The following is a 56,779-nucleotide window of genomic DNA, read 5'->3' on the forward strand; positions in this document are numbered from 1 at the left end:
CAAGCTGCTCTCCGCGTTCGTCGACGACCTGTCCAACTGGTACGTCCGCCGCTCGCGCCGCCGCTTCTGGCAGGGCGACAAGGCCGCGCTGCGCACGCTCCACGAGGTCGTGGAGACCGTGACCCGGCTGATGGCCCCGCTGACCCCGTTCATCACGGAGCGGGTCTGGCAGGACCTGATCGTCCCCGTCGCCCCGGACGCCCCGGAGTCGGTGCACCTGTCCGACTGGCCGAAGGCGGACCCGGCGTCGATCGACCCGTCGCTCTCCTCGCAGATGGCTCTGGTGCGCCGCCTGGTGGAGCTCGGCCGGGCCACGCGCGCCGAGTCCGGGGTCAAGACCCGGCAGCCGCTGTCGCGCGCCCTGGTCGCGGCGTCGGGCTTCGAGTCGCTCACGCCCGAGCTGCGCGACCAGATCACCGAGGAGCTGAACGTCACCTCCCTGGCCTCCCTCTCCGAGGTCGGCGGCTCGCTGGTCGACACCACGGCGAAGGCGAACTTCCGCGCGCTGGGCAAGCGCTTCGGCAAGGGCGTGCAGGCGGTGGCCAAGGCCGTCGCGGACACCGACGCCGCCGCGCTCAGCCTGGCGCTGCGCGAGGGCACGGCCTCGGTGGAGGTCGACGGTGAGCAGGTCACCCTCGCCCCCGACGAGGTCATCATCACGGAGACCCCCCGTGAGGGCTGGTCGGTGGCCTCCGACTCCGGCGCGACGGTCGCCCTGGACCTGGAGATCACCCCGGAGCTGCGGGCCGCGGGGCTCGCCCGTGACGCGATCCGGCTGATCCAGGAGGCACGCAAGAACAGCGGCCTGGACGTGGCGGACAGGATCGCGGTCCGCTGGACGTCGACGTCACCCGCGACGGCCGAGGCCCTGACGGCGCACGCGACCCTGATCGCGGACGAGGTCCTGGCCCTGGAGTACGCGCAGGGTGAGGCGGACGACACGTACGGCACGCCGTTCGAGGACGAGGGCCTGTCCCTGACGTTCCGCCTCCGCAAGACGGCCGAGTAGCCGCCACCGCACACGGAGGGGCCCCGTCGGCGCGAGACCAGCCGGCGGGGCCTTTCCCTGTTTCCGCTCCCGGCGGGACCCCGGGGTCCCGCTCCTGCCGGGGTCCCGCCCCCCTGTGGGGAGGCTCACTTCCAGCCCTGCCGGCGATCGGGGAGCGGAGCTCCGTCTCCGTGCTCGGGGACGAGCCCCTCGCTGTGTGCCCGCACGCCCACGCCACGCCGCGAGGGCACGCAAAAGGGCCGGGCCCCGGGAAAACCCCGGGGCCCGGCCCTCTGCCTGCCGACGGCTACGCGCTCAGCGAGCGCGAACCGCTCAGTTGTCGTCCTCGTCGATCAGGAACCCGCGCATCGGCGACGGCGCCTGCTGCATCGGCTGCGGCGCCTGCGGCCGCACCGGCGCCATCGGCTGAGTCATCGCGGGCGACATCTGCTGCTGACCGCCGCCGTACGACGGTCCACCGCCCATCGACTGGTTGCCGGCGCCCATCTGCTGGTTGCCGTGGCCACCGTGGTTACCGCCCATGGTGTGTCCCATCGCACCCGCACCGGCCGGAGCCAGCGAAGGCGACGGCGGCAGCGAAGCGGCGGCCGGGGTCCGCGGCGGAGCAAGCGAGTCGTCGGCCTGGGTCTCCAGCTGACGCAGCTGGCTCTCCAGGTAGGACTTCAGGCGGGTCCGGTACTCGCGCTCGAAGCCACGCAGGTCCTCGACCTTGCGCTCCAGCGTCGCGCGGGCCGACTCCAGCGAGCCCATCGCCACGCGGTGCTTCTCCTGCGCGTCCCGCTCCAGGGCATCCGCCTTGGCGCGGGCGTCGCGCTCGAGGCCCTCGGCACGGCTGCGCGCCTCACCGACGATCTTGTTGGCCTCGGAACGGGCCTCCGCGATCGCCTGGTCAGCGGTCTGCTGGGCAAGGGAGAGGACTCGGGCGGCGCTGTCGCCGCCGGGGCCCTGACCGGGCTGCTGCATCTGCTGCTGCTGCATCTGCTGCTGCTGCTGCTGCATCTGCTGCTGCGGGGCGTGACCGCCCATGGGACCGCCCATCGGGCCACCCATGGGACCGCCCTGCATCGGGCCGGGGCCGTGCGGGCCCTGCGGACCGGGGCCATGGCCACCCTGCGGGCCGTGGCCGCTGGGACCGGCAGGCAGCTGCGGAGCGCCACCGGGCAGCTGGGGGGGACCCATCTGCGGGGGCTGCTGCTGCACCGGCGGACCCGATATGGCGGCGGGCACCGGAGCCCCTGGCCGTTCCTGCTGCTCCGGCGGTTTACGCATTCCCTGCTGCTGCTGGTTCTGCGCGGCCGCACGCGTGGCGGCGGCCAGCTTGGCGCGCAGGTCCTCGTTCTCACGGAGCAGACGGGTCAGTTCCGACTCGACCTCGTCGAGGAAGGCATCGACCTCGTCCTCGTCATAGCCTTCTCGGAGGCGGACGGTCGTGAACTGCTTGTTCCGCACGTCCTCGGGGGTCAGCGGCATCTCTTCTTCACCTCTACGTAGTCGTCGGCAGTCGGCAAGACCGTATCGTTCACACGCCGCTCGCAAGCTTGCCCACAAGGCTGAGCAGAATGTAGACGATGATCATCAGAACGAAGAAGGACAGGTCAAGTGCCACGCCCCCGAGACGCAACGGCGGTATGAACCGCCGCAGAAGCTTCAACGGTGGATCCGTGACAGTGTAAGTGCCCTCGAGAACGACCACCATCGCCTTGCCTGGCTGCCATGAACGTGCGAACTGGAAGACGTAGTCCATGACCAGCCGGAAGATCAGCACGATGAGGAAACACATCAGCGCGATATAGACCACATCCAGTGCGACGCCCATTTCCCGCGCTTCCCTCTCCCCTGGCTCTCGTAGCCCCGGCCTTCCGGCCGGGTTTGTTCCCGGTGTTCTCAGCTCTGGTTGAAGAACCCGCCCTCTGCGATGCGGGCCTTGTCCTCCGCCGTGACATCGACGTTAGCAGGCGACAACAGGAACACCTTCTGTGTCACACGCTCAATGCTGCCATGGAGACCGAAGACGAGTCCCGCGGCAAAGTCGACAAGTCGCTTCGCGTCCGTGTCGTCCATCTCCGTGAGATTCATGATCACCGGCGTGCCCTCGCGGAAGTGTTCCCCGATGGTACGGGCCTCGTTATAGGTCCTGGGGTGCAGCGTGGTGATCCGGTAGGGCTCCCGCTCGGACACGACCTTGGGCATGATCACCGGTGCGTTCTTCTCCATGTTCGGGCGGTCAGGTGTGATGGATGCCACGGGGGCGATTCGGGCGGGTCGTCCGCTTTCCGCCGGGAGCTGAACCGGTTCCCGGGGTGCGGGTGGCTGCACCGCTCGTACCGGTTCGTCCCGTTCCCGCTCCACCGGATGCGCGGGCTGGTGTCGCCGCCGGTCCCGCTCGGGCTCCGGCTCGGGTTCGAATTCGTCGTCGGGGTCGAACCCCGGACCGTCGTACCCATCGTCCTCCACGAGGCCGAGGTAGACCGCCATCTTGCGCATCGCGCCGGCCATGCTCCGAGTCCTCCGCTCTGTGGTGGATCGGCATTCGTGTCACCAAGTGCCCGAGATCCACTCCGGCCTGCCCGCTTCGAGCGGGAATGACCATATTTTCTGCTGTGGTCCGACTTGCTTCGCGACGTTACCCGAGCCGGGGTCGGACTCCGAGCACCGCCGTACCGACGCGTACATGTGTCGCCCCGGCCGCGATCGCGTCCTCGAGATCCGCGCTCATCCCAGCAGAGACCATGTTCGCAGCCGGATGGTCCCCGCGCAGGCGGGATGAGAATTCCATCAGGCGGCCGAACGCGGCCCGTTGCCGGCCGGCGTAGGGGCCTGCGAGCGGGGCGACGGTCATCAGACCGTCGAGCCTGAGCCCTTCCGCCGCTTCCACCGAGGCGGCCAACTCCTCGATCGCGTCCGGTGCGACCCCACCCCGGTCCCCGCGCTCACCGCTCTCCGCGTCGAGCGCGACCTGGATGAGACAGCCGAGTTCACGCTCACCCCTGACCGCCGCCGCCGAGAGTGCGGTGACGAGCTTCACGCGGTCGACCGACTGCACCACATCGGCATAACCGGCCACGGAGCGGACCTTGTTGGTCTGCAACTGTCCGACAAAGTGCCATGTGAGCGACAGATCCGCACAAGCGGCGGCTTTTGGCGCCGCGTCCTGGTCACGGTTCTCCGCGACGTGCCGGACACCGAGTTCGTGCAGGATGCGCACATCGCTCGCGGGATACGTCTTCGTGACCACGATGAGGGTCACTTCCTCCCGCTCGCGGCCTGCCGCCGCGCAGGCGGAAGCAATACGTTCCTCCACCTGTGCCAGGTTCGCCGCGAGTTGGGTCCTGCGATCCGTCATGCCCTATCAGTCCAACCAGACATATCCCGCGAGCCGCCCCGTGGTGCGGTCCCGGCGGTACGAGAAATGGTCACCGGATTCCCGTGTGCAGACCGGCGAGCTGTGCCGGTCGCCGACACCGAGCTCTTCGAGCTGGGCGTGGACTCCGGCCGTGACGTCCACCGCGGGCGTTCCCCAGCCGGTCTCCGACCAGGACGCCGGGACGGCCCCGGCGACGTCCGCGCGCATCTGCTCCGGAACCTCGTAACACCGTCCGCAGACGGCCGGCCCGGTGTGCGCGACGATCCGGGACGGCTCGGCGCCGAGCGCGATCATCGCCTCGACCGCCGCCGGGACGACTCCCGCGACCAGACCCGGCCGCCCCGCGTGGGCGGCCGCCACGACACCGGCCACCGGATCGGCGAGCAGTACCGGTGTGCAGTCGGCGGTGAGCACCGCGAGCGGGAGTCCGCGCCGCGCCGTCACCACCGCGTCCACGGCGGGGACGTCCGGGGAACCGCCCCAGGGACCGTCGACCACGGCCACGTCGCGCCCGTGCACCTGGTTCATCCAGACCACCAGGTCCGGATCCAGGCCGAGGGAACGGGCGGCGCGCGCACGGTTCGCACGGACGGCGGCGGGGTCGTCGCCGACCGCGCCGCCGAGGTTGAGCTCCTCGTACGGAACGGCGCTCACTCCGCCCCACCTGTCGGTGAAGGCGAAATGGGCGCCGCCCGCCGAAGACTCCGCGGCTCTCACCGCGCGCTGCGGACCTATCACTTCAAGAAGTCCGGTACGTCCAGCTCTTCGGCCTGGGTGTCCTGGTAGGGACGGGCCGTCGGGACGTGCGGCGGGGAGACCGGCGGCAGCGAGGACTCGTTCGCCACCGGCGCCGGCTCGGCCGGCGCCTGGGGCTCCTCACGCGGGGGCACGGAGCCCAGTCCGCCGCTCTGGCGCGCCGGCTCGGCCGCCCGGGCCGGCGGAGCCGGCTCCTCACGCTTGCCGGCACTCGCTCCGAGGACGTTCTCCCGACGGGCCGGCGGCTGTCCGCCGTCGAAGCCCGCGGCGATCACGGTGACCCGGACCTCGTCGCCCAGCGCGTCGTCGATGACCGCGCCGAAGATGATGTTCGCCTCCGGGTGTGCGGCCTCGCTCACCAGCTGGGCGGCCTCGTTGATCTCGAAGAGACCGAGGTCGCTGCCGCCGGAGATGGAGAGCAGGACACCGCGGGCGCCGTCGATGGAAGCCTCCAGGAGCGGCGAGGAGATCGCCATCTCCGCGGCGGCCACCGCGCGGTCGTCCCCGCGGGCGGAGCCGATGCCCATGAGCGCCGATCCGGCCTCGGACATGACCGACTTGACGTCGGCGAAGTCGAGGTTGATCAGCCCCGGGGTCGTGATGAGGTCGGTGATGCCCTGGACGCCCGAGAGCAGCACCTGGTCGGCCGACTTGAACGCGTCGAGCACGCTGACCTGGCGGTCCGAGATGGACAGCAGCCGGTCGTTGGGGATGACGATGAGGGTGTCGACCTCTTCGCGGAGCTCGGCGATGCCGTCCTCCGCCTGGTTCGCGCGTCGCCGGCCCTCGAACGTGAACGGGCGGGTGACCACACCGATCGTCAGGGCGCCCAGCGAGCGCGCGATGTTGGCGACGACGGGTGCGCCGCCGGTGCCGGTGCCGCCGCCCTCACCGGCAGTGACGAAGACCATGTCGGCCCCCTTGAGGACCTCCTCGATCTCCTCACGGTGGTCCTCTGCCGCCTTACGACCGACGGCCGGGTTCGCCCCGGCGCCGAGGCCACGGGTGAGTTCACGGCCGACGTCGAGCTTGACGTCGGCGTCGCTCATCAACAGTGCTTGCGCATCGGTGTTGATCGCGATGAACTCGACGCCCTTGAGACCGACCTCGATCATTCGGTTGATGGCATTGACACCACCGCCGCCGACACCGATGACCTTGATGACTGCGAGGTAGTTCTGCGGTGCTGCCACGTCGAAGGCCTCTCGCCTCGAGTTACGTGTCGTCGCTTGGCGGTAGTCCCGCCGCGACGACGGATGCCGATTGGGTCGGTCCGGACGCCGACCCAAACCCTAACGTTGAAGTTTAGGGTTACCAGTGTGTCTGCTTCTTGGACTCTTCCGAACAGGACACTAAGTCGACAAGTGGCGCACGTTCAACGAACACGCCGAACCTCCCGTTTTTCTTTTCACCCTATGTGATCACCCGTAGCGCTGACCAACCAGGGGGCTGGCCAGGCCAAACGTGCGTCAACTCTCCGACGACGCAGGGGCCGTGGGGGCACTCACGTCGAAGTGTCCCGCTTTGGGAGACGCTTTCATGAGAGCGGTGAGCACCCGCGCCTTCACGGGCCCCTGCTCACTGCTGCCCCACATCACGGTGCGCCCCCGGGTCAGTTCCAGGACGGCGGAGTCGTACGAGGTGACCCGTACGGCCTCGGTCTCCCCGGCCACCTTCCCCGGGAGATCTCCCGCGACACGGACCGCTTCCCGCAGCAGCCGGTCACTGCCGAACCGGCGCATGCTCGCCGACTGATCAGGCGTCAATTCCAGAAGCGGGACATGCGGGGGCGCTTTGTCCACGGTTGCGAAGCGAACGCCCTTTGCGTCCACTTCAATAAATTTTTTGCCCTTTTCGACCAACAGGACCGGCTTTCGTTCGGTCACTTTAAAACTGACCTCGTGCGGCCATGACCGTACGACATCCACGGAGTCGATACGAGGCAACTTCTGGCGCAACCGGTCCGCGATCGCTCCGGTGTCGACGGAGATCAGCGGGGATCCCACGGGGGCCGCCGCGGCGGCCTCCACCTCACTCCGGGTCAGGACGTCCGTGCCGGTGGTCGTCACGCGCTCCAGCCTCAGCCAGGACGAGCCGTAGAGCACCCAGGCCGTGGCCGCGGCGGTCAGCACGAGACCAACCGCGGCCAGGACCAGCCTGGTACGGCCCGTCAGGCGTCGCCCCTCGGGGCCGATGTGCGGCGGGCGGGCCGGGGTGTCGGCCCGCCCGGCCTCGCCGCGCTGGGCGGTCGTCGGTCCGGCCACGCTCGCTCCTTCGCCGGACCCGGGGCGCCCGCCCCGGGTCCGCACCGCCTCACGCCTGGCGGCGTGCGGCAATCGCCTCGTACACCATGCCGACGAGCAGGTCGTCGGCGTCCCGTCGCCCGAACTCCGCGGCGGCACGGGACATCTCGTACAGCCGGTGCGGATCCGAGAGCACCGGAAGGACGTTGCCCTGCACCCATTCCGGGGTGAGCGCCGCGTCGTCCACCAGCAGACCACCGCCGGCGTTGACCACCGGCTGGGCGTTGAGCCGCTGTTCGCCGTTGCCGATCGGCAACGGGACGTAGGCGGCGGGCAGCCCGACGGCGGAGAGTTCGGCGACGGTCATCGCGCCCGCGCGGCAGAGCATCATGTCGGCCGCGGCGTACGCGAGATCCATCCGGTCCACGTACGGTACCGGGATGTAGGGCGGCATCCCGGGCATGTTGTCGATGCGCGGCAATTCGTTCTTCGGGCCGACCACGTGCAGGATCTGGATTCCGGACCGCTGGAGCAGCGGTGCGATCCGCGTGACCACCTCGTTGAGGTGACGGGCGCCCTGGGATCCGCCGGAGACGAGCAGGGTCGGCAGATTGGGATCGAGCCCGAACGCGGCACGCGCCTCCGGGCGGACCCGGGCGCGGTCGAGGGTGGCGATGGTCCGGCGCAGCGGGATGCCGATGTAGCGGGCGCCGCGCAGCTTGCTGTCGGGGGTGGAGACGGCGACCCCGTGGGCGTACCGCGAACCGATCTTGTTGGCCAGGCCCGGCCGTGCGTTGGCCTCGTGGACGACGATCGGGACCCCGACGCGCTTGGCCGCGAGGTAGCCGGGCAGGGCCACGTAGCCCCCGAAGCCGACCACGCAGTCAGCCTTGGTGCGCTCCAGCACCTGCTCGGCGGCCTTGATGGTGCCGCGCAGCCTTCCCGGGACGGTGATCAGCTCGGGTGTGGGCTTGCGCGGCAGCGGTACCGCAGGGATCAGTGCCAGCTCGTACCCCCGCTCGGGTACGAGCCTGGTCTCGAGTCCGCGCTCCGTGCCGAGGGCAGTGATTCCCACGGTCGGGTCCTGCCTCCGCAGGGCGTCTGCGAGGGCAAGCGCGGGCTCGATGTGCCCGGCGGTCCCCCCGCCGGCGAGTACGACATGCACCGAAATTCACCGCTCTCCGGACGGACGCTTCATGACGCGCCGTCTCATCGTCTTCCATCTGACCCCGGGCCTCCGCATGGCCAGGGCCGCTTTCGCCGCAGGGTCCTCCCGCGCGAACGCGATCATGAGCCCGACTGCGAACATGGTCGGCAGCAGAGCCGAGCCCCCGTAGGAGAACAGCGGAAGGGGGACACCGGCGATCGGCAACAGGCCGAGCACCGCACCGATGTTGATCACGGCCTGCGCCGTGATCCAGGTGGTCACGCCTCCCGCTGCGTACCTCACGAAGGGGTCCTCCGTGCGTCCGGCCACGCGGATACCCGCATAGCCTAGAGCCGCGAAGAGGGCCAGCACCGACAGCGTCCCCGCCAGGCCCAGTTCCTCCCCGGTGATCGCGAAGATGAAGTCGGTGTGTGGTTCGGGCAGTTGACCCCATTTTTCCACACTCGCGCCGAGCCCGGAACCGAACCATCCGCCGGACGCCAGAGCGTAGATTCCGTGCACCGCCTGCCAGCACGAGTCGCCGGGGCCCGGCTCGGACGCGCCGATGCAGCTGAGCCGCGACATCCGGTTGGGGCTGGTCTTGATGAGGGCGAATCCGATCAGGCCGGCGACGGCGAGCACCCCCGCGAAGAGCCTGGTGGGGGCGCCTGCCAGCCAGAGCAGGCCGAAAAGGATCGCAGTGAGGATGATCGCGGTGCCCATGTCGCCGCCGAGCATGATCAGTCCGAGCAGCATGAAGGCGACCGGTACGAGCGGCACCAGCATGTGCTTCCACTGGGTGAGCAGCCGCTTGTCCTGCTTCCGGGCCAGCAGATCCGCGCCCCACAGGATGAGGGCCAGCTTGCCGAACTCACTGGGCTGCAGCTGGAAGGGGCCGCCGAGATAGATCCAGTTCTGGTTGCCGTTGACCGACATCCCTATCCCCGGCACCTGCACCAGGACCATGAGGAAGACCGTACCCGCGAGCAGCGGGTAGGCCAGGGCCCGGTGGAGTCTGATGGGCACCCTGGAGGCCAGCAGCATCAGGCCGGCCCCGATCACGGCGGCCAGGAACTGCTTGCGGAAGAAGTACGTGCCGGGCCGTGCCAGCTCCAGCGCCTTGATCATCGAGGCGGAGTAGACCATCACGAGGCCGAGCACGGTGATCAGCAGGCTCGACCCGAGGATCAGGTAGTACGCCGTCAGAGGGCGGTCCCAGGCCCGTCGTGCCCGCTCGTACGTCCGCCGGATCCCGGCTCCCCGGGGCGGCCGGGGCGGCGTACCCGGGCTACGGGCCCCACTCCGCGGTGCGGCGGGCCGTCGGGGGCCGGTGGCGGGCCGGCTCCGCAGGGCGAGACCCGCGAGGGCCCCGGCGCCCGCGGACAGCGGTCCGGGGAGCGGGGACGGGGTGAGCGCCCGCCTGATCGCCTCCGTCACCCGTGAGCGGTCGGCTCCGCGCGCGGCTGAACTCTCGTCGGCCGGCATTGTCGCTGTCCCCTCCACTGCTCGTGCCCGGGGCTGTCGCCGGGGGCCGGGCCCCCGGCGGTCGTGCTCGTGACCGGGCCCCCGGACCCTCCCGGCCCTCCGGGACGGTACGACGCGGGAGCGGGCCCGTCAGGCGCTCTCGTCGGCGAGTTCGCGGACCGCGTCCGCGAACGCCTCGCCCCGCTTGTTGTAGTTGACGAACATGTCCATCGAGGCGCAGGCCGGGGCCAGCAGGACGGTGTCACCCGGCCGGGCCAGCAGCGCCGCTTCGCGTACCGCTGCGGACATCGCCCCAGTGTCGGTCCGGTCGAGGTCGACCACCGGCACTTCGGGGGCGTGTCGCGCCAGGGCTTCGCGGATCAGCGCCCGGTCGGCACCCATCAGCACGGCGCCTCGCAGGCGCTTCGCGGCACCGGTGACCAGTTCGTCGAAGGTGGCGCCCTTGGCGAGGCCTCCGGCGATCCAGACGATCGGTTCGTAGGCCGCGAGGGAGGCTTCGGCGGCGTGGGTGTTGGTGGCCTTGGAGTCGTCGATGTAGGTGACGCCGGCGACGTCGGCGACGTGTTCGATGCGGTGGGCGTCGGGGTGGAAGGCCCGCAGCCCGTCGCGTACGGCGGCCGGCTGCACGCCGAAGGCACGGGCCAGCGCCGCCGCGGCCAGGGCGTTGGCGATGTTGTGCGGGGCCGGCGGGTTGATGTCACCGACCTCGGCGAGCTCCTGGGCCTGCTTCTGACGGTTGGCCACGAAGGCCCGGTCGACGAGGATGCCGTCGACCACCCCGAGCTGCGAGGGGCCCGGCGTACCGAGGGTGAAGCCGATGGCCCGGCAGCCCTCCTCGACGTCGGCCTCGCGCACGAGGTCCTCCGTGGCTCCGTCCTGCGCGTTGTAGACGCAGGCGACGCTGTTGCCCTCGTAGATCCGGCCCTTGTCGGCGGCGTAGCCGGCCATGGAACCGTGCCAGTCGAGGTGGTCCGGGGCCAGGTTGAGCACGGCCCCGGAGTGCGCCCGCAGCGAGGGCGCCCAGTGGAGCTGGTAGCTGGAGAGCTCGACGGCGAGCACGTCGTACGCCTCGTCGTCGAGCACCGCGTCCAGCAGGGACACCCCGATGTTCCCGACGGCTGCCGTGCGCAGGCCGGCCGCTTCGAGGATCGAGGCGAGCATGCGCACGGTCGTGGTCTTGCCGTTGGTACCGGTGACCGCGAGCCAGGGTGCGGCGCCGGGTCCCCGCAGCCGCCATGCGAGTTCGACGTCGCCCCAGACGGGGACGTCCGCCTCGGCGGCTGCGAGGAAGAGGGGCTTGTCCGGCTTCCAGCCGGGAGCCGTGACGATCAGCTCCGTGGACTCGGGCAGGGTCGCGCCGTCGCCCAGGCGCACGGTGATCCCGAGCGCCTCCAGCTCGGCCGCCTGGGCGCGGGAGCGCTCGTCGTCGCCGTCGTTGACGACGGTGACGAGGGCCCCCCGCTCGTGCAGGGCGCGGGCGGCGGGGACACCGCTGACCCCGAGCCCGGCGACCGTGACGTGCTTGCCCTGCCAGTCCACGTTGCTCACTTCTTGGCTGCCCATCCCGCGTAGAAGAGGCCGAGTCCGACGATCACGCACATGCCCTGGATGATCCAGAAGCGGACCACGACAAGGACTTCGGACCACCCCTTGAGTTCGAAGTGGTGCTGGAGCGGCGCCATCCGGAAGACCCGCTTGCCGGTCATCTTGAAGGAGCCGACCTGGATGACCACGGACATGGTGATCATCACGAAGAGGCCGCCGAGGATGGCCATCAGGAACTCCGTGCGGGAGCAGATGGCCAGGCCCGCGAGCGCGCCGCCGAGGGCGAGCGAACCGGTGTCACCCATGAAGATCTTCGCGGGCGAGGTGTTCCACCACAGGAAGCCGAAGCAGGCGCCCATCAGCGCGGAGGCCACGACCGCGAGATCGAGCGGGTCGCGTACCTCGAAACACGCCTGGGGGTTGGTGAGGGTGGTCGCGTTGGCGCAGGACTCCTGGAACTGCCACAGCCCGATGAAGGTGTACGCGCCGAAGACCATCACCGACGCGCCGGTGGCCAGGCCGTCCAGACCGTCCGTCAGGTTCACGCCGTTCGACATCGCCAGAATCATGAACAGCGCCCAGACACAGAACAGCACCGGGCCGATCGACCAGCCGAAGTCCTCGACGAACGAGAGCCGGGTGGAGGCCGGGGTGTTGCCGCGGGCGTCCGCGAACTGGAGGGAGAGCACCGCGAAGGCGATGCCGACGATCAGCTGGCCGGCCATCTTGGCCTTGGCCCGCAGACCCAGCGAGCGCTGCTTCACGATCTTGATGTAGTCGTCGAGGAATCCGACGAGGCCCATGCCGGCCATCAGGAACAGGACGAGGACGCCGGAGAACCGCATCGGCTCGCCGGTGATCACCTTGGCCAGGACGTACGCGATGATCGTCGCCAGGATGAAGGCGATACCACCCATGGTGGGCGTGCCCTTTTTACTGCCGTGGGTACGCGGGCCGTCGTCCCGGATGAACTGCCCGTAGCCCTTGCGGGCCAGAAGTTTGATCAGCAGCGGAGTGCCGACCAGGGTCAGGAAGAGCCCTATGGCCCCTGCGAAGAGGATCTGCCTCATCGGACGGCGACCTCGCCCTCGGTCGTCTCCAGCAGTGCCAGGGCGACCTTCTCCAGGCCGACCGACCGGGACGCCTTCACCAGCACGACGTCTCCCGGGCGCAGTTCACTGCGCAACAGGTCGACGGCCGCCTGTGCGTCGGACACGTGCACCGACTCCTCACCCCACGAACCCTCGTTATATGCGCCCAGTTGCAGCCAGGAGGCTTCTCTTCCTCCGACAGCGACGAGCTTGCTGACGTTGAGCCGGACGGCGAGCCGTCCGACCGCGTCGTGCTCGGCGAGCGACGCGTCACCGAGCTCGGCCATCTGACCGAGCACCGCCCACGTGCGCCCCCCGTCTGCCCGTCGGGCCTTGCCCATGGCGGCCAGCGCACGGAGTGCGGCCTTCATGGATTCGGGGTTCGCGTTGTAGGCGTCATTGACGACCGTCACACCGTCCGGACGCTCGGTGACCTCCATGCGCCAGCGGGAGAGGGTGCCCGCCCCGGAGAGCGCATCGGCGATCTCGGTCACGGACATGCCCAACTCATGGGCGACGGCGGCCGCGGCGAGCGCGTTCGACACGTGGTGCTCACCGTACAGGCGCAAGGTCACGTCGCTGCACCCGGTAGGTGTGTGGAGCGCGAAAGCGGGGCGGCCGTCGTCCGTGAGCCGCACGTTCTCTCCCCGTACGTCCGCATCCGGGGCCTCTCCGAAGAGGACCACCCGGGCTTTTGTGCGGGATGCCATCGCCCTCACGAGAGGGTCGTCGGCGTTGAGGATCGCGGCGCCGTCCTCCGGAAGGACCTCGACGAGCTCGCCCTTGGCCTGGGCGATCGCCTCGCGGCTGCCGAACTCCCCGATGTGGGCGCTGCCCACGTTGAGTACCAGGCCGATCCGCGGAGGCGTCAGGTCCGCGAGGTAGTGGATGTGACCGATGCCCCGAGCGCCCATCTCCAGCACGAGATGGCGGGTTTCCGCCGTCGCGCGCAGCGCGGTCAGCGGCAGACCGATCTCGTTGTTGAGGGACCCGGGCGTCCAGACCGTCGGCGCCTTGCGCTCCAGGAGCTGGGCGATCAGGTCCTTCGTGGACGTCTTGCCCGCCGATCCGGTCAGCGCGACGACCGTGGTGCCGAGGCGTTCGACGACGGCGCGGGCGAGCGCGCCGAGCGCGGCCACGACGTCGTCGACGACGATCGCCGGGACACCGACGGGGCGGGCGGCCAGCACGGCCACCGCACCCGCCTCGGCGGCGCGCTGCGCGTAGTCGTGGCCGTCGACCCGCTCGCCCGCGAACGCGGCGAACAGCGAGCCCTGCCGCACCTCCCGGGAGTCGATGACGACGGGGCCGGTGACGACGGCGGAACCGTCCGGTACGTCGTACGGCTGCCCGCCGACGATTCCGGCGATCTCGGCGAGGGAAAGGGCGATCACTTGGTCATCCCTGACTGTTGTTCTCATGGGTGTGTGCGCGCCCCTCGGGGGCGCGCGCGGCGCCGGTGCGCCCGAGGGAGCCCTCGATGGCCTCGCGCAGGACCTTCCGGTCGTCGAAGGGGCGTACGACTCCGTGGATGTCCTGGCCCTGCTCGTGTCCCTTTCCGGCCACCAGTACGGTGTCGCCGGGCTCGGCACGGGCGACCGCGGCGGCGATGGCCGCCGCCCGGTCGGCGTCGACGAGCACGTCGCCACGCTCGTGGACGGGCACCTCGGCCGCGCCGGAGAGCATCGCGGCGAGGATCGCGAGGGGGTCCTCGGAGCGGGGGTTGTCCGAGGTCAGTACGGCGGTGTCGGCGAGCCGGGCCGCGGCGGCGCCCATCGGGCCGCGCTTCGTCGTGTCGCGGTCTCCGCCGCAGCCGAGCACGATGTGCACCCGGCCCTCGGTGACCTTCTGCAGGGAGCGCAGGACGGATTCGACGGCGTCGGTCTTGTGCGCGTAGTCGACGACCGCGAGGTACGGCTGTCCGGCGTCGACCCGTTCCAGCCGGCCGGGGACGCCGGGGACGGCCGCGATGCCGTCGGCGGCGGTCTGCGGGTCGACCCCCGCGACAGCCAGGGTCACGACGGCGGCGAGGGTGTTGGCGACGTTGAACGGGCCGGGAAGGGGCGCCCTGGCGGTGATGCGCTCGCCCTTGGGGCCGATCACCGTGAAGCTGCTGTCCTGGGGGCCGACCTCGACGTCCTCGGCCCGCCAGTCGGCGTCCGGGTGGCCCTCCGCGGAGAAGGTGACGACCGGAATGGTCGCCTCCTCCACCAGCCTGCGGCCGTACTCGTCGTCGAAGTTGACGACCCCGAGCTTGCTGCGCCGCGGGGTGAACAGCTGCGCCTTGGCCTGGAAGTAGTCCTCCATCCCGGAGTGGAACTCCATGTGCTCCGGGCTGAGGTTGTTGAACACGGCGACGTCGAAGACACAGCCGTCGACCCGGCCGAGCACCAGGGCGTGGCTGGAGACCTCCATGGCGACCGCCTCGACACCGCGTTCACGCATGACGGCGAAGAGGGCCTGGAGGTCCGTGGCTTCAGGGGTGGTCCGCTCCGACTTGATGCGCTCGTCACCGATCCGCATCTCGACGGTGCCGATCAGCCCGGTGCTGCGTCCGGCGCCGCGCAGTCCGCCTTCGACGAGGTACGCCGTGGTGGTCTTGCCCGACGTGCCGGTGATGCCGATCTGGAGGAGGCCTACGCCCGGCCGGCCGTAGATCTCGGCCGCGATCTCACCCATCCGGCCACGGGGGTCGTCGGTGACGAGGACCGGGAGGCCGGTGGCGGTGGCGCGCTCGGCGCCCGCCGGGTCGGTGAGGATCGCGGCCGCGCCGAGACCCGCGGCCTGGGCGGAGAAGTCGGCACCGTGGAAGCGGGCACCGGGCAGGGCCGCGTACACGTCTCCGGGGCGCACGGCCCGGGAGTCGTGGGTGATGCCGGTGACCTCACCGGAATCCTGCGGTCCGGCTCCGAGCCTGGCGGCCAGGTCTCCGAGGGACGTCGGCAGCAGCCGGTCCGGCCGGGGCGCTCCCGGGTAGGTCACAGGCGCGTCCTTCTGAGTGGTTTGACACTGATCAGCGTGGGGCACGGCGGTGAGCGTACCGGGCGGACCGGGCCTCTCGCGAAGTGAGGGGCCGGGGTTGCGGTACTTCTCGTTCCGGTTCCCGGGATCAGGCGTGATGGTCGTCACTGAGGGTTCTCCCGTGTTACTCGCCGGGCTTGAAGGACACGGGCAGTCGGGCGGGAGCGCTGCCGGAGGGAGGCGTCTGGAGGGTCTTCAGGGCGAACTCCATGACCTTCTTGTAGATCGGGCCGCAGATCTGACCGCCGAAGTAGCTGCCCTTGGTGGGGTTCTGGATGGCGCAGTAGACGGTGATCTGCGGATCGTCGGCCGGGGCGAAGCCCGCGAAGGAGGCGGTGTAACCCTTGTAGACGCCACGCACGGGGTCGACGCGGTTGGCCGTGCCCGTCTTGCCGGCGACCCGGTAGCCCTGGATGTGGGCCTTGGTCCCGGTGCCCTCCTCGTCGTCCACCACCGACTCCAGCATCTTCGCCAGGGTCTTGGCCGTCTTCTCACTGACGACCCGGGTGCGTTCGGGGGCCTCGGACGCCGTGTAGCGGTCGCCCGCGTCCTTGGTCCCGCGGACCAGGGTCGGCTCGATCCGGACCCCGCCGTTGGCGATGGTCTGGTAGACCGACGCGGCCTGCATCGCGTTGAGCGAGAGGCCCTGGCCGAACGGGATCGTGTACTGCTGCGAGGTCGACCAATCCTGGGGCTTCGCGATGATGCCGGGCGACTCGCCCGGGTAGTCGAGCCCTGTGGTGCTGCCGATCCCGAATTTACGCAGGTACGAGTAGAGGACCTTGTTGGCCTCGGCCTGGGTCTTCCCGAGCTGGCCGGTCGCCAGGATGGTGCCGATGTTGCTCGATTTGGCGAGGACGCCGTTGAGCGTGAGGTACCAGGTGGGGTGGTCGATGTCGTCCCTGAACAGCCGGTCGCCCCGGTGCAGCCGGTTGGGGACGGTGACGTGCGTGCCGGGCGTGGCCACGCCTTCCTCCAGCACCGCGGCCATGGACATGACCTTGCTGGTGGAGCCGGGTTCGTACACGTCCTGGAGGGCGGCGTTACCGAGGGCGGCCGAGTTGCTCTGCGTGAGGTCGTTCGGGTCGTAACCGGGAGCGTTGGCCATGGCCAGCACCTCACCGGTCCTCGTGTTCTGGACGACCACGTAGCCGCGGTCCGCCTCGGACTTCTCCACCTGGTCGGCGATGGCTCGCTGGGCGGCCCACTGGATGTCGCGGTCGATGGTCAGCTCGACGTCGGTACCGGCGACGGCCGGGATCTCCGTGGAGCCGGCGGTCGGTACGGGACGGCCGCCCGCCTGGGCGTAGCGGATCTTGCCGTCCTCGCCCTGAAGACGCTTGTTCAGCTGCGCTTCCAGCCCGCCGCCGCCCTTGCCCTCGGAGTTGACGAATCCCAGTATTCCGGCGGCGAGGTCGCCGTTGGGGTACACACGCCTGGTGGTGGGCTCCTGGAGCACCCCGGCCAGCACGTCGGCTCCGGGACCGCCGTTCACCCTGTCCTCGGCCGCCTTGTCCGCGAAGACGGATTTGAGGTCCTTGATCTGTTTCCAGACCTGCGGGGTCTGCCGCCGCGCCAGCACCGTGTAGCGGCTCTCCGGGGTGGAGAGCTTCTTCGCCAGCTCCGCCTCGTCCTTGCCGAGGATCGGGGCGAGCAGCGCCGCCGCCTGCTGCGGTGCGTCAGGGACCTTGCTGTCCTCGGGTGTGAAGAGCTTCGGGTCGGCGGTGATGTCGTGCGCGTCGACGCTGGTCGCCAGGGCGATGCCGCTGCGGTCGGTGATCTCGCCGCGTTCGGCGGCGATCGTGTACTCGAGGTAGCGGTTCTTCTGGGCCTTGGCGGCGTACGTGTCGGCGTCGACCGCCTGCACCTGGAGGAGCCGGACGACGAACGCCAGCATGACGAGGGTCAGGCAGAGGCTGATCAGACGCAGCCGGGGGCGGGGGCTGCCCAGGCGGATGGGCTGCGGGGAGCCGCCGCGCCTCTTGCCGGCCGCCGGTCGCCGGGCCTCGGGGCGCGCTGTGGAACGTGGGCGCCTCGACCCGCCGGCCGCGTTACGGGAGCGTGCGGGGCCGGGCACGCGGCGGCGCGGCGGTTCCTTGGTCGGCACTGCGTCACCTGCCGGAGCTCGTCGGGGGCGGTGTGGTCGGCGTCGTGGACGGCGTCGCCGGGGAAGCGGAGGGCGTCGGCGACGCGGGCCCGGGAGCGGAGGCCGATCCGGCGGGCCCGGCCGCGCTCGTCCCCGGCTCGGGGCCCTCACTCGGGTAGGGCTGCGCGGTGGCCGGCTCGGGCACTCCTCGAACCGTGCCGTCCGGGTCGAGGAAGGCGGGGCTGCCGCCGGGCACCATGCCGAGCTGCCTGGCCCGGCGTTCCAGCGCGTCGGGTTCGGAGTAACCGTCGACATCCTGCTGGAGGGCCTGCTGCTCGTCGGTGAGCTCGGTGGTCTGCCTCTTCAGCTTGCTCAGCTTGAACGATCCTTCGTTGAGCGCCGAGTTCAGGAGCAGGAGCGAGATCAGGCCACCCGCGAGCAGCAGGACGACCAGCAGGACGAAGGGCGTGCGGGCGGCGGTGCTCGGCCCCGACGGCATCAGCCGGGTGAGCCGGCCGGCCCGCCCCTTCATCTGCTCAGCCGTCCTGGTCACCGCGGTGCCACCGGCCTGTTCCGCGTCCGGCCTGACCGGCGGGATCCGCTCACCGCTCCTCCTCGCGGATCCGCTGGGCGCCGCGCAGCCTGGCGGGGGCGGCCCGCCGGTTCTCGGCGACCTCTTCCTCGGTCGGCAGTTCGGCACCGCGGGTCAGCAGCTTCAGCCGGGGCTGGTAACGCTCGGGGACGACGGGCAGTCCGGGTGGCGCCGTGTTGGCCGCACCGGCCGCGAAGACCTGCTTGACCAGGCGGTCCTCCAGCGAGTGGTACGAGAGGACGGCGATCCGGCCACCGACGGCGAGGCTCTGCACCGCGGCCGGGACGGCCCGCTCCAGGACGGTGAGTTCACCGTTGACCTCGATGCGCAGGGCCTGGAAGGTGCGCTTGGCCGGATTGCCGCCGGTCCGCTTGGCGGCCTGCGGCAGGGAGTCGCGGATCAGCTCGACGAGGCGGGCACTGTTGGTGAAGGGTTCCCTCTCGCGTTCGCGCACCACGGCCGAGACGATGCGCTTGGCCTGCTTCTCCTCGCCGTAGGCCCTCAGGATCCGCACGAGTTCGCCCGGCGGGTAGGTGTTGAGCACCTCGGCCGCGCCGATACCGGTCGTCTGGTCCATGCGCATGTCGAGCGGCGCGTCCTGGGCGTACGCGAAGCCGCGGTCGGCCTCGTCCAGCTGCATGGAGGAGACACCGAGGTCGAACAGCACGCCCTGGACCTTGGGGATGCCCAGCCGGTCGAGGACCTCGGGAAGTTCGTCGTAGACGGCGTGCACCAGGGTGGCCCGGTCGCCGTACGGGGCGAGGCGCTCGCCGGAGAGCCTCAGGGCTTCCTTGTCCCGGTCCAGCGCGACCAGCCGGACAGCGGGGAAGGCCGCGAGGAGCGCCTCGCTGTGCCCACCGAGCCCGAGGGTGCAGTCGACCACGACCGGGGGCTGCGGTCCCGTCGCCTCCAGAGCCGGGGCCAACAGGTCCAGGCATCGCTGGAGCATCACCGGGACGTGTCGGGTCTGGCTCAAAGCGCCCTCTCAGGCTCTGTCCCGTGTGGCCGCACATACGGTCTGGTCCCCACCCGCCCGGAAGGGGAGGTCGGCCGGCGCCGGGGAAGGGACGTCGGTCGGCCGGCGGGCGGGAGAGGGCCGGGCCGCATGTACGCCGCACATCACGGGAGCTCGAAACATATAAAAAATGTGCAGAATGTGCAGGCGTGTCGGTAACTTCGCGTCACTTTAGTCCACCCTGCCATCCGATCCATTCCCGATCAACGAACCGCGCAGCGCGTCGGTCCGCCGCGGCGGCCCGGACAGCTCACCCGGCCGGGCGCCTGGACGTGAGGCTTGTGGGTTACGTCACAACAAGCCACGTTGACGTTCTTTGTCCCCTTCCACAGCACGCCAGGAGCGGTCGGGAAGGTTAACGTCATAGCTATGTCGACTTCTGCGCACCCTTCCGCCGAGACCGATTCCGCCACCGCCTCCGCAGCCCGCTCCGGAGGGACAGTCACCGACCGCCTGGTCGAGCTGAACACGCGTTACTCGGAGGCCTTCACCGATCCCGGCATGGACGCACGGCCCGTACTGCACGTCGCCGTGGTCGCCTGCATGGACGCCCGTCTCGACCTCCACGCCGCGCTCGGCCTGGAGCTCGGCGACTGCCACACCATCCGTAACGCGGGCGGCGTCGTCACGGACGACGTCATCCGGTCGCTGACCATCAGCCAGCGGGCGCTCGGTACGCGCAGCGTCATACTCATCCACCACACGAACTGTGGCCTGGAGTCGCTGACCGAGGGCTTCCGCCAGGAGCTCGAACTCGAGGTCGGCCAGCGCCCCGTCTGGGCGGTGGAGGCCTATTCGGACGCCGACCAGGACGTACGGCAGTCGATGCAGCGGGTGCGCACCTCGCCGTTCCTCCTGCACACGGACGACATCCGCGGCTTCGTCTTCGACGTGACCACGGGCAAGCTGCGCGAGATTCTCCCCACCTCCTGAACCCCCTCGACATACGGGCCACATCCGGCATATCGCGCCCACTTGTCCACAGGCGAGTGACACGAAGCGGTAACGGCAACAAGAATGCGGGTGTGACATCTCTCCGGGTCCTCCGGAGAGTGTCCGTATTTCGGGGCGGCCGGGCAGCTTTGTGCGCCGGCCCGTGCACAAAGGGCCGAGGAGGGCCGGGTGACGACCTATGACGATCGAGCGAGCCTCACAGATCTGACCACCACCGCCGAGCGGGTACGCAAGTCGGTCGAGGGTGTGATCGAGGGCAAGCCTGAGGTCGTACGGCTTTCGCTGACCGTGCTGCTCGCCGAGGGACACCTCCTCATCGAGGATGTGCCCGGGGTCGGCAAGACGATGCTGGCCAAGGCGCTGGCGCGGTCCATCGACTGCTCGGTGCGACGCATCCAGTTCACACCGGACCTACTGCCCTCGGACATCACCGGGGTCTCGATCTTCGACCAGCAGCGCAGGGACTTCGAGTTCAAGCCGGGCGCGATCTTCGCGCAGATCGTGATCGGCGACGAGATCAACCGCGCGTCCCCCAAGACCCAGTCGGCGCTGCTGGAGTCGATGGAGGAACGCCAGGTCACGATCGACGGGCAGACCTACGAGCTTCCCGATCCGTTCATGGTCGTGGCCACCCAGAACCCGGTGGAGATGGAGGGCACCTACCCCCTCCCCGAGGCGCAGCGCGACCGCTTCATGGCCCGTGTGTCGATCGGCTACCCGAGCGCCGAGGCCGAGCTCCAGATGCTCGACGTGCACGGCGGAGCCTCACCGCTGGACGACCTCCAGCCGGTGGCGCACGCCCACGACATCGTGAAACTCATCGACGCGGTGCGCATGGTCCACGTGGCCGAGTCCGTCCGTCGGTACGCCGTGGACCTGGTGGCCGCCACCCGCCAGCACCCTGATCTCAGACTCGGGGCCTCGCCCCGCGCGACCCTGCACCTGCTGCGGGCCGCCAAGGCGTCGGCCGCACTGGCGGGGCGGGACTACGCCCTGCCGGACGACGTACAGGCCCTCGCGGTCGCCGTGCTCGCCCACCGGCTGCTGCCCACGGCACAGGCACAGCTCAACCGCCGTACGGCCGAACAGGTCGTGCTGGACATCATGCAGCGCACACCCGTGCCGACGTCGGGCGGCGGGGGCGCCCCGGCGCACCCCCAGCACCGTCCCGGCAGCCCGGTGTACGACCGGCAGCCCGGCGCACGGCGGCTGTGATGGCGGCCGGGGCACCCGGCCCTGTGGACGACAGTGACGACAAGGGCGGCCTGCGAGCGGCTCTGAGCGGACTGACCACGCGGGGGCGTTCGTTCCTGGCCGCCGGTGTGGCGGCGGCGGTCTGCGCCTATGTGCTGGGCCAGGGCGACCTGCTCCGGGTCGGCCTGCTGCTCGCGGTGCTTCCTCTGGTCTGCGTCACCGTGCTGTACCGCACCCGCTACAGGGTGGCCGGAAGCCGCCGGCTGTCGCCGTCCCGGGTGCCGACGGGCTCGGAGGCACGGGTCCATCTGCGCATGGACAACGTGTCCCGGCTGCCCACGGGCCTGCTCATGCTCCAGGACCGCGTGCCCTACGTTCTGGGGCCCCGCCCCCGGTTCGTGCTGGACCGGGTGGAACCGGGCGGCGTGCGGGAGGTGTCCTACCGGGTCCGCTCCGACCTGCGCGGGCGCTATCCGCTGGGGCCGCTGCAGCTTCAGCTGAGCGATCCGTTCGGGATGTGTGAGCTGACGCGTTCCTTCAGCGCCTACGACACCCTCGTCGTCATCCCGCGCACCGAGCCGCTTCCGGTGTTGCGGCTGGCCGGGGAGGCTTCCGGATACGGCGACGGCCGCCAGCGTTCGCTGGCCCTGGCCGGCGAGGACGACATCATTCCGCGCGGCTACCGCCACGGTGACGACCTGCGACGGGTCCACTGGCGCTCCACCGCACGCTACGGCGAACTGATGGTGCGGCGGGAGGAGCAGCCGCAGCGGGCCAGGTGCACGGTGCTGCTGGACACCCGGCGGATCGCCTACCAGGGCGCCGGCCCCGGATCGGCGTTCGAGTGGGCGGTTTCCGGGGCGGCGTCCGCACTGGTGCACATGCTGGAGCGCGGCTTCGCGGTGCGGCTGCTCACGGACGAAGGAAGTGCCGTGCCGGGTGAGAGCGCCGACGGCTTCGCCGGTTCCACCCAGGAGTCGGCGGACTCGGCGGGTCTGATGATGGACACCCTCGCGGTCGTCGACCACTCCGACGGCGGCGGTCTCTCCCGTGCGTACGACGTGCTGCGCGGGAGCAACGAAGGGCTGTTGGTGGCGTTCTTCGGCGATCTCGACGAGGAACAGACGGCGGTCGCGGCCAGAATGCGGCAGCGCAGCCGCGGGGCTGTCGCTTTCGTGCTGGAGGGCGACGACTGGGCGCGGGGCGGAGACGCCTCGCCTCCCGCGCCGGTCTCCGAGCGCCTGCGGCTGCTGCGCGAAGCAGGATGGACGGCGATGGCGGTGCCACCGGGGGCGGAGCTCGCCCGGCTGTGGCAGCAGGCGGCCCGGGAGGGCTCAGGAGCGCAGTCCTCCGTGGCCGGGACGACGACGGGGCTCTCCGGGGGATGGTCATGAGCGGACGTACCCGACTGGCGCTCTGCGCGTTCTCGGCCACGATGATGGCTGCGGGTGCCCTGCTGCCCCTGGTCGAGACGTCGAAGTGGGTCCTGCAGGCCGCTTTCCTGCTGGCCGTCCAGAGCGGTGTGGGTGTGCTCGCCCGCCGGATGCGCCTGGCACGGATCCTGACGGTCTCCCTCCAGGTGCTCGTCACCCTGCTGACGCTGACCGTGGCGTTCGCCAGGGAACACGCCCTGTTCGGTGTGCTGCCCGGCCCTCAGGCGGTCCAGCGGCTCGCCGAGCTGCTGACCACGGGCGCCGACGACGTCAGCAGGTACGCCATTCCCGCACCGGCGACGGACGGCATCCAGCTGATGCTGATCGGCGGAGTGCTGCTGATCGGGCTCGCCGTGGACGTCCTCGCGGTGACCTTCCGCGCTGCGGCGCCGGCCGGCCTGCCACTGCTCGCGCTCTACTCGGTCGCCGCCGGGCTCTCCGACGGCGGGGCGGGCTGGCTCTGGTTCCTGCTCGCGGCGTGCGGTTATCTGCTTCTCCTGCTGGCCGAGGGCCGGGACCGGCTCTCCCAGTGGGGCCGGGTCTTCGGCGGAGTGTCCCGGACGTCGGGCGGCCTGGCAGCCGGAATGGAGGGGTCGGGGCGTGCCCTGGCCCCGGTCCGTACGGGCAGGCGCATCGGCGTGGTGGCGCTGGGTATAGCCCTGGTGGTACCCGCTGCCCTGCCCGCTCTCGACGGTGGGCTGCTCGACGGCACGGGCGGCGGATCGGGCGGAGGACGCGGCGGCGGCACGATCTCCGCGGTGAACCCGCTGGTTTCGCTTCAGAACAATCTGAATCAGCCGGAGAACCGGGAGGTGATGACGTACCGCACGAACTCCGGGAGCCCGCAGGACTTCTATCTGCGCATCATGGCTCTGGATCAGTTCAGCGGCGGCGAGTGGCGTCCGTCGACCCGGCGTCTGAAGGACGTCCCGGACAGGTTGCCGCAGCCGGCCGGACTGGGCGGGGACGTGGCCGTCACCGAGATCCGGACGAACATCTCGGCCTCGCGCTCCTACCAGCAGACGTATCTGCCGCTCCCCTACCCGGCGAGCGAGGTGGACGTCCAGGGCCGCTGGCGGTACGAGCCCGCGGGGCGCACCCTCGTCGGCGACGACGGGCAGACGACGCGCGGTGCCCGGTACGAGGTCAGCAGTCTGGTCGTGGAGCCGACGGCCGCGCAGCTCGCCGCGTCGATGGAACCGCCTTCGGACCTGGCCCGTGAGTACACACGGGTTCCGCCGTCGCTGCCCGATGTGGTCGAGGAGACAGCCGAGCGGGTGACCCGCGATGCCGCCACCGACTACGAACGCGCGGTGAAGCTGCAGGACTGGTTCGCCTCGGAGGGTGAGTTCCGGTACGACACGACGGTGACGTCGGGTACCGGCACGGCGGCGATCGAGCGCTTCCTGAGGGACAAGGAGGGATTCTGCGTCCACTTCTCCTTCTCGATGGCCGCGATGGCCAGGACGTTGGGCATTCCGGCCCGGGTCGCCGTGGGCTTCACGCCCGGCACGGTCCAGGCGGACGGATCGGTCTCGGTCGGGCTGCGGGATGCGCACGCATGGCCCGAGCTGTATTTCGAGGGCGTGGGCTGGACCCGCTTCGAGCCGACGCCGTCCCGGGGCAGTACCCCCGCGTACACCCTGCCGGACACGCCCTCGCAGGACCCCAGTGATCCCGCACAGCCGACGGACGGCGCGTCCGCGGTGCCCACGGCCGTCCCCTCCGCCACGGAGTCCTGCCCCGCGCAGATGCGTCAGCAGGGTGAGTGCGGCGCGTCCACGGCTCCCGGTGCGCTGGATTCGACCGATTCGGGGACGCCGGCGGGCACGGTGGTGCTGTGGGTGCTCGGTTCCCTGCTGGTACTGACACTCCCGCTGGCACCGATGCTCTGGCGGATGCGGGCGCGGGGCCTGCGGCTCGCCTCCTCGGGAGGGCGTACGGCCGCTGATGCCGCGGCCCGTGTGATGGCGGCGTGGCGGGAGATCACCGATACGGCGTGGGATCACGGAATCCCGCCGGACGATTCGCAGACCCCTCGCAAGGCCGCAGCGCGTGTCGTACGGCTGGGGGGTCTCGACGGGCCGGCGGCCGCCGCTGTCCACCGGGTGGCGGGGGCGGTGGAGCAGGTTCTGTACGCGCCCGATCCGGGATTGGTGTCCTCGTCGGCCGAGGACGTGCGAGAGGTCCGGGCGGGGCTGTGGGCCTCGGCGGGCCCCTGGAGCAGGCTGCGGGCGACACTCGCACCCCGTTCGGCCGTCCGGGTGATCTGGGCCGTCTCGGAACGCAGGGCGGAGCTCGGCCGCAGGTGGTCGGACCTGGCCGGCCGCGCCCGTCGGACGGCGCGGCTGCGCCGCCCGTCACGGCAGCAGGGTTGAGCCAGGGGGCCGGCCGGCAGGCCGGCCGCCTGGCTCAACCCCCGCACTCAGGTTCCGGCCGATGCTCGGTGCGGGGCCGGATCGCGGGGGGGGGGCGGCAGGTCCACGGGCCCAGGCACCCCGCAGCCCGCAGCCCGCAGCCCGCAGCCCGGTCCACGGGCCCAGGCCGCCGCAGGTTCAGGGCAGGTCTCCCGGATTCCTGGGGTCGGCCCACAGATTCAGGCCCCTCACAGGCCTCGGCCGGGGCTCAGGACTGCGGGCGAGCCTCGGGGGCGGGCTTACGGGCTCCTCGGCGGCTCCGGAGGCAGGCAGCGGGTCCACGACCGCCAGGCTCACGACAGGCGGGATCCACGACCGACGGGATTCACCACCGGCCGGATCCACCACCGGCGGGTCAGACTGCAGAGACGGCGTGATCATGCGTGCCCGGTACCGGACCGGGTGCAGGACGGGTGCGGGGCAGCCCCGGACGGGTACGGGGCAGCCCCGGACGGGTGCGGGGCAGCCCCGGACGGGTGCGGGGCAGCCCCGGACGGGCGCGGGGCAGCCCCGGACGGGCGCAGGACGTACGGAAAACGCGTGAGGGGCGGTCGCTGCGATGCGACCGCCCCTCACGTGTGAGGCCTGGCGTCAAGCTCTCGGCCTGCGCCTTCCGCGTCCGGGGCCCGGCGCTGGGGCTACCCACCGCCGGCCGGGAAGCGGAAAGCTCACTGGCCCTGTTCGTCGCGGCGGCGTTGCCACCGCTGTTCGATCCGGTTCATCATCGACCGGCGCTGCCTGGGGTGTCGGCGTTCGCCTCCGCCCCCGCTCGCACTCCCCGCCGGCTGCTGCTCACCGGGCTTCGGCGCTTTGCGCCATCCGGTGACCGCCAGCACGGCACAGCCCAGCATGACGAGGAATCCCGCCACGCTGACCCAGGTCTGCTGGAAAACCATTCCGGCCATGAGGAGCGCGATACCCACCAGAAAACCGGCCACCGCCTGGTAGACCCGTCGCCGGGTGTACCTGCGCAGCCCGCTTCCCTCAAGCGCTGTAGCGAACTTGGGATCTTCGGCGTACAGCGCTCGCTCCATCTGCTCGAGCATTCGCTGCTCGTGCTCCGAGAGCGGCACGGAGTCCTCCTCGTCGTCGGCCGCGGGGGCGACCGGTATGCGGCCCTTCCAGGATAGGCAGGGATTCGCCCCCGTGAAACCCGCCCTCTAGCCATAGCCAGTCCGGACCGCCATTTCGGCTCGGCTGCTGAGGCGTAGATTCCCCGACCTCCGATCCGTCATGCCGGATGGTGTCACCCGATCATACGGGGCTCGCGGCGCGATCGGGTGTTCTAGGCCGTACTCCGTCTGCAGCTGCGTTGCTGATCAGCCGTGCTGCTGCAGCTTTCGCGGCCGTACTCCGGCAGTGTCGCCGTCGCGGCTCAGGCGCGCTTCTCTCCCAGAACGTGCAGCTGGGTCGCCACCGCGTGGAAGGCGGGCAGTTCCGCGACGGCCGCTTCGAGCCTGAGGAGCTCCTCCGTCGCGCCCGGTTCGGTGTCCACGAGGACGCCCGGCACGAGGTCGGCGAAGACCCTGACCCCATGGACCGCGCCGACCTCGATGCCGGCGTCGTCGACCAGACCGGTCAGCTGATCGGCAGTGAACCTGCGGGGCACGGGGTCGCCGTCCCCCCAGCGTCCGGTGGGGTCCGCCAGTGCCTGCCGGGCCTCGGCGAAGTGCCCTGCGAGCGCCCTGGCCAGGACGGCACCACCGAGGCCCGCACCGAGCAGACTGAGCGCTCCGGCCGGGCGGAGCGCCTCGACCGCGTTCCGTACGCCCTCGGCGGGGTCGTCCACGTACTCCAGGACGCCGTGGCACAGGACCGCGTCGTAACCGACACGGTCCACCACCTCGAACAGGCCGAGGATGTCTCCCTGGACACCTCGGACCCGGTCGGCGACGCCGGCCTCCTCGGCACGGCGCTCCAGCGCGAACAGGGCGTTCGGGCTGGGGTCGACGACGGTCACCCGGTGGCCGAGCCGGGCGACGGGCACGGCGAAGTTGCCGGTGCCGCCGCCGGTGTCCAGAACGTCCAGGGCTTCCCTGCCGGTCGCCTTGACCCTGCGCTCGAGAGCGTCCTTGAGGACCTCCCAGACCACGGCGGTACGGAGGGAGGCGCGGGGGCGCAGCTGGTCCGACACGGCAGTTGACTCCTCGGCACGGTGCCGCCACGGACGGCGGAGCGTGAACAGTGCAGGTGGTACGGGTGCTCTCCACCCTATTGCCTCGCACCGCCCCCGAGGTCACTCCGCGTCGGTCTGCCGCCCGGGGCCGTCCCGCCGGGGCTGTGGGAGGACGGGCTGGAGGACCAGCATCCGCTCGACCAGGCGCAGGAACATGGCCGCGTCGCGCAGCAGGTCGTCGGCGGCGCGGCTGGTGGCCGCGCCGGGTATGCCCGCCTCCGCCCGTGCCCTGCGTCCGGCACCTGAGGCGAACAGCGCGCTCCATTCGGCGAGTTCCGGCGCGATGTCCGGAAGGACCTCCCAGGCGCTGCGGATCCGCTCCCTGCGGCGCCTGCTGGTTTCGGGCCTGCCGCGAGCGGCGAGCACGGCGGCCGCAGTCCGCAGCGCGGCGAGGTGTGCGGTGGCGTACCGCTCGTTGGGGACGTCGAGGACGGCGGCCTCGTCCAGGCCCGCGTGGGCCTGGGCGAGCAGATCGAGAGCGGCGGGCGGCGCCGTGGTGCGGCGCAGTACGGGGTGGACGTCGGTTGCCGGACCGGTCAGTGAGGGGGCAGGGCTGCCTGCGCGGCGCCGCGGGGCGGCGGCTGCGGACGAGCTGGCCATGACGAACCTCCTGTCGTCGTGTGACGGCTCCGTGGCCGTATGCATCCATGGTGAAGCCCCCCACTGACAATCCCTCAGAACTCGCCCCTGACCAGGCGCTTTGCTTCGAGCGCGAGTTCGGGCTAGCTTTTTTGCACTGACTGGTCAGTTCAAAAGATTGAGGTGGGATCGTGGAGAGCCCGCACGGGGCGGCCCTGAGCGCCGAGGACTTCGGACTGAAGGGTCCACGCGGCTGGGCCTTTCGCGGGGTGGAGTTCACCGCCGGCCCCGGATCGCTGGTCGCGGTGGAGGGCCCGTCCGGATCGGGCCGTACGTGTCTGCTGCTCGCGCTCACCGGACGGATGCGTTCCACGCAGGGCCGCGCCGAGGTCGGCGGTGAGCGCCTGCCCGGCCGGCTCGCCGCCGTACGAGGGTTCAGCGCGCTGGGCCCGGTCCCCGGGGTCAGCGAGCTGGACCCCTCCTTCACCGTCGCCGAGCACCTGCGGGAACGGGCCCTGCTGCGGCGACGCTTCGACGGGTCGCTGCGCTCCCTGTTGCGCCCCCGCGCCGAACGCGCGGCGACGGCGCGGGCGACGATCGACACCGCGCTGGAGTCCGCGGGGCTCGACCCCGCGACCCTGCCCAAAGCCGAACGGACCTCCGTGCGGGACCTGGAGCGTCTGGAGGCACTGCGTCTGTCCGTCGCACTCGCCCTGATGGGCCGCCCGCGGCTCCTCGCCCTGGACGACACCGACCTCAAACTCTCCACCGCGGACCGTGCCCTGGCCTGGGAGCTGCTGCGTTCCCTCGCGGCCGACGGGACCACCGTGCTGGCCGTGTGCAGTGAGGCTCCGGAGGACGCGCTCACCGTACGAACCCGCCCGGCGGCCGGGACGGATGCGCCCGCCGACGACACGACGACCGGAAAGGGGACGGCCGATGCGATCGCCGAAACTGGCCGCGCTTGAGCTGCGGCGCTTCGGCAGGGGCCGGATGCCGCGTGCCGCGCTCGTGGCGCTCCTCCTGCTGCCCCTGCTGTACGGGGCGCTGTACCTCTGGTCGTTCTGGGACCCGTACGGGCGCCTCGACCGCATCCCCGTGGCGCTCGTCAATGACGACAAGGGCGCGGCCACCGGGGGCGAACACCTCGCGGCCGGTGACGAGATAGCGGACCGGCTGCTCGATTCCAAGGTCTTCGACTGGCACGAGGTCGGCTCCGCCGAGGCCGAACGGGGTGTCGAGGACGGGACGTACTACCTCTCGCTGACCATGCCGAGAGACTTCAGCGAGCGGATCGCTTCGAGCGCCGGGGACTCCCCCGCCACCGGCGCCCTGCGGGTGCGTACCAACGACGCCAACAACTACATCGTGGGGCAGATCTCCAGGACCGTCTTCGCCGAGGTCCGGAGTGCCGCGTCCGCGAAGGCGTCGCGCGGCTTCCTGGACCGGATCTTCATCGACTTCTCGGGCCTGCACGACGCGACCGCGAAAGCGGCCAAGGGCGCCGACGACCTGGAGAGCGGCCTCACGAAGGCGAAGAAGGGCTCGAAAGACCTGGCGGACGGGCTCAAGGACGCCAAGTCGGGCAGCGGGACGCTCTCCACGGGCATCACCAAGCTGGACAAGGGAGCCGGCGACCTCGAGACGGGGTCCCGGCAGGTCGCCGGCGGCACCCAGCTGCTCGCCGACAAGGTCAACGCGGTCGCGGCGGACGTACGCCCCTTCCTGAAGGACAACGGCAAGGCCATCGGGGACACCTCCCGGCTGGTCGCCGACTCCTCGAAGGCCGTGCGGGACAACCTGGACCTGCTGGCAGAAGCGGCGCCCACAGCCTCGACCGCCGCTCATGCGGCATCGGACGACCTGGCCGAGGTCTACCGCGTGCGCTGCGAGGAGCAGCCGGTGCCGGACCCGGGGGTCTGCCCGCAGCTGAAGCGTGCCAGGTCCGCGGCGCAGGATGTCGCCAAGGTGTCCGACGACGTGAGCGCGCTGGTCACGAACCAGAAGGGTGACCTGACGAAGCTGCGCACCCAGCTGACCACCCTGGAGAAGCAGGCCGACGCCCTGGCGAAGCGCTCGCCGAACCTGGACACGGACCTGGAGTCCGCCGTGTCGAGGATCAACGCCCTCAACACCGGCGCGCACAAGGTCGCCAAGGGCGCCGACACACTCCACACCGGCCTCGGCACCGCCAGGACGGGGGCCGGCGATCTGGACACCGGCGTCAAGAAGCTCAAGTCCGGCGCGAAGACTCTGAAGAGCGGGCTGTACCGGCTGGGCGACGGCTCGGCCACGCTCGCCCAGGGGCTGAACGACGGCGTCGGCAAGATCCCCGACTACGACAAGAAGGACCGCGACGCCCGTACCGGTGTCATGGCCGACCCCGTGCAGCTGGCCTCCTCCTCCCTGCACGCGGCGCCCAACTACGGCACCGGCTTCGCCCCGTACTTCATCCCGCTGTCGCTGTGGGTGGGCGCGATGGTGGCGTACATGCTGATCCAGCCGCTCAACCGGCGGGCGCTCGCGGCCGGAGCCCCGGCCTGGCGTATCGCCTTCGCGGGCTGGCTGCCCGTCGCGGCGATCGGCCTGCTGCAGGTCGCCGCCCTGATGTCGGTGCTGCACTGGCGCCTCGGTCTGCAGATGACGCACGCCGCCGGCACCATCGGCTTCCTGGCACTCGTGACCTGCTGCTTCGCGGCGATCGTGCAGTGGCTCAACGCACGCTTCGGCGCGGCGGGCCGGATCCTCGTCCTGGCGGTGCTGATGCTCCAGCTGACCTCGGCCGGTGGTACCTATCCCGTCCAGACCAGCCCGGGCTTCTTCGGAGCGATCCACCCGTTCCTGCCCATGACGTACGTCGTGGACGGGCTGCGGCGGCTGATCACGGGCGGCGGCCTCGGTCCGGTCTGGCAGGGCTCCGCCGTGCTCCTGGCCTTCACCGCGGGCGCACTGGCGCTCACCGCCCTCTCCGCCCGCCGCAAGCAGGTGTGGACCCTCGACCGGCTGCACCCGGAGCTGAGTCTGTGACCACGGCGGGACCTGTGAGAATCGACGGCATGGACAGCAGTAGCACCACGCGCCGCCAGATCACCCGGCAGAAGCTCTACGAGGCGGCGGTGACCCTCATCGCGGAGAAGGGGTTCTCCGCGACGACGGTGGACGAGATCGCCGAGCGCGCCGGGGTCGCCAAGGGCACGGTCTACTACAACTTCAAGAGCAAGTCAGAGCTGTTCGAAGAGCTGCTCCGGCACGGCGTCGGGCTGCTCACGCAGTCGTTGCAGTCCGCCGCCGACTCGACCGACGCCCGCGGCGGCACCCGTGTGGAAGCGCTCGACGCGATGATCAGGGCCGGTCTGGTCTTCATCGACCGCTACCCTGCCTTCACCCAGCTGTACGTCGCCGAACTGTGGCGGACCAACCGCGCCTGGCAGTCGACCCTCATGGTGCTGCGTCAGGAGGCCGTCGCCGTCGTCGAGAAGGTGCTCCGGGAAGGCGTCGCGGGCGGCGAGCTCAGCGAGGAGATCGACATCCAGCTGACGGCCGCGGCACTCGTCGGAATGGTCCTGGTCGCGGCCCTCGACTGGCAGGCGTTCCAGCCCGAGCGGACGATAGACGACGTTCACTCCGCCCTGTCCCTGCTGCTGCACGGCCGGGTCAGCGGACGCTGATCCCCCGGCCCCGCACGAAAGCGCCGGCCCGGTGGAATTCGATCCCCCCGAATTCCACCGGACCGGCGTCCCGTGCTGCCGCGAAGCCCTCCCCCGTGACCCCGTGTCCCCCGTGGTCCCGGAACTCCGCGTCGTGCGCCCCCGTTGCCGTCCGGGGTGCCGCCCCGTTCCGCCGCCCCGTGTCGGCGGTCCGGTGCCGCGCCCCTTCCGTGGTCTCCACTCTTCCGTCCGCGCAGGTGAGGGCCCATCCGCATCCCTACTCATCTCTCGCACTAGGTAGGGATACTCAGGCCTGTGCGGCAGGGCCCACCCGGGCGCCCCGCCCACTGGCTACGATCGCGTCCGTGTCCGTACTCCCCCTGGTGTTCACGAGCGGCTGGGCGAGCGGGATCAACGCCTACGCGGTGGTCCTCCTCTTCGGAATATTCGGTGCGACCGGCCTGAGCGACGAGATACCCGAGTCCCTCCAGCGCACCGACGTGCTCGTGACCGCCGGTGTGCTGTTCCTGTGCGAGGCGGTGGCCGACAAGATCCCGTACGTGGACTCGGCCTGGGACACGGCGCACACGGTGATCCGGCCCGTGTCCGGCGCGGTCGTCGCGGCGTTGCTGGCCGGCGAGAGCGGGTCGCTGCCGGAGCTCGCGGCGGGTGCCGTGGGCGGCTCCACCGCCCTGATGAGCCATCTGGTCAAGGCCGGGACGAGAATGGCGGTCAACACCTCGCCCGAACCTTTCAGCAACATCGGGGTCAGCGTCGCGGAGGATCTCGGCGTCGCCGGGGTCGTCACCTTCGCCGTCTTCAACCCGGTGGCAGCGGCCGTCGTCGCCGGAAGCCTGCTGCTGCTCGGCCTCGTGGTACTCCTCTTCCTGGCCTCCCGCATCCGACGGTTCCTGCGCCGAAGGGCCCAGCGGCGCGAGGAGGAACGTATGGCCCGGCCGGGCGGGCAAGGGCCTCACGGATGAACTGTCGGCGGCACCCCTTAGGGTCTCTGACATGGCACGAATTGCGGTGATCGGCGCCGGAGCGGGCGCGATGGCGGCGGCCGCCCGGCTCTCCGTGGCAGGCCACCGGGTGACGGTGTACGAGCGGTCGCGGACCTACGGCGGCTCGCTCGGCCGGTACGCCCGTGACGGCTTCGTCTTCGACACCGGTCCCGGGCTGCTGCATCTGCCCGCGGTCTACCGCGACCTGTTCGTGAAGACGGGCAAGGAGAGCCTGGAGCAGTGCCTCACACTCACCCAGGTCGACCCGGCGAGCCGCCATCTCTTCGCGGACGGCACCGGGGTGTCGCTGCCCAACGCCTCACGGGCCGGGGTGGTCCGCGCGCTGGACCGGGCGCTCGGCGAGGGGGCCGGGGCACGGTGGGGCGAGTTCCTGGACCGGGCGGGCGCCGCCTGGAACCGGTCGCGCAGGCCGCTGCTGGAGGAGCCGCTGCCCGAGGACCCTCGGATGCTGAGCCGGGATCCCTACCCCGCGGTGCGCCGCCGCAGGCTGCTGCGCGCCGCCCGGCAGGCGCGGACGTCGGCGGAGGTGGGCGCCTGGGAGCTGGAGGACCCGCGCCTGGCGGCCCTGCTCGACGGGTACGCCCTGTCGTACGGGCTCGACCCGCGCCACGCCCCGGCCGCCGCCGCCCTCCTGCCGTACATGGAGGAGACCTTCGGCAGCTGGTACGTCGCCGGGGGAATGCGCGCGCTGGCCGACGCGGTGTACGAACGCTGTCTGGCCCGCCGGGTGGAGTTCGTCTTCGGTGCGGAGGTGGTCCGGGTGTCCGAGAAGGACGGCCGGGCTGCGGGGATCGAGCTGGCGGACGGCGGGAGCGTGGAGGCCGACCATGTGGTCCTGGGCGCGCAGCCGGCGCCGGGGCTCCTGCCGGTCCGGGAGGAGGGGCCCTCCGGGGCGCCGCACAGGGGTCCGGTGCCGGGCCGCTTCCTCGTCCTGCTGTCGCTGCGCGGTACCCGGGAGGCCGGCGCCGTGCACCGGACCGTGGTGCACACCGGAGACCCCGGCGCGGAGCTGGAGGCGGTGTTCGGCGGCCGGGCGGCGGAGCTGCCCACCGTGACGGTGCTCCGCCCTGACGATCCCGCCACCCGCCCCGACGAGGAGCACGAGGCGGTGAGCCTGATGGCCACGGTGCCGCCTCACGGCCCGGTGGACTGGGAGGACGCGGCGCTGCGCGAGCGGTTCGCGGACGCGGTCATCGGCCGGGCCGAGGAGGCCGTTCCCGGCCTCCGCGATCGGATACTCCACGCCGAGGTGCGTACACCCGCCGAGACCGCGGCCGACACGGGCGCCGAGGGCGGCTCGGTGCCTGCTCCGGCCCTCGCCGGGGCGGGGGGCGCGTATCTGCATGCGGGGAGCCGCACCCCGCTGCACGGTCTGTATCGGGCGGGCGGCTGGTCGCATCCGGGCGGCGGGATGGCCCACGCCGGGATGTCGGGAGCCCTGGTCGCCGGACTCGTCGTGGAGGGGGACGGCTTCCGCGGCTCGCAGTGAGCCCGCGGGCGCCGCACCGAGCCGGCCGTAGGGTGCCGACGGCCGGCCCTGCGGGTCAGTAGCGGTACTGGTCGTTCTGACCGGTGTCGTACCCGTTGCCGTACGGGGCGGGCTGGACGGGAGCCTCCGGAGGCATCGGGGGGTACTGCTCGCTCTCCCGCTGCTGCGGGACCCAGACCCCGCCCGGCGGGGTGTCGGTGTACTGCCCGGAGTACGGGTCCGCGGGCTGCTGCCCGGCGCCGTAGGCGGGGTCGTTGCCGTAACCGTCGTATGCGGCGTACTGCCCGGTGCCCGTGTCGGTGCCGGCGTAGGAGTCGGGGTATGCCGAGTCGGGGTAGGCGGCGTAACCCGCCTGGTCGGTGCCGTAGTCGTACTGGCCCGCGTAGATCCCCTGGTCCTGGTACGTGTCCTGACCCGCGTGCCCGCCCTGACCGCCGGAGGGGTCCTGGGCCGGCCGGCCGTAGCCGGTGTACGGGTCGTAGGCCGCGTACTGCGCCTGTTCGTCCTGCCGGTCTCCGCGGCCGGCAGGCGCGGGATCGGTGTAGATGCCGTACTGCCCGGTGTCGTCCGGCAGCGGCTCGGGTTCGTAGACCGCCGAGGGGCCGGCCTCCGCCTGCTGAGGGGCTCCCTCGTACTCCACGCCGGATACCTCCAGGGTGGGCTTCTGCGGGCCCGTGCCGCCCGCCCCGCGACGCCGGCGGCTCTCACCGGGGCTACCGCCTATGGCCCACCCCGTGGAGAAGCCACGCCTGAAGGAGAGCGTCACATACGTCTGGCCCGTCGCGAAGGCGATCGCCCCGAGGGCGATCACCAGCACGGAGGGGATCAGGACACCCAGGACCACACCGAGGAAGCCGGCGAAGGCGAGCAGCCGCCAGCGCAGGCGCGCCTTGTACTGCAGGAGCACCTCGCCCAGCAGCCACAGCGCCACTATGCCGAATGCGATGTAGAGGACCGTCCAGCCCACGCCCGCCCCCTCCTACGGCCACCGCCCCGGTTGGTGGCGGGTACGGCCGGTCACGACTGCTTGTGCAGTCCGAGATTCTCGTAGATCTCGAGTGTCGCCGTCGAGTTGTTGAGCGTGATGAAGTGCAGCCCCGGGACACCCTCGGAGAGCAGTTTCGCGCAGAACTCCGTGGCGAACTCGATGCCAATGGAGCGTACAGCGGCCGGGTCGTCCTTTGCCGCGAGGATGCGCTCTTTCAGCGAGGAAGGCAGAGAAGCGTTGCTGAGCTGCGCGAATCTCTCCAGCTGTTTGACGCTGGTGAGAGGCATCACCTCGGGAATGACCGGGGTGTCGCAACCCGCTGCGACGACACGGTCACGCATCTGCAGATAGCTCTCCGGGTGGAAGAACATCTGGGTGATCGCGTAGTCGGCACCGGCGCGGCACTTGTCCACGAAATGACCGATGTCGGAGTCCCAGTCGGCGGACCGCGGATGCATTTCGGGAAAAGCCGCGACGCCGACGCAGAAATCACCGGCTTCCTTGATCAGCCGGACGAGGTCCGCCGCGTACCGCACACCCTGCGGGTGCTCGACCCACTCACCCATCGGATCGCCGGGCGGATCTCCGCGCACGGCGAGGATGTTCCGGATACCGGCGTCGGCGTACTGCCCGACCATGTTGCGCAGTTCGGCGACCGAGTGGTCCACCGCGGTGAGGTGCGCCACCGGGGTGAGCGTGGAGTCCGCGGCGATCTGCTGGGTCGCCCGGACCGTCCCGGCGCGGGTCGAACCGCCGGCCCCGTACGTCACGGAGACGAAGCTCGGCGCCACGGCCTCGACGCGGCGCAGGGCGTTCCAGAGATTCCGCTCGCCCTTCTCCGTCTTGGGCGCCCAGAATTCGAACGAGAACGACGTCTCGCCCGTCGCGAGCAGATCACGCACGGTGCGCGCGTGATCCGTCCTGGTGGAAGGTGTACCAAGGGCCATACTGGGAGGTTAACCAGGGCCCGGCGGTCCCCCAACCAGAGGGGAGAAAATGCCCGGAATGAGGCAGGTTTTGTCCACCCCTCGGACACGCCACTCCGTACCGTTCAGACGGCGCGCGCCCGGATGCGCCCCGCGAGGGAGGCGGCCGCCGCGGCAGGATCCTCCGCCTCGGTGATCGCCCGTACGACGACGACGCGACGCGCGCCGGCGTCCAGCACCTCGTCCAGATTGCCCGCGTCGATCCCTCCGATGGCGAACCACGGCCGCGTCGTGCCGAGCGAGGCGGCGTAGCGCACGAGGTCCAGGCCCGGAGCGTGCCGGCCCGGCTTGGTCGGCGTGGGCCAGCAGGGGCCCGTGCAGAAGTAGTCGACACCCGCCTCGCCGACAGCCGCGTCGACCTCGGCCTCGGCGTGGGTGGAGCGGCCGATCAGCACGTCGCCGCCTATGACGGCGCGTGCTGCGGGGACCGGCAGATCGCCCTGCCCGAGGTGCAGCACGTCGGTGCCGATCGCGTGGGCGACATCGGCCCGGTCGTTCACCGCGAGGAGCGCGCCGTGACGCTTGCAGGCGTCGGCGAACACCGCCAGGTGTTCGAGCTCCTCGGCCGCCTCCATGCCCTTGTCCCGCAGCTGCACGATGTCCACGCCACCGGCCAGCACGGCGTCGAGGAACTCGGGAAGATCACCCTGCCGCTTGCGGGCGTCCGTGCACAGGTAGAGCCGGGCGTCGGAGAGCTGGGTGCGAGGCGTGGACATGCTGATTTCCCCCGTCGGTGCTTCTGTGGATCGTCGGTGCTGCTGTGGATCGTCCGTGCTGCTGTGGATCACTGATGCGGCGACGAATCGCCCGTACGTCGATGGATCGCCGTGCCGGCAAGCCCGATGAAGACGGGGTGCGGACCGTGTGTGCCACGGCCCGCACCCCGCTCACGGTCGTCCGGTCAGACGGCGAGCGCCTGGGCCCGGCGCTTCACCTCCGTACCGCGATTCTCGCTCAGGGCCTGCGCGGGGGTGCCGGGCAGGGTCGGGTCGGGGGTGAAGAGCCAGTCCAGCATCTCTTCGTCGTTGTAGCCGTCGTCCCTCAGGAGCGTCAGGGTCCCTGCGAGACCCTTGACCACCTTGTCGCCGTCGATGAAGGCGGCAGGCACCTGGAGCGTCCGGTTCTCACCACGTCGTACGGCGATCAGCTGGCCCTCCTTGACCAGCTGCCGTACGCGCGTCACCTCGACATCGAGCATTTCCGCGATGTCGGGAAGGTGGAGCCAGGCGGGGACGAGAGCATCGATCTTTGCGTCAATCTCGGTCACAAGGACAAGCGTGCCATCCCGGACCGACAGCCGGTACCCGGGCCGACCGTACGGGGCTGTCACCACCCCCGGAGCGCCGTCGATTTCAGCGGTACGGAGGAGTCGGCGGCCCGCGCCGCATCGATCCGCGCCCCGGCTTCGACGAGTTTGCGCCCCTGCGCCAGGTCGCGGGGCCTGCTGACGGCCAGCACCGCGACCAGGACCCCGCTCCGCAGCCAGCAGACCGTCCAGGACGGGTCGGCGGGGTCGCCCCGCCACAGCAGGGTGTCGGCGCCGGCGTGATGGCCTGCGTACTGCACGAAGCGCCCGAACTGCTCGGACCAGAAGTAGGGCACCGGGTCGTACGTCCTGGCCACGCCGTCCGCGAGGGCGGCGGCGACCGTCCTGGGCCCCTGGAGCGCGTTGTCCCAGTGGTGGACCGACAGCCGCTCCCCGTAGCGGGCGGACGGGAAGGACGCGCAGTCGCCCACCGCGTGGACATCGGGCAGCGAGGTGCGGAGGGAGCTGTCCGCGGTGACCGAGCCGTCCGGGCCGAGCGCGATGCCCGAACCCGCGAGCCACGCGGTCGCGGGCCGGGCACCGATGCCCACGACCACCGCTCCCGCGGGGATCATCCGGCCGTCCGCCAGGTGGACGGCGCCCTGTTCCACTCGTGCGACCCGCGCGCCGGTGAGGAGCTCGGCTCCGCTCTCGGCGTACCAGCCGGCCATCGGCGCGGCGACCTCGGCGGGCATCGTGCCCGCGAGGGGGCGGCCCGCGGCCTCGACGACGGTGACCGCGCAGCCGGCCGCGCGGGCCGCGGTGGCGAACTCGGCACCGATCCAGCCCGCTCCGACGACGACCACGTCGTGCTGCCGCTCCAGGACGGGCCGCAGGCGCGCGGCGTCGTCCAGGGTGCGCAGCAGGTGGACGCCGGGAACGCCTTCGGAACCGGGGAGCGCGACGGGTTCCGCTCCGGTGGCGAGGACCAGCGAGTCGTAGGCGACGGGCCCCTCCGGTGTGTCCAGCTCATGGGCCGCGGCACGCAGGCCCGTCACGTCGAGCCCCAGACGCAGCGTGATGTCCAGGGCCTCGAAGTCGACGTCGAAGGCGGAGTCCTCGGCCTTGCCGAGCAGGACCGCCTTGGACAGCGGCGGCCTGTCGTACGGCTGGTGCGGCTCGGCACCGATCAGGGTCACGGGACCCGTGAAGCCCTGTTCACGCAGGGCCACGGCCGTCTGTACACCGGCCATGCCGGCGCCCACGATCACGACTCCCCGTGGGCGGTGTCCCGCTGCCAGGTCCTGCGTCCGCTCGCTCACCCGCCCACCCTAACGAAGGGCTGTCCCGTCACTCCTCGAGCTCCTCCACCACGCTCGTCCCGCTGCCCTCCTGGGACTCCCATTCCCATGTCTCGTCCAGGCGGACCCGGCCGTCGGGAAGGTCCGTGACGGTCGAGACGCAGTGCCCGGACGACGTCGTTCCGTCGTGCTTCAGCTGGACGTAGCGGAAGTCCAGGGTGTCCGCGTCGCGGGTGCCGACGAGATGCCCGCGGACGACGTCGCCGCCCGCGTACTCGGCCCATATCCGGCCGTCACGCTCGTGGTACGTGAAACGGGTCCGGGTCCCGACCTGGCCGGGGGCCTGGTCGGCGACCGGCGAGAGGACGATTCCGTCGAGTGAACGGGCCACGGGTACGGCTCCCTTACTGGCTGCGACCGGTGGGGTCTAGGCTGGCCACCGTAAGACACTCGCGGGAGTCCGGACGCACCGGGCTGAGAGGGAGGCTGACCGGCCTCCGACCGTACGAACCTGATCCGGGTCATGCCGGCGAAGGGAGGGGCTGGACGCCCATGCGCACATCCGCGGAGACTTCCGACGTTCTCGTCGTCGGCGGGGGCATCATCGGTCTGGTGACCGCCTGGAGATCGGCCCAGCAGGGTCTGAGCACCACGCTGGCCGACCCCGACCCGGGCGGCGGGGCCGCCCAGGTGGCGGCCGGGATGCTCGCCGCCGTCACCGAACTCCACTACGGCGAGCAGATGCTGCTCGGCCTCAACGTGGCCTCGGCGGCGCGCTATCCGGCGTTCGTGGCCGAGCTGGAGGAGGCGAGCGGGCAGGAGACCGGCTTCCGCGCCTGCGGCACCCTGTCCGTCGCGCTGGACTCCGACGACCGGGCGCATCTGCGGGAGCTGCACGCTCTGCAGCAGCGTTCGGGGCTCGTCTCCGAGTGGCTCAGCGGCCGTGAGTGCCGCCGCCTGGAACCGATGCTCGCCCCCGGAGTGCGCGGCGGGCTGCGCGTCGACGGTGACCACCAGGTGGACCCCAGGCGGCTGGCCTCGGCGCTGGTCACCGCGTGCGAGCGTGCGGGGGTGGTCCTCCGCCGCACCTGGGCCCAGCGGCTCACCGTCACGGGCGGCAGGGCGACGGGAGCCGTCCTGGCGGACGGTACGGAGCTCGCCGCAGGTCAGGTGGTACTCGCCGGCGGGAGCCTCAGCGGCCGGCTCCAAGGGGTCCCCGAGGCGGTGGTGCCGCCTGTCCGCCCGGTCAAGGGCCAGGTGCTCCGGCTGACGGTGCCTCCCGCCTACGCCCCCTTCCTCAGCAGGACGGTGCGGGCCGTCGTGCGCGGCGGCCAGGTCTACCTCGTCCCGCGTGCGAACGGTGAGCTGGTGGTCGGAGCCACCTCTGAGGAGCTGGGCTGGGACACCACGGTCACCGCGGGCGGGGTGTACGAGCTGCTGCGTGACGCCCACGAGCTGATGCCCGGCATCACCGAACTGCCGCTGACCGAGACCCGGGCCGGTCTGCGGCCCGCCTCACCGGACAACGCTCCGCTGCTGGGCCCCACCGCACTGCCCGGCCTGCTTCTCGCCACCGGGCACCACCGCAACGGGGTACTGCTGACTCCCGTCACCGGCGAGGTGATGGCCCACGTGCTGACCACCGGCGAAGTGCCCGAGCTGGGCCGCCCCTTCTCTCCGCGCCGCTTCGCCCCCGTGACCGGCTCTCCGGAGACCTCCCGGACGGCCTCCCCCGAATACACCACCCCCGCGCCGCTGGAGCAGCCCGTATGACACAGCCCGTCCCCGCCTCAGCCCCCGTCCCCCCTGCCGTCACCGTGTCCGTCAACGGGGAGGACCGTTCCGTTCCCGTCGGCACCGCGCTGGACACCCTGGTCGCGGCGCTGACCACCGCACCCGGCGGGGTCGCCGCCGCGGTCAACGAGGCCGTGGTCCCGCGCGGCCGGTGGGCAGCCACCACGCTCGCCGACGGCGACCGCGTCGAGGTCCTCACAGCGGTCCAGGGAGGCTGACGATGTCCGACGATCTCTTCACACTCGGTACGGCCACGTTCTCGTCCCGGCTGATCATGGGGACGGGCGGGGCGCCCAGCCTCGACGTCCTGGAACGCTCCCTGATCGCATCGGGCACCGAGCTGACCACCGTGGCGATGCGCCGGCTCGATCCGACCGTGCAGGGTTCGGTGCTCTCCGTCCTGGAGCGCCTCTCCATCCAGGTCCTGCCGAACACCGCCGGCTGTTTCACCGCCGGCGAGGCCGTGCTGACGGCCCGGCTGGCCAGGGAGGCCCTGGGCACCGACTGGATCAAGCTGGAGGTCGTGGCGGACGAGCGGACCCTGCTGCCCGACCCGATCGAGCTGCTCGACGCCGCCGAGCTCCTGGTGGACGACGGCTTCACGGTCCTGCCGTACACCAACGACGACCCCGTCCTGGCCCGCAAGCTCCAGGACGTGGGGTGCGCGGCGATCATGCCGCTGGGCTCCCCCATCGGCTCAGGCCTGGGAATCCGCAATCCGCACAACTTCCAGCTGATCGTCGAGCAGGCCGGGGTGCCGGTGATCCTGGACGCCGGGGCGGGGACGGCGTCCGACGCGGCGCTGGCGATGGAGCTGGGTTGTGACGCTGTGATGCTCGCCTCGGCGGTGACCCGGGCGCAGGAGCCGGAGCTGATGGCGGCGGCGATGCGGCACGCGGTGGACGGCGGGCGCCTGGCGTACCGGGCGGGACGCATCCCGCGCCGCCATTTCGCCGAGGCGTCCTCCCCCACGGAGGGCCGCGCGGTGCTGGATCCGGAGCGCCCGGCCTTCTGAGGTCCGGGCACCGACGGCGGCCTTCCGGTCACAGCAGGTGCATGCCCCTGTCACGGCTCCGCACCGGAACGGCCCCCGGGAGACCCTGGGCCCTCCGTCGTGTCCGTGGCAGCTCGTAGACTCGCCCCGTGGACACGACCCTCCAGGACCCCCTTGTCGGGCAGCTGCTCGACGGCCGCTATCGCATCGATGCGCGCATCGCCGTCGGCGGTATGGCCACGGTCTACCGGGCCATGGACACCCGGCTGGACCGTGTGCTCGCCCTCAAGGTGATGCACCCGGCTCTGGCGACCGACGCCGCGTTCGTCGAGCGCTTCATCCGCGAGGCCAAGTCCGTCGCCCGGCTCGCCCACCCCAACGTCGTGGGCGTCTTCGACCAGGGCGCCCAGGGGGCGTACGTGTACCTGGCGATGGAGTACGTCGCCGGCTGCACCCTGCGGGACGTCCTGCGGGAGCGCGGAGCGCTGCAGCCCCGGGCCGCACTGGACATCCTCGAACCGGTGCTGGCCGCCCTGGGGGCCGCGCACCGCGCGGGATTCGTCCACCGCGACATGAAGCCGGAGAACGTCCTGATAGGGGACGACGGCCGGGTGAAGGTCGCCGACTTCGGTCTCGTACGCGCCGTGGGGACCGCCACCGACACCACCGGCTCGCTCCTGGGCACGGTCTCGTATCTCGCCCCGGAGCAGATCGAGCAGGGCACGGCCGACACCCGGTCCGACGTGTACGCCTGCGGTGTGGTGCTCTACGAGATGCTGACCGGCGGCAAGCCCCATGCCGGAGACACCGCCGCCCAGGTCATCTACCAGCATCTGAACACCGACGTCCCGGCACCGTCCGGGGCCGTTCCCGGTCTGGCCGCAGGGCTGGACGAGCTGGTGGCCGCGGCGACCGCGCGGGACCCCGATGTCCGGCCCCCCGACGCCGTGGCCCTGCTCGCGAGGTCCCGAGACGTCCGGGCGGCCCTCACCCAGGAGCAGCTCGACACGATGCCGCCGCAGGCCATCGCGGAGGTGCACGACGGCGCCGAGGACCGTACGAGCGTGATCCCCAGGGTCATCCCGGCCGGACAGGGCACCGCGCACCACACCAGCCGGCTGGAGATGCCCGCCCCCGCGGAGACGGGGAGCGGGCGACGCCTGCCCTTCGCAGGCCGCGGCCGGCGGGGGTTGGTCGCCGTGATCGCCGCCGTGCTGCTGGTACTGGGGGCGGGGGCGGGTGTCTGGTACATCAACTCGGGACAGTTCACCCGGGTTCCCTCCATCCTGGGCCAGACCCAGAGCGCTGCCGAGAAGCGGCTCGCGGACGAGGGTCTCGATCTCAAGGGCGTCGAGCGCGCCTACAGCGACACGGTGAAGCGCGGCACGGTGATCAGCAGCGATCCGGACCCGGGAGAGCGGATCCGGGGCAACGACGCCGTGAAGCTGGTGATCTCGCGCGGCCCCGAGATCGTCGAGGTGCCCGATGTCGAGAGTCTCGCGCTCGCCGATGCCCGGCGTGAGCTGAAGAAGTCGGGCTTCGCGCCCGGGATGGTCACCCGGGAGTTCAGCGAGGAGATCGACCGGGGCAAGGTGATCCGTACGGAGCCGCGGGCCGGCACCGAGCGCCGTCCTGACTCGGCGGTCGCCCTGGTCGTCAGCAAGGGCAGCCCCGTCGACGTGCCCGACGTCACCGGCCTGCCGGCCGAGGAGGCCACGGCCGCGCTGGACAAGGCGGGTCTCAAGGCGAAGGTGCTGCCCGACCGGGTCAACTCCCCCGAGGCGGCGGGCGAGATCGCCCGGCAGACGCCCGGCAGCGGCGCGGAGGCCGCCGAGGGCGACACGGTGGAGCTGACGGTCTCCGAGGGGCCGCGCATGCTCCAGGTCCCCGATGTCACGGGCAAGGACGTCGACCAGGCCCGGAGCACACTGGAGGAGGCGGGGTTCGAGGTCAAGGTCGACCGCCCGTTCCTCTCCTTCAGCGACACGGTCGGCAGTCAGTCGGTCGAGGGCGGCGAGAAGGCCGCCGAAGGCTCCACGATCACCATCAGGACCAAGGCCCTGTAGACCAACCGAGGACTGACAGCACATGCGCAACCCCATCGGCGGTCACGTCCCCGTGGCCGGCGGACTCGCCAAGATCGGCCTCGGCTACGCGCGTGAACTGGTGGCGGAGACCGTGCAGGTCTTCGTCGCCAATCCGCGCGGCTGGGCGACACCGCCCGGGAACCCGGCACAGGACGAGCTGTTCCGCTCGGAGTGCGCGGCCGGGTCGGTCCCGGCGTACGTCCATGCCCCCTATCTGATCAACTTCGGCTCGCACACCGAGGCCACGGTCGAGCGGTCGGTCCTGTCCCTGCGCCATTCCCTGCGCCGGGCGAGAGAGATCGGCGCCCTCGGTGTGGTGGTGCACACCGGCTCGGCGACCGGCGGGCGCCCGCGCGAGGAGGCCCTCGCTCAGGTGCGTACGCACATGCTCCCGCTGCTGGACGAGCTGACCCATGACGACGATCCCTTCCTCCTGCTGGAGTCGACCGCCGGTCAGGGCTCCTCGCTCTGCTCGCGGACCTGGGACTTCGGCCCCTACTTCGAGGCCCTGGACTCCCACCCGAAGCTGGGCGTCTGCCTGGACACCTGCCACATCTACGCGGCCGGCCACGATCTGGCCGGCCCCGGCGGCATGCGGCAGACCCTGGACCTGCTGGTGGGCACGGTCGGCGAGGGTCGGCTGAAGCTCATCCACGCCAATGACTCCAAGGACGTGGCGGGCGCCCACAAGGACCGGCACGAGAACATCGGCGCGGGCCACATCGGCTCCGAGCCGTTCCGCGAGCTGTTCTCCCATCCGGCGACCGAAGGCGTGCCGCTGATCATCGAGACGCCCGGCGGCAAGGAGGGGCACGCGGCCGATGTGGCTCGGCTGAAGGAGCTCCGGGACTCCCGCTGACCGTCCGCCGGCCGAGGGAATACCCCAGGGGGGGTACATGCGTTCTCCTTGCCGTAAGTCAACCGTGACCAGCTTCGGGGCTTCTCATGCAGCACGACGCACCTCACGCGCACGACACACACCGGACGCACCACGGCGCCCTCCGCACACGGCGTGACGGGGTGGGCGGCGGCTCGGCCTGGAGCGTCGCCGCACGCGCGACCCTGCACTGTCTGACCGGCTGCGCGATCGGCGAGATCCTCGGCATGGTGGTCGGTACCGCACTCGGCTGGGGCGACGTACAGACACTGCTGCTCGCCGTCGTCCTGGCGTTCCTCTTCGGCTACGCGCTGACCCTGCGCTCGGTCATCGGGAACGGCCTGGGTCTCCGCGCGGCCGTGCGGGTCGCACTCGCCGCCGACACCGCGTCCATCGCCGTGATGGAACTCGTCGACAACGGGGTCATCGCGCTCTGGCCGGGGGCCATGGACGCCGGGCTCACGGACGGGCTCTTCTGGACCGTCCTCGCCCTCGCGCTGGCAACGGCCTTCGTCGCCACGACGCCGCTCAACAAGTGGATGATCGGCCGCGGCAAGGGACATGCCGTGGCGCACCGCCACCACCACTGACCGGCCGCCGCGGGAGCGTCAGAGTTCGGGGCCGTCCCCGGGCTCCTCCTGGTAGGAGTAGCGCTGCTCGTCCCACGGGTCGCCGATGTTGTGGTAGCCGCGTTCCTCCCAGAACCCACGGCGGTCGGCCGTCATGTACTCGATACCGCGGACCCATTTGGGCCCCTTCCAGGCGTACAGGTGCGGTACGACCAGGCGCAACGGGAATCCGTGTTCCGCGGTGAGCAGTTCGCCGTCCTTATGGGTGGCGAAGAGCGTCCGGTCCGATACGAAGTCGGCGATCCGGAGATTCGAGCTGAATCCGTATTCGGCCCAGACCATCACATGGGTGACGTGGGGCGCGGGCGGCGCCAGTTCCACCACCTCGCGGGCCAGGATTCCGCCCCATTCGGCTCCGAGCATGCTGAATTTCGTCACGCAGTGGAGGTCTGCGACGACCGAGGAGAAGGGGAGTGCGCTGAATTCCTGGTGATTCCAGCAGTGTTTGTCGCCGTCGGCCGTGGCCCCGAAGACCCGGAACTCCCAGCGGTCCGGTTTGAACTTGGGCACCGGCCCGTAATGCGTGACCGGCCAGCCTCGCTGCAGCCGCTGCCCCGGTGGAAGCCCGGACTGCTCTGCTGTGCCGCGTTCCCGGCTCTCCGGCTGACCCATGCCTCCATGGTGACAGACAGGCAGGGGTGGTCATGACCAGGGGAGACTCGATTCGGGCAACTCATACTAAGCGTGCACTTACTGGACGGCCGCCCGGCGCGATGCGAAGATGCGCGCAAACATGCCCAGTTCACCGGTTGGAAGGAGCCTCTGCGATGCAGGGCGACCCCGAGGTCCTCGAGTTCCTGAACGAACAGCTGACCGCCGAATTGACTGCCATCAATCAGTACTTCCTGCACGCCAAGATGCAGGAGAACTTCGGCTGGACGAAGCTCGCCAAGTACACCCGGGCCGAATCGTTCGACGAGATGAAGCACGCGGAGATCCTCACCGACCGGATCCTCTTCCTCGACGGTCTGCCCAACTATCAGCGTCTCTTCCACGTGCGGGTCGGCCAGACGGTCACCGAGATGTTCCAGGCCGACCGCCAGGTGGAGGTGGAGGCGATCGACCGCCTCAGGCGTGGCATCGAGGTAATGCGAGGCAAGGGCGACATCACCTCGGCGAACATCTTCGAGGCCATCCTGGCGGACGAAGAACACCACATCGACTATCTCGACACCCAGCTGGATCTGATCGAGAAGCTCGGCGAGCCGCTCTACATCGCCCAGGTGATCGAGCAGCCGGAGAGCTGATCCGCCGGAGGCACCGGTACGACTCCGCCCCGGTCCGGGGCGGGCTCCTCAGGCGGCGTCGGAGAGCCTGACATCCGGAGTTGCTCCGAGGGCGGCGGGCGCACCGGCCTGGGCACCCGTCGGCGCCGTACGTCCCCCGACGAGATCACGGCGCGGACAGTCGCCGCGGCCGAGCAGCGCCTGGATCCTGCGGACGCAGCCGCCGCAGTCGGTGCCGGCCTTGCAGGCGGAGGCGATCTGGCGAGGCGTGCACGCTCCGCCATCCGCATGCTGCTTGACCTGGGCCTCCGTGATGCCGAAGCAGGAACAGACGTACATGCGGTTCACCTCCCGACGGGTCGATCGCTGTGCCGTCCCGAATTTTCGGTGAGGCTAACCTAACCTTACCCGCGAGCCCTCTCACGCAAAAGCCCCGGTACGCCCGTGGGGCACGGATCACATCGATCCGTGCCCCACAGGTGTCACCGAGGGTGCTTCTTACTGGTCGCGGTACATCTCGGCCACCAGGAAGGCCAGGTCGAGGGACTGGCTGCGGTTGAGGCGCGGGTCGCAGGCCGTCTCGTAGCGCTGGTGCAGATCGTCCACGAAGATCTCGTGGCCGCCGCCGACGCACTCGGTGACGTCGTCGCCCGTGAGCTCGACGTGGATGCCCCCGGGATGCGTCCCGAGCTGCTTGTGCACCTCGAAGAAGCCCTTGACCTCGTCCAGGACGTCGTCGAAGCGACGCGTCTTGTGGCCGGAGGCGGCCTCGAAGGTGTTCCCGTGCATCGGGTCGGTCACCCACACCACCGTGGCACCGGAGGCGGTGACCTTCTCGACCAGCTCGGGGAGCTTGTCGCGGACCTTGTCGGCGCCCATGCGGACGATGAAGGTCAGCCTGCCCGGCTCGCGGTCGGGGTCGAGGCGGTCGACGTAGCCGAGCGCCTCGTCGACGGTGGTCGTCGGGCCGAGCTTGATTCCGATGGGGTTGCGGATCTTCGAGGCGAACTCGATGTGCGCGCCGTCCATCTGCCGCGTGCGCTCACCGACCCAGACCATGTGGCCCGAGGTGTCGTAGAGCCGGCCCGTGCGCGAGTCGGTGCGGGTCAGCGACGACTCGTAGTCGAGCAGCAGCGCCTCGTGCGAGGCGTAGAACTCGACCGCCTTGAATTCGGCCGGGTCCGTGCCGCACGCCTTCATGAAGTTCAGCGCGTTGTCGATCTCGCGGGCCAGGGCCTCGTAACGCTGCCCGGACGGTGAGGACTTCACGAAGTCCTGGTTCCAGGCGTGCACCTGGCGCAGGTCCGCGTAACCCCCGGTGGTGAAGGCGCGCACCAGGTTCAGCGTGGAAGCGGATGCGTGGTACATCTGCTTCAGCCGCTCGGGGTTCGGGATGCGGGCGGCCTCGGTGAATTCGAAGCCGTTGACGGAGTCGCCGCGGTAGGTCGGCAGGGTCACGCCGTCGCGGGTCTCGGTGGGCTTGGAGCGCGGCTTGGAGTACTGCCCGGCGATCCGGCCGATCTTGACCACCGGCACGGAGGCCGCGTAGGTCAGGACGGCGCTCATCTGGAGCAGCGTCTTGAGCTTGGCCCGGATGTGCTCTGCGGACACGGCGTCGAAGGCCTCGGCACAGTCGCCGCCCTGCAGCAGGAACGCCTCGCCCTTGGCGACGGCTCCCAGGCGGGCGCGCAGCTGGTCGCACTCGCCCGCGAAGACGAGCGGAGGATACGACTCGAGGTCCGCGAGTACGTCGCGCAGAGCCTCGGCATCGGGGTACTCGGGCTGCTGCGCCGCGGGAAGGTCTCGCCAGGTGTGGCCACCGGCGACGGAGGTATTGGCGTTCACGGTCACCTTGACAACATTACGGGGTCGGCGAGTGCGCCCCATCCGCCCGCTCAACAAATGAGACGAGCGCTCGTTTGTCCATCGCTTCCGCTAGGGTACGTGGCATGTTCGCGCAGACGACTCAGAACTGGTGGTGGACCGCTCATCCGGCGGCCCACTGACTCATCGCGCGCACAGACTCCGCGAAGGCCGCCCGAGGGGCGGCCTTCTCTGCGTTTCGGAGCCGGGAGCCGTTCCTCCACCAGGAAGGAACGCCCATGCCCGAGCGCAAGCCCGAGCCCATGCCCGGCCGCACCGCCGCCCTCTTGTCCGCCCTCCTCCGTGCCGACGCCCCGCCGTTCGCCCTGCTGCGCAGGCGCACGCCCGGCCGGAACCACGACACCGTCGAGGTCATGGTCGGCGAGGTGCGGGAGGTGGACCGGCTCGCGGACATCCCGGTGGGTGAGCTGCCCTCACTGGCCCTGGTGCCCTTCCGGCAGATCGCCGAGCGCGGTTTCGACGTGCGGGACGACGGCACTCCCCTCTCCGTACTGGTCGCCGAGGAAGCGTACGAGCTTCCGCTGGCGGAGGTGCTCGCGCAGCTGCCGGCCCACGACGTGCGGGTCGAGGACGGGGCCTTCGACGTCCCTGACGAGGAGTACGCGGACATCGTCCGAAGAGTCATCGAGGACGAGATCGGGCAGGGCGAGGGCGCGAACTTCGTGATCCGGCGGACCTTCGCCGGCGAGATCCCCGGATTCTGCCGGGCCGACGCCCTGGCGCTGTTCCGCCGTCTGCTGGCCGGCGAACGCGGCGCGTACTGGACGTTCGTCGTGCACACGGGGGACGGACGGACCGACGGAACCGCCCCGTCGGGGCTGCGGGTGGCGACGGGCGGGCGGACGCTGGTCGGCGCCAGCCCGGAGGTCCATGTCCGGATGTCCGGAGGGACCGTCGTCATGAATCCGATCAGCGGGACCTACCGCTACCCGGCCGGTGGGCCGACCGCCGAGAGCCTGCTGACCTTCCTCGGTGACCGCAAGGAGACCGAGGAGCTCTCCATGGTCGTCGACGAGGAACTCAAGATGATGTGCACGGTCGGCGACATGGGCGGTGTGGTGGTCGGGCCCCGGCTGAAGGAGATGGCCCATCTGGCGCATACGGAGTACGAGCTGCGCGGGCGTTCCTCACTCGATGTGCGCGAGGTCCTGAAGGAGACCATGTTCGCCGCGACGGTCACCGGCTCCCCCGTACAGAACGCCTGCCGGGTCATCGAGCGGTACGAGCAGGGGGGCCGCGGCTACTACGCGGGCGCCCTGGCACTGGTGGGCCGGGAGCCCGGCGGGGCACAGACACTGGATTCGCCGATCCTGATCCGCACCGCCGACATCTCGTCGGCCGGCCGGCTGCGGGTGCCGGTGGGGGCGACCCTCGTACGCCACTCCGATCCGGCGGGAGAGGTCGCCGAGACCCACGCGAAGGCGGCCGGCGTGCTCGCGGCGCTGGGCGCCGGGCCGGGCCGGCCCGAGTCGGAGGCGAACCGTCCGCGGCTGGCCTCCGATCCGCGGGTGCAGGCGGCCCTGGAGGACCGGCGCGGCGGGCTCGCCCCCTTCTGGCTGCGGATGCAGGAGCGTACGCGGGACCTGTCCGGCCACGCGCTGGTGGTGGACGGCGAGGACACCTTCACGGCGATGCTGGCGCATCTGCTGCGCTCCTCGGGCCTCACGGTTTCGGTGCGCCGCTACGACGAGCCCGGGCTGCGCGAGACCCTGGGGGTGCACGAGGGGCCCGTGGTCCTGGGGCCGGGGCCGGGCGATCCTGGAGACACGGCCGATCCGAAGATGCGGCTGCTGAGAGGGCTGGCCGCCGAGCTGGTGCGGGAACACCGCCACGGGCTGCTCGGCGTCTGCCTCGGCCATGAACTGATCGCGGCGGAGCTGGGCATGGAGATCGCGCGGAAGGCCGTGCCGTACCAGGGTGCGCAGACCCGGATCGACCTGTTCGGCCGGCCGGAGACCGTCGGCTTCTACAACAGCTTCACCGCGCTCTGCGACGACCCGGCGGCCATGGAACTGGGTGCGCACGGGATCGAGGTGAGCCGGGACGCGGCCACCGGCGAGGTGCACGCGCTGCGGGGCCGGGGCTTCGCGTCCGTCCAGTTCCATCCGGAGTCGGTACTGACGCTGCGCGGCACCACGATCCTGACCGCACTGCTGGCGGCGCTGCCCGTGGCCGGCTGAAGCACGGAACCGGCATATGCCAGTCGACAACTTTCGTTGCCAAACCGCTCTACGGTAACTAAAGTTGTCGGCATGGCAGCGAATGAGGTCCCCCCTACCGAACTGACCGCCCTCGAACAGTCCCTCTGCGACGCCCTCGCCCCCCTCGCATCGGCCCTGCGCGCCCGTGACACGGAGCTTCCCGAAGACCAGATGTGGGCGGCGGACCCCGTCGAGGTGTCACTGTCGGTCCTCGCCGGCTGGAAGGTGGTGGACTCGGCGGTCACCCGGCTGACGGCACGGGCAGCTCGTACCGCCGGCTCGTACGGGGCGAGTTACGAGCAGCTGGGGACGGCCTGGGGCATAACGCGGCAGGGAGCCCGTAAGAAGTGGCCGGACGCGGTCAACCGGCCGACGGGGGCTGCGGAGCCGGGGACCGTCGAACTGTTCGGGGGGACGGCCGAGCTCTTCCGGGAACCCGCGTCGGGCGGCTGGCGGTGGAGGGGGCGGGGCGCGGACGGCATACACGGCGGGGCGGACGGGAGTCCCGCCTGCGGCACGAAGGAGGAGGCGGCGGCTTACGCGGGCGCGTTCCTGAAGGAACACGCCCGCGACCCGGCCTGATCCGAGCGGCGGACGCTAACGGGCGGGCAGCGCCGGGACGAGGAAGTTGTCGCTGCGGCGGTCCGCCAGGTAGTCGGTGACGTTCTGCACGGTGGCATCGATGATCTGCCCCACGGCGTCACGCGTGTAGTACGCCTGGTGCGAGGTCACGATGACGTTGGGAAAGGTGACCAGCCGGGCGAGGGTGTCGTCGTCGATGCCCTCCACGGACTTGTCGACGTAGAAGAGCCCCGCCTCCGCCTCGTAGACGTCGAGCCCGACACCGGTGAAACGGCCGGCCCGCAGCTCGGTGACGAGCGCGCGGGTGTCGATGAGGCCGCCCCGGCTCGAGTTGACCAGGATCGCGTCGTCCTTCATCACGGACAGGGCGTCGGTGTCGATGATGTGCTGCGTGGCGGGCAGCAGCGGCACGTGGAGGCTGATCAGGTCGGACTCGGCGAAGAGCTGCTCCTTGTCCACGTACGTCATGCCCAGCGCCGTGCAGGCGGGGTTCTCGGCGACGTCCCAGCCGAGCAGATCCATCCCGAAGCCGTGGGCGATCCGGGTGAACGCCTCACCGATCTTCCCTGTGCCGACCACACCGGCCGTGCGGCCGTGCATGTCCCGGCCCAGGAGGCCGTCGAGCCGGAAATCGAAGTCTCTGGTGCGGCTCACCGCGCGGACGATACGGCGGTTCACGGCCATGGCAAGGGTCCAGGCGAACTCGGCCACCGAGTGGGGTGAGTAGTACGAGACCCGCGCGACGCGCAGGGCGAGCCGTTCGGCGACGTCGAGGTCGATGTTGTTGAAGCCCGTGGAGCGCTGGGCGATCATCTGTGTCCCGCCCGCCGCGAGGGCCTGCAGGACACGGCTGCCGAGGTCGGCGTTGACGCTGGTGGAGACGATCTCGTAGCCCGCGGCGATCGGAGCGGTGTCCTCGGTGAGGAAGACGTCGAGGCACCGGACATCGTGCAGGCCGGCGAAGGCCTTCTCGAGCAGCGGCTTCTCGTCGGACTGCACGCCGAATGCCAGGATTTCCACGACGTCTCCCGGGTGAGGGTGCGGGGCCGGTCCTCGCGAATATACGGCCCGCGATCCCGGGGCGCCGCCCGGCAGACGGGTCTTGGCCGAATAGGTGTCAGCAGGTGTCAGCCCGAGCAGACCTCCGCTCCGCGCCGCTTCCTGCGAACGGCCGGCGCCGTCCTCAGCCGCACGACGTCCGGCTCACGGAGAGTGGGAGGGCCCCTTCCGAGGGCGGCCCGGCAGGGGGCGGCCCTCGGCAGGGAGGGCGTCCCGGCAGAGGGGCGGCCCGTCAGGGAGCCGTCTCGACAGGGGGCGGCCCTGTCAGACGTCGTCGAGGCCGGCTTCGATGGCGTACCGCACGAGTTCCACCCGGTTGTGCAGCTGGAGCTTGCCCAGGGTGTTCTGGACGTGGTTCTGGACGGTGCGGTGGGAGATGACCAGGCGCTCGGCGATCTGCTTGTACGAAAGTCCCTTGGCGACCAGCCGCAGCACCTCTGTCTCACGGTCGGTGAGCTGCGGGACCTTCGGCCGGTCGGGAGCCGCGGGGGCGGGGTCGGAGGCGAGCCGGCGGTACTCGCCGAGGACCAGTCCGGCGAGGCCCGGCGTGAAGACCGGGTCGCCGGCCGCTGTGGCGCGTACCGCCTCGGTCAGTTCCTGGGTGCTGGCCGACTTGAGCAGGTAGCCGGTGGCGCCCGACTTCACGGCTTCCAGGACGTCGGCGTGCTCGCCGCTGGCGGAGAGCACCAGGACGCGCAGCCCTGGGTGGGAACCGACGAGCTCCTTGCAGACCTGGACGCCGGGCATCCCCGGCAGATTCAGGTCGAGCACCAGGACGTCGGGGCCGGCCGCCCTGGCCCGCCGCACGGCTCCCGGGCCGTCGCCGGCGGTCGCGACCACGTCGAAACCGGACTCGGCCAGATCGCGGGCGACGGCATCGCGCCACATCGGGTGGTCGTCGACGACCATCACCTTGATGGCGCGCTCCTCGGATGCCTGCGTGTTCGGTGTACTCATCGGGCCGGTCCTGCCTTCCCCCGTGAAACCTTCGGAACCTTCAACTCGACCTCGGCGCCCTGGCCGGGCACCGAGATCAGCTCTGCTGTGCCGCCCAGATCGCGCAGCCGCCCGCGGATCGACAGGGCGACGCCGAGCCGGCCCTCCCCTTCCGCCTGGTCGAGCCTGCCCTCCGGGATGCCCGGGCCGTCGTCCCGGACCGTGACGATCACCGCGTCCGGCTCGTCCTCGACCAGGATCCATGCCTGGGCGTCCGGCCCCGCGTGAACCCGGACGTTGTCCAGCGCGGCACTCACCGCGGCGGCGAGTTCACGCGCCGCGCCGGCGGCGAGCAGCACCGGGGCGCCGGGCTCCGCGAAGGTGACCCGGGAGCCCGCGTGCGGAGCGAGCAGGGCGCGCAGATCGGATTCGGCGCTCTCCGCCGCGACGTCGTCGACCACGCGGACCACCGCGCCGTCGGCACTGTCCTCGGAGACCCGTGTCGTGGGCACCAGGCCGCTGGAGACCAGGGTCCGCAGGGCGACCTCCTGCTCGCCGGCCATCCGGCCGAGCTCCGCGGCCTCGCCGCCCAGGGCCGTGCCGCGCCGCTGGACCATGGCCAGGACCTGGAGGACGCTGTCGTGGATGTCCCGCGCGAGCCGCTCCCGCTCCCGGGTGGCGGCCTCGATCTCCAGGGCACGTGCCAGGGTGCGCTCACTGGCACGGGCCACCTCGACGACGTAGCCGATGGCGATGGAGGCGACCCAGACGAGCACCACGTTGTGGAAGGTGTCCTCGCTCGGTTCGCCGCGCTCGATGATGTTGGCGACGGCGACGAGGGTGGAGGCGAAGGCCGCCCAGCGCCAGCCGCCCTTGAGCGCGAACGCGAGGACGGACCCCGCGGTCCAGATCGACGGGAGCGTCGGGCCGTCCATGTGCCGGGCGTCGAAGTCGGCGAGGGGGGTCAGGAGGATTCCGGTCAGGGCGACGGTGAGGTCCAGGCCGAGGAAACGCTTGGTGCAGCTGGCCGCGTTGGCCACCCTGGGAAGGGTGACGAGTGTCCAGAGGGCGAGGACCACCAGGAAGACGAAGGTCACCCAGGGCCGCTCGTACTTCCCGTGGCCGAAGCCCGCGAGCAGCGCGGCGTAGATCAGCGTCAGTACGCGGTACGCGGTCAGCGCCCGCCACAGCGGCTGCTCGACCGACATCCGCACGACCCGTTCACGACCTGCCATGTCCCCTCCCCCGGTTCCCGCCCCTGCCATGCTGCCCGCCCCGGACGGTCGACGGCGCGTCCACGCGCCGGACCGCTCCGTCCCCTACTTCTTCGCCGCCTCGGCGATCTGCCGCTTGGCCGCGGTCGCGTAGATGTCCACGTACTCCTGGCCCGACAGCTTCATGATCTCGTACATGACCTCGTCGGTCACCGAACGCAGGATGAAGCGGTCGCCGTCCATGCCCTGGTAGCGGCGGAAGTCCAGCGGCTCGCCGATCCTGATGCCCGGTCGCATCAGCCTGGGCACCACCTGGCCGGGCGGCTGGATCTTCTCCGTGTCGATCATCGCCACGGGGATGACGGGCGCGCCTGTGGCGAGGGCGACCCGGGCGAGGCCGCCGGGCTTGCCTCGGTAGAGCCGTCCGTCGGGTGACCGGGTGCCCTCCGGGTAGATACCGAAGAGCCCGCCGCTCTCGATCACCTGGATGCCCGCCTTGATCGCCGCCTCCCCCGCACCGCGGCCACCGGAGCGGTCCACCGGGAGCTGTCCCACGCCCTTGAAGAACGCGGCGGTGAGCTTGCCCTTCACCCCGGGAGCCGTGAAGTACTCCGCCTTGGCGATGAAGGTCACCTTGCGGTCGAGGACGGCCGGCAGGAAGAAGGAGTCGGAGAACGACAGATGGTTGCTCGCGAGGATCGCCGGCCCGTGTGCGGGAATGTTCTCCAGGCCTTCCACCCATGGCCTGAAGGCGAGCTTCAGAGACCCGCCGATGGAGAACTTCATTGCGCCGTAGATCAACTCGGGTGCCTCCTGTGTGCCGTCCGACAGACCTTAACCTGTGGGGACCGGGGGCATTCCCGCCCGCTCGGGGCGGTGTCCTCGCAGGCGTTCCCCGCCGGTCCCCCGCAGGTGGCGGCCGCTCGGCCGGTGACGGCCCTGGTCGGTGTCGGCCCGGTCGCGTACGGTGAGGTAATCCTTTCGCACACCCCCCGCACCCCGCCCCGCTTCATGAACAGGAGACCCTGGTGCCGGTCCTCCCCGGAGCCGAGCCGTTCCGCCACGAGGGCGGAGAGGTCGGCGTCCTCCTCTGTCACGGATTCACGGGCTCGCCGCAGTCGCTGCGTCCCTGGGCCGGCTATCTGGCGGAGCGCGGACTGACCGTGTCCCTCCCGCTGCTGCCCGGTCACGGCACACGCTGGGAGGACATGGCGGTCACGGGCTGGCAGGACTGGTACGCGGAGGTCGACCGGGAGCTGCGGGCGCTGCGGGCGCGGTGCGAGCAGGTCTTCGTCTTCGGCCTCTCCATGGGCGGGGCCCTGGCGCTGCGCCTCGCCGCGAAGCACGGGGACGAGATCACGGGTCTGGTGCTGGTGAATCCGGCGAACAAGGTGCACGGCCTGTCGGCGTACGCCCTGCCGGTGGCCCGGCATGTGGTGCGGACGACGAAGGGGCTGACCAGCGACATCGCGCTGGAGGGCTCCGAGGAGATCGGCTACGACCGGGTCCCGCTGCACGCCGCGCACTCCGTGCGGACGTTCTTCCGTCTGGTGGACGCCGATCTGCCCCAGGTCACCCAGCCGATCGTGCTGCTGCACAGTCCGCAGGACCATGTCGTGCCGCCGGCCGACTCGGCGCGGATCCTCAGCCGGGTCTCGTCCAGGGACGTAGACGAGATCCTCCTGGAACAGAGCTACCACGTGGCGACGTTGGACCACGATGCGGAGCGGATCTTCGACGAGAGCTACCGGTTCATCGACCGCCTCGCACCCAACGCTGGCAAGAAGGGGAGCACGTCCGGTGGCTGAGCACGACGCGGAGCGCGCGGGCAGTGACGAGGAGCGCGAACCGCGCCCCACGGAGGGAACGGCCGCGCCCGAGGGCACGGAGGCGGCCAGGCCGCTCGACGAGGCCGCGGCCTGGGAGGCGATCGTGGCGGGGTACGGCGAGGAGCCGCCGGACCCGCCGGGCGCCAAGCCGTTCAAGTCGATCGAGGACCTGGCCCTGCTGGAGGACGACCAGCTCAACGTCCTGGACCCCTCGCCGGAGTCCGGGGCGGGCGGTGACACGGACAAGGGCGTCGGCGACAAGGCGCCTGGCGGCCCCCCGGAGAAGAAGCCGCTCGGCGGTTCGGTCGTCTTCGCCCCCGGGGTCGCCGGCCCGCGCGACTACGGCCTGGAGGAGCCCAAGGACGGTGACGTCGACGATCCGGACGACGGCGAGGAGGGACACTTCGTCCCGCCGGAACCGCCGCCGCTGCCCGAGGCCGATGTGACGGCGAAGTTCGCCTGGCTCGCGGTCGTCGGCGGCCCCGTGCTGATGCTGCTCGCGGTACTGATGCAGTGGGAGATGACGTGGTGGCTGACCACTCTCTCCATCGGCGGTTTCCTGGGCGGCTTCGCCACCCTGGTGGCGCGCATGCCCCACGACGACGAAGAGGACGACGATCCGGGGCGCGGCGCCGTCGTCTGAGCCGGGAGAGCCGCACGGCTGTCCGTACCAGGGCA

The 56,779-nt window shown here is 71.0% G+C and carries 54 protein-coding genes and 1 riboswitch (1 of these 55 cut by a window edge); of the genes, 22 read left to right on the forward strand and 32 right to left on the reverse strand.

The features are described 5' to 3' along the window. Positions 1-1,009 carry the end of an isoleucine--tRNA ligase gene (gene ileS / locus OO67_RS23825; protein ID WP_033303285.1) on the forward strand. 2,141 nt of this gene lie to the left of the window's left edge, so 1,009 of the gene's 3,150 nt are visible here — the last part of the coding sequence; its start codon lies beyond the left edge, outside the window; it ends in the stop codon at positions 1,007-1,009. A gap of 312 nt (positions 1,010-1,321) precedes the next feature. Here ileS and OO67_RS23830 read toward each other — a convergent pair whose 3' ends face one another. From OO67_RS23830 to rsmH, 16 genes are all read right to left on the reverse strand, one after another. Beyond that, a complete protein-coding gene (locus tag OO67_RS23830) occupies positions 1,322-2,479 on the reverse strand; it encodes a DivIVA domain-containing protein (protein WP_033303286.1) in 1,158 nt (385 codons plus the stop codon). Positions 2,480-2,528: 49 nt separating this feature from the next. Next, complete coding sequence (locus OO67_RS23835) at positions 2,529-2,825, reverse strand: YggT family protein (protein ID WP_033303287.1); 297 nt, start codon at positions 2,823-2,825, stop codon at positions 2,529-2,531. Positions 2,826-2,893: 68 nt separating this feature from the next. Continuing rightward, complete coding sequence (locus OO67_RS23840) at positions 2,894-3,505, reverse strand: cell division protein SepF (protein ID WP_033303289.1); 612 nt, start codon at positions 3,503-3,505, stop codon at positions 2,894-2,896. A gap of 127 nt (positions 3,506-3,632) precedes the next feature. After that, positions 3,633-4,352: a YggS family pyridoxal phosphate-dependent enzyme gene (locus OO67_RS23845; RefSeq protein WP_033303291.1), complete on the reverse strand. Its 720-nt coding sequence runs from the start codon at positions 4,350-4,352 to the stop codon at positions 3,633-3,635. 6 nt (positions 4,353-4,358) lie between these two features. After that, positions 4,359-5,090, reverse strand: a complete 732-nt coding sequence (gene pgeF / locus OO67_RS23850; protein ID WP_106972802.1) for a peptidoglycan editing factor PgeF — start codon at positions 5,088-5,090, stop codon at positions 4,359-4,361. A gap of 17 nt (positions 5,091-5,107) precedes the next feature. Continuing rightward, complete coding sequence (gene ftsZ, locus OO67_RS23855) at positions 5,108-6,322, reverse strand: cell division protein FtsZ (RefSeq protein ID WP_033303295.1); 1,215 nt, start codon at positions 6,320-6,322, stop codon at positions 5,108-5,110. Positions 6,323-6,598: 276 nt separating this feature from the next. Then, the gene (locus OO67_RS23860; RefSeq protein ID WP_033303297.1) at positions 6,599-7,393 is read right to left on the reverse strand and encodes a cell division protein FtsQ/DivIB; all 795 of its coding nucleotides are present in this window, start codon (positions 7,391-7,393) and stop codon (positions 6,599-6,601) included. A gap of 49 nt (positions 7,394-7,442) precedes the next feature. Continuing rightward, positions 7,443-8,537, reverse strand: coding sequence for an undecaprenyldiphospho-muramoylpentapeptide beta-N-acetylglucosaminyltransferase (gene murG, locus OO67_RS23865; protein WP_033303298.1), 1,095 nt, complete (start codon positions 8,535-8,537; stop codon positions 7,443-7,445). Positions 8,538-8,543: 6 nt separating this feature from the next. Then, the gene (gene ftsW, locus OO67_RS23870; protein WP_208861068.1) at positions 8,544-10,004 is read right to left on the reverse strand and encodes a putative lipid II flippase FtsW; all 1,461 of its coding nucleotides are present in this window, start codon (positions 10,002-10,004) and stop codon (positions 8,544-8,546) included. Positions 10,005-10,133: 129 nt separating this feature from the next. Then, positions 10,134-11,567 carry a UDP-N-acetylmuramoyl-L-alanine--D-glutamate ligase gene (murD, locus tag OO67_RS23875; protein ID WP_208861069.1) on the reverse strand — a complete coding sequence of 478 codons (1,434 nt, stop codon included), beginning with the start codon at positions 11,565-11,567 and terminating at the stop codon, positions 10,134-10,136. Next, a complete protein-coding gene (gene mraY / locus OO67_RS23880) occupies positions 11,549-12,619 on the reverse strand; it encodes a phospho-N-acetylmuramoyl-pentapeptide-transferase (protein WP_033303302.1) in 1,071 nt (356 codons plus the stop codon). The genes murD and mraY overlap by 19 nt, the downstream gene beginning before the upstream one ends. After that, the gene (locus OO67_RS23885; RefSeq protein ID WP_033303304.1) at positions 12,616-14,034 is read right to left on the reverse strand and encodes a UDP-N-acetylmuramoyl-tripeptide--D-alanyl-D-alanine ligase; all 1,419 of its coding nucleotides are present in this window, start codon (positions 14,032-14,034) and stop codon (positions 12,616-12,618) included. Before OO67_RS23885 ends, mraY begins: the two co-directional genes overlap by 4 nt. A 4-nt stretch (positions 14,035-14,038) precedes the next feature. Next, on the reverse strand, positions 14,039-15,769 hold the full coding sequence (locus tag OO67_RS23890) for a UDP-N-acetylmuramoyl-L-alanyl-D-glutamate--2,6-diaminopimelate ligase (protein ID WP_078598200.1): 1,731 nt from the start codon (positions 15,767-15,769) through the stop codon (positions 14,039-14,041). Positions 15,770-15,785: 16 nt separating this feature from the next. Beyond that, complete coding sequence (locus OO67_RS23895) at positions 15,786-17,768, reverse strand: peptidoglycan D,D-transpeptidase FtsI family protein (RefSeq protein ID WP_033303306.1); 1,983 nt, start codon at positions 17,766-17,768, stop codon at positions 15,786-15,788. 4 nt (positions 17,769-17,772) lie between these two features. Then, positions 17,773-18,300, reverse strand: a complete 528-nt coding sequence (gene ftsL / locus OO67_RS23900; protein WP_033303307.1) for a cell division protein FtsL — start codon at positions 18,298-18,300, stop codon at positions 17,773-17,775. Between the two features lie 49 nt (positions 18,301-18,349). After that, positions 18,350-19,315: a 16S rRNA (cytosine(1402)-N(4))-methyltransferase RsmH gene (gene rsmH / locus OO67_RS23905; RefSeq protein WP_033303308.1), complete on the reverse strand. Its 966-nt coding sequence runs from the start codon at positions 19,313-19,315 to the stop codon at positions 18,350-18,352. Between the two features lie 408 nt (positions 19,316-19,723). On the opposite strand from rsmH, the gene OO67_RS23910 reads away from it, so the two are divergent. From OO67_RS23910 to OO67_RS23925, 4 genes are all read left to right on the forward strand, one after another. Further along, complete coding sequence (locus OO67_RS23910; protein WP_033303309.1) at positions 19,724-20,287, forward strand: beta-class carbonic anhydrase; 564 nt, start codon at positions 19,724-19,726, stop codon at positions 20,285-20,287. A 189-nt stretch (positions 20,288-20,476) separates the two neighbouring features. Continuing rightward, positions 20,477-21,523, forward strand: a complete 1,047-nt coding sequence (locus OO67_RS23915) for an AAA family ATPase (RefSeq protein ID WP_033303310.1) — start codon at positions 20,477-20,479, stop codon at positions 21,521-21,523. Continuing rightward, positions 21,523-22,896, forward strand: a complete 1,374-nt coding sequence (locus tag OO67_RS23920; protein ID WP_033303311.1) for a DUF58 domain-containing protein — start codon at positions 21,523-21,525, stop codon at positions 22,894-22,896. The genes OO67_RS23915 and OO67_RS23920 overlap by 1 nt, the downstream gene beginning before the upstream one ends. Continuing rightward, complete coding sequence (locus tag OO67_RS23925; protein ID WP_033303429.1) at positions 22,893-25,313, forward strand: transglutaminase TgpA family protein; 2,421 nt, start codon at positions 22,893-22,895, stop codon at positions 25,311-25,313. The genes OO67_RS23920 and OO67_RS23925 overlap by 4 nt, the downstream gene beginning before the upstream one ends. Before the next feature lie 707 nt (positions 25,314-26,020). On the opposite strand, the gene OO67_RS23930 is transcribed toward OO67_RS23925, so the two are convergent. The 3 genes from OO67_RS23930 to OO67_RS23940 form a co-directional block, all read right to left on the reverse strand. Continuing rightward, a complete protein-coding gene (locus OO67_RS23930; RefSeq protein WP_033303312.1) occupies positions 26,021-26,425 on the reverse strand; it encodes a DUF3040 domain-containing protein in 405 nt (134 codons plus the stop codon). Positions 26,426-26,727: 302 nt separating this feature from the next. Further along, positions 26,728-27,486, reverse strand: coding sequence for a class I SAM-dependent methyltransferase (locus tag OO67_RS23935; protein ID WP_033303314.1), 759 nt, complete (start codon positions 27,484-27,486; stop codon positions 26,728-26,730). Between the two features lie 102 nt (positions 27,487-27,588). Continuing rightward, positions 27,589-28,128: an SAV_6107 family HEPN domain-containing protein gene (locus tag OO67_RS23940; RefSeq protein ID WP_033303316.1), complete on the reverse strand. Its 540-nt coding sequence runs from the start codon at positions 28,126-28,128 to the stop codon at positions 27,589-27,591. Positions 28,129-28,298: 170 nt separating this feature from the next. Between OO67_RS23940 and OO67_RS23945 the strand changes: the two genes are divergently transcribed. From OO67_RS23945 to OO67_RS23970, 5 genes are all read left to right on the forward strand, one after another. Next, the gene (locus tag OO67_RS23945; protein ID WP_033303317.1) at positions 28,299-29,075 is read left to right on the forward strand and encodes an ATP-binding cassette domain-containing protein; all 777 of its coding nucleotides are present in this window, start codon (positions 28,299-28,301) and stop codon (positions 29,073-29,075) included. Then, a complete protein-coding gene (locus OO67_RS23950) occupies positions 29,047-31,134 on the forward strand; it encodes a YhgE/Pip family protein (protein ID WP_033303318.1) in 2,088 nt (695 codons plus the stop codon). Before OO67_RS23945 ends, OO67_RS23950 begins: the two co-directional genes overlap by 29 nt. A 29-nt stretch (positions 31,135-31,163) precedes the next feature. Then, on the forward strand, positions 31,164-31,775 hold the full coding sequence (locus OO67_RS23955; RefSeq protein WP_033303320.1) for a TetR/AcrR family transcriptional regulator: 612 nt from the start codon (positions 31,164-31,166) through the stop codon (positions 31,773-31,775). A gap of 344 nt (positions 31,776-32,119) precedes the next feature. Then, positions 32,120-32,737: a DUF4126 domain-containing protein gene (locus OO67_RS23965; RefSeq protein ID WP_033303322.1), complete on the forward strand. Its 618-nt coding sequence runs from the start codon at positions 32,120-32,122 to the stop codon at positions 32,735-32,737. 31 nt (positions 32,738-32,768) lie between these two features. Beyond that, the gene (locus tag OO67_RS23970; protein WP_033303323.1) at positions 32,769-34,268 is read left to right on the forward strand and encodes a phytoene desaturase family protein; all 1,500 of its coding nucleotides are present in this window, start codon (positions 32,769-32,771) and stop codon (positions 34,266-34,268) included. A 55-nt stretch (positions 34,269-34,323) separates the two neighbouring features. On the opposite strand, the gene OO67_RS23975 is transcribed toward OO67_RS23970, so the two are convergent. The 6 genes from OO67_RS23975 to OO67_RS24000 all read right to left on the reverse strand — a co-directional run bounded on the left by OO67_RS23975 (position 34,324) and on the right by OO67_RS24000 (position 39,180). Then, positions 34,324-35,235: a hypothetical protein gene (locus OO67_RS23975; RefSeq protein WP_033303324.1), complete on the reverse strand. Its 912-nt coding sequence runs from the start codon at positions 35,233-35,235 to the stop codon at positions 34,324-34,326. A gap of 50 nt (positions 35,236-35,285) precedes the next feature. Beyond that, entirely contained in the window at positions 35,286-36,203 is a 918-nt protein-coding gene (metF, locus tag OO67_RS23980) for a methylenetetrahydrofolate reductase [NAD(P)H] (RefSeq protein ID WP_051709707.1), read from the reverse strand. 104 nt (positions 36,204-36,307) lie between these two features. Continuing rightward, entirely contained in the window at positions 36,308-36,958 is a 651-nt protein-coding gene (thiE, locus tag OO67_RS23985) for a thiamine phosphate synthase (RefSeq protein WP_033303326.1), read from the reverse strand. Positions 36,959-37,143: 185 nt separating this feature from the next. Beyond that, entirely contained in the window at positions 37,144-37,509 is a 366-nt protein-coding gene (locus tag OO67_RS23990) for an Rv2175c family DNA-binding protein (RefSeq protein WP_031081112.1), read from the reverse strand. Between the two features lie 59 nt (positions 37,510-37,568). After that, positions 37,569-38,810 carry an NAD(P)/FAD-dependent oxidoreductase gene (locus OO67_RS23995; RefSeq protein WP_033303329.1) on the reverse strand — a complete coding sequence of 414 codons (1,242 nt, stop codon included), beginning with the start codon at positions 38,808-38,810 and terminating at the stop codon, positions 37,569-37,571. Between the two features lie 28 nt (positions 38,811-38,838). Beyond that, positions 38,839-39,180 (reverse strand): avidin-fold protein, encoded by a 342-nt coding sequence (locus tag OO67_RS24000; protein WP_033303330.1) that lies wholly within the window; start codon positions 39,178-39,180, stop codon positions 38,839-38,841. Between the two features lie 51 nt (positions 39,181-39,231). After that, a riboswitch (TPP riboswitch) is annotated at positions 39,232-39,344 on the forward strand. On the opposite strand from OO67_RS24000, the gene thiO reads away from it, so the two are divergent. The 6 genes from thiO (at position 39,342) to OO67_RS24030 (ending at position 45,131) form a co-directional block, all read left to right on the forward strand. After that, entirely contained in the window at positions 39,342-40,562 is a 1,221-nt protein-coding gene (gene thiO, locus OO67_RS24005; protein ID WP_033303332.1) for a glycine oxidase ThiO, read from the forward strand. It overlaps the preceding riboswitch by 3 nt. After that, entirely contained in the window at positions 40,559-40,801 is a 243-nt protein-coding gene (gene thiS, locus OO67_RS24010) for a sulfur carrier protein ThiS (RefSeq protein ID WP_033303337.1), read from the forward strand. Before thiO ends, thiS begins: the two co-directional genes overlap by 4 nt. Positions 40,802-40,803: 2 nt before the next feature. Beyond that, complete coding sequence (locus OO67_RS24015) at positions 40,804-41,598, forward strand: thiazole synthase (protein ID WP_033303338.1); 795 nt, start codon at positions 40,804-40,806, stop codon at positions 41,596-41,598. 128 nt (positions 41,599-41,726) lie between these two features. Beyond that, on the forward strand, positions 41,727-43,643 hold the full coding sequence (gene pknB, locus OO67_RS24020; RefSeq protein WP_033303339.1) for a Stk1 family PASTA domain-containing Ser/Thr kinase: 1,917 nt from the start codon (positions 41,727-41,729) through the stop codon (positions 43,641-43,643). 22 nt (positions 43,644-43,665) lie between these two features. Beyond that, the gene (locus OO67_RS24025; protein ID WP_033303340.1) at positions 43,666-44,523 is read left to right on the forward strand and encodes a deoxyribonuclease IV; all 858 of its coding nucleotides are present in this window, start codon (positions 43,666-43,668) and stop codon (positions 44,521-44,523) included. Between the two features lie 86 nt (positions 44,524-44,609). Continuing rightward, positions 44,610-45,131 carry a DUF4396 domain-containing protein gene (locus OO67_RS24030; RefSeq protein ID WP_033303341.1) on the forward strand — a complete coding sequence of 174 codons (522 nt, stop codon included), beginning with the start codon at positions 44,610-44,612 and terminating at the stop codon, positions 45,129-45,131. 18 nt (positions 45,132-45,149) lie between these two features. On the opposite strand, the gene OO67_RS24035 is transcribed toward OO67_RS24030, so the two are convergent. Then, a complete protein-coding gene (locus tag OO67_RS24035; protein WP_033303343.1) occupies positions 45,150-45,782 on the reverse strand; it encodes a sulfite oxidase-like oxidoreductase in 633 nt (210 codons plus the stop codon). Between the two features lie 155 nt (positions 45,783-45,937). Between OO67_RS24035 and bfr the strand changes: the two genes are divergently transcribed. Then, positions 45,938-46,417 carry a bacterioferritin gene (gene bfr / locus OO67_RS24040; RefSeq protein WP_033303344.1) on the forward strand — a complete coding sequence of 160 codons (480 nt, stop codon included), beginning with the start codon at positions 45,938-45,940 and terminating at the stop codon, positions 46,415-46,417. Positions 46,418-46,465: 48 nt separating this feature from the next. Here the strand turns inward: bfr and OO67_RS24045 are convergent, their stop codons facing one another. Together OO67_RS24045 and OO67_RS24050 are read right to left on the reverse strand one after the other, a co-directional pair. Beyond that, the gene (locus OO67_RS24045) at positions 46,466-46,735 is read right to left on the reverse strand and encodes a (2Fe-2S)-binding protein (protein ID WP_033303345.1); all 270 of its coding nucleotides are present in this window, start codon (positions 46,733-46,735) and stop codon (positions 46,466-46,468) included. 159 nt (positions 46,736-46,894) lie between these two features. Continuing rightward, positions 46,895-48,241 carry a class II 3-deoxy-7-phosphoheptulonate synthase gene (locus OO67_RS24050; RefSeq protein WP_033303430.1) on the reverse strand — a complete coding sequence of 449 codons (1,347 nt, stop codon included), beginning with the start codon at positions 48,239-48,241 and terminating at the stop codon, positions 46,895-46,897. 104 nt (positions 48,242-48,345) lie between these two features. Here OO67_RS24050 and OO67_RS40890 point away from each other — a divergent pair, with 104 nt between their 5' ends. The 3 genes from OO67_RS40890 (at position 48,346) to OO67_RS24060 (ending at position 51,063) form a co-directional block, all read left to right on the forward strand. Continuing rightward, on the forward strand, positions 48,346-48,402 hold the full coding sequence (locus OO67_RS40890) for a trp operon leader peptide (RefSeq protein WP_078513512.1): 57 nt from the start codon (positions 48,346-48,348) through the stop codon (positions 48,400-48,402). A 120-nt stretch (positions 48,403-48,522) separates the two neighbouring features. Next, positions 48,523-50,460: an anthranilate synthase family protein gene (locus OO67_RS24055; RefSeq protein WP_033303432.1), complete on the forward strand. Its 1,938-nt coding sequence runs from the start codon at positions 48,523-48,525 to the stop codon at positions 50,458-50,460. A gap of 72 nt (positions 50,461-50,532) precedes the next feature. Then, positions 50,533-51,063 (forward strand): hypothetical protein, encoded by a 531-nt coding sequence (locus OO67_RS24060; RefSeq protein WP_033303347.1) that lies wholly within the window; start codon positions 50,533-50,535, stop codon positions 51,061-51,063. 15 nt (positions 51,064-51,078) lie between these two features. Here OO67_RS24060 and OO67_RS24065 read toward each other — a convergent pair whose 3' ends face one another. The 4 genes from OO67_RS24065 to OO67_RS24080 form a co-directional block, all read right to left on the reverse strand. Further along, a complete protein-coding gene (locus OO67_RS24065; protein WP_033303349.1) occupies positions 51,079-52,083 on the reverse strand; it encodes a 2-hydroxyacid dehydrogenase in 1,005 nt (334 codons plus the stop codon). Positions 52,084-52,386: 303 nt separating this feature from the next. Next, a complete protein-coding gene (locus tag OO67_RS24070) occupies positions 52,387-53,079 on the reverse strand; it encodes a response regulator (RefSeq protein WP_033303351.1) in 693 nt (230 codons plus the stop codon). Continuing rightward, on the reverse strand, positions 53,076-54,293 hold the full coding sequence (macS, locus tag OO67_RS24075) for a MacS family sensor histidine kinase (RefSeq protein ID WP_033303353.1): 1,218 nt from the start codon (positions 54,291-54,293) through the stop codon (positions 53,076-53,078). The genes OO67_RS24070 and macS overlap by 4 nt, the downstream gene beginning before the upstream one ends. 84 nt (positions 54,294-54,377) lie before the next feature. Beyond that, positions 54,378-55,073 carry a lysophospholipid acyltransferase family protein gene (locus OO67_RS24080; protein ID WP_063746167.1) on the reverse strand — a complete coding sequence of 232 codons (696 nt, stop codon included), beginning with the start codon at positions 55,071-55,073 and terminating at the stop codon, positions 54,378-54,380. A gap of 227 nt (positions 55,074-55,300) precedes the next feature. On the opposite strand from OO67_RS24080, the gene OO67_RS24085 reads away from it, so the two are divergent. Both OO67_RS24085 and OO67_RS24090 read left to right on the forward strand, forming a co-directional pair. Next, on the forward strand, positions 55,301-56,080 hold the full coding sequence (locus OO67_RS24085; protein WP_033303355.1) for an alpha/beta hydrolase: 780 nt from the start codon (positions 55,301-55,303) through the stop codon (positions 56,078-56,080). Beyond that, entirely contained in the window at positions 56,073-56,744 is a 672-nt protein-coding gene (locus tag OO67_RS24090) for a hypothetical protein (RefSeq protein WP_033303356.1), read from the forward strand. Before OO67_RS24085 ends, OO67_RS24090 begins: the two co-directional genes overlap by 8 nt. Positions 56,745-56,779 lie beyond the last annotated feature (35 nt).

Source organism: Streptomyces atroolivaceus, from assembly GCF_000717025.1.
Classification (GTDB): Bacteria; Actinomycetota; Actinomycetes; order Streptomycetales; family Streptomycetaceae; genus Streptomyces; species Streptomyces atroolivaceus.

What these genes read in the sequence shown, in the direction of transcription:
- OO67_RS24035 (WP_033303343.1), bottom strand. Translation starts at nt 45,782, where the DNA reads ATGGGTCAGCCGGAGAGCCGGGAACGCGGCACAGCAGAGCAGTCCGGG.
- ftsW (WP_208861068.1), bottom strand. Translation starts at nt 10,004, where the DNA reads ATGCCGGCCGACGAGAGTTCAGCCGCGCGCGGAGCCGACCGCTCACGG.
- OO67_RS23970 (WP_033303323.1), top strand. Translation starts at nt 32,769, where the DNA reads ATGGCACGAATTGCGGTGATCGGCGCCGGAGCGGGCGCGATGGCGGCG.
- OO67_RS24015 (WP_033303338.1), top strand. Translation starts at nt 40,804, where the DNA reads ATGTCCGACGATCTCTTCACACTCGGTACGGCCACGTTCTCGTCCCGG.
- OO67_RS24060 (WP_033303347.1), top strand. Translation starts at nt 50,533, where the DNA reads ATGGCAGCGAATGAGGTCCCCCCTACCGAACTGACCGCCCTCGAACAG.
- OO67_RS23950 (WP_033303318.1), top strand. Translation starts at nt 29,047, where the DNA reads ATGCGATCGCCGAAACTGGCCGCGCTTGAGCTGCGGCGCTTCGGCAGG.
- OO67_RS24025 (WP_033303340.1), top strand. Translation starts at nt 43,666, where the DNA reads ATGCGCAACCCCATCGGCGGTCACGTCCCCGTGGCCGGCGGACTCGCC.
- OO67_RS24030 (WP_033303341.1), top strand. Translation starts at nt 44,610, where the DNA reads ATGCAGCACGACGCACCTCACGCGCACGACACACACCGGACGCACCAC.
- thiO (WP_033303332.1), top strand. Translation starts at nt 39,342, where the DNA reads ATGCGCACATCCGCGGAGACTTCCGACGTTCTCGTCGTCGGCGGGGGC.
- OO67_RS23920 (WP_033303311.1), top strand. Translation starts at nt 21,523, where the DNA reads ATGGCGGCCGGGGCACCCGGCCCTGTGGACGACAGTGACGACAAGGGC.
- OO67_RS23840 (WP_033303289.1), bottom strand. Translation starts at nt 3,505, where the DNA reads ATGGCCGGCGCGATGCGCAAGATGGCGGTCTACCTCGGCCTCGTGGAG.
- OO67_RS23955 (WP_033303320.1), top strand. Translation starts at nt 31,164, where the DNA reads ATGGACAGCAGTAGCACCACGCGCCGCCAGATCACCCGGCAGAAGCTC.
- OO67_RS24070 (WP_033303351.1), bottom strand. Translation starts at nt 53,079, where the DNA reads ATGAGTACACCGAACACGCAGGCATCCGAGGAGCGCGCCATCAAGGTG.
- metF (WP_051709707.1), bottom strand. Translation starts at nt 36,203, where the DNA reads ATGGCCCTTGGTACACCTTCCACCAGGACGGATCACGCGCGCACCGTG.
- bfr (WP_033303344.1), top strand. Translation starts at nt 45,938, where the DNA reads ATGCAGGGCGACCCCGAGGTCCTCGAGTTCCTGAACGAACAGCTGACC.
- mraY (WP_033303302.1), bottom strand. Translation starts at nt 12,619, where the DNA reads ATGAGGCAGATCCTCTTCGCAGGGGCCATAGGGCTCTTCCTGACCCTG.
- thiS (WP_033303337.1), top strand. Translation starts at nt 40,559, where the DNA reads ATGACACAGCCCGTCCCCGCCTCAGCCCCCGTCCCCCCTGCCGTCACC.
- macS (WP_033303353.1), bottom strand. Translation starts at nt 54,293, where the DNA reads ATGGCAGGTCGTGAACGGGTCGTGCGGATGTCGGTCGAGCAGCCGCTG.
- murD (WP_208861069.1), bottom strand. Translation starts at nt 11,567, where the DNA reads ATGGGCAGCCAAGAAGTGAGCAACGTGGACTGGCAGGGCAAGCACGTC.
- OO67_RS23925 (WP_033303429.1), top strand. Translation starts at nt 22,893, where the DNA reads ATGAGCGGACGTACCCGACTGGCGCTCTGCGCGTTCTCGGCCACGATG.
- thiE (WP_033303326.1), bottom strand. Translation starts at nt 36,958, where the DNA reads ATGTCCACGCCTCGCACCCAGCTCTCCGACGCCCGGCTCTACCTGTGC.
- OO67_RS24055 (WP_033303432.1), top strand. Translation starts at nt 48,523, where the DNA reads ATGCCCGGCCGCACCGCCGCCCTCTTGTCCGCCCTCCTCCGTGCCGAC.
- OO67_RS23830 (WP_033303286.1), bottom strand. Translation starts at nt 2,479, where the DNA reads ATGCCGCTGACCCCCGAGGACGTGCGGAACAAGCAGTTCACGACCGTC.
- OO67_RS23845 (WP_033303291.1), bottom strand. Translation starts at nt 4,352, where the DNA reads ATGACGGATCGCAGGACCCAACTCGCGGCGAACCTGGCACAGGTGGAG.
- OO67_RS24045 (WP_033303345.1), bottom strand. Translation starts at nt 46,735, where the DNA reads ATGTACGTCTGTTCCTGCTTCGGCATCACGGAGGCCCAGGTCAAGCAG.
- OO67_RS23835 (WP_033303287.1), bottom strand. Translation starts at nt 2,825, where the DNA reads ATGGGCGTCGCACTGGATGTGGTCTATATCGCGCTGATGTGTTTCCTC.
- OO67_RS23910 (WP_033303309.1), top strand. Translation starts at nt 19,724, where the DNA reads ATGTCGACTTCTGCGCACCCTTCCGCCGAGACCGATTCCGCCACCGCC.
- OO67_RS23940 (WP_033303316.1), bottom strand. Translation starts at nt 28,128, where the DNA reads ATGGCCAGCTCGTCCGCAGCCGCCGCCCCGCGGCGCCGCGCAGGCAGC.